Below are 43,885 nucleotides of genomic sequence, written 5' to 3'. Positions count from 1 at the left end.
GGCATCGCCACTCGCGAAGCGAATGATGCCCTTGCCGCCGTTACGACCGAACATTCGATGACCTTACGTCTTCAAGACGATAGCGGCAAGGAGCGAGACAGTGACGACGATGGCAAAGCGCGGGCCGGTGCGGATCGGCATCGCGGGATTGGGCCGCCTAGGCAAGCGGCATGCGACGAACCTGGCTTATCGCGTGCCGGGTGCGGTATTGGCGGCGGCATGCAGCCCGGTCGCCGAGGAACTCGACTGGGCGCGGGATACGCTGCCCGATCCGCGGCGTTATTTGGACTACGAATCATTGCTCGCCGATCCCGAACTCGATGCGGTTTGGCTCGTCACGCCTTCGTCGCTTCATGCCGAGCAGATCGTGGCGGCGCTGCGCGCGGGCAAGCATGTGTTCTGCGAGAAACCGCTTTCGCTCGACGTGGCGGAGTGCGAACGCGTGCTAGGTGTCGCGCGCGAATATCCGCACTTGGAAGCGACGATCGGTTTCATGCGTCGCTTCGATCCTAGCTATCGCGATGCCTATGAGAAGGCGGCGGCGGGTTTGATCGGCCGGCCGTTCATGGTGCGCTCGCAAACGACCGACCAGAACGATCCCGATGGCTTCTTCGTGCGCTTTGCGCCGACCTCGGGCGGCATCTTCCTCGATTGCACCGTGCACGATATCGACGTCGCGCGCTGGTTCTTCGGCGGCGCGCGGGCGGTGCGTGCGTTCGCAACGGGCACGATCTCGCTCCATGAAGGACTGCGCGAGTTCGGCGATGTCGACAACGGCGTGGGCGTCGTCGAGTTCGAAGGCGGCCGGTTGGCGGTGTTTTATGCTTCGCGCACGATGGCGCATGGCAACGACACGCAAAGCGAGGTGATCGGGACGAGCGGGGCACTGGCGATCGGCCACAATCCGTGCAAGAGCCGCGTCGAGATCTACGAGGCGGGTGGGGTGCGCAGCGAGAGCACGCCGACGTTCTTCGATCGCTTCGAGGATGCGTTCCTCCATGAGGCGCAGGCATTCGTGCAGGCGGCGGCGACTCGTTTGGCAGGCGGCGTGCCCGGAACGCCGGCCGGAGCCACGCTGGCCGATGCGCTCGAAGCGACGAGGATTGGTCAAGCGCTGCGGGAGGCGTGCGTAAGCGGGGCGCCGGTGGCGCTGTAACCCTGCGCGTGCCCAAGCCGACCGTGAGGTAAAATCCTTGCTTTGCTTCTCGGTGGCTGGGCGCGGCGCGTTCCGGCGAGCGCATCGCTTAGGCGCCCGGGACGCTTCACGGGAAGACCAATTGTCGATGGAAATTCATAAGGAAGTCGATGCGCGCGGATTGAACTGTCCGCTGCCGATTCTGCGCGCGAAAAAGGCGTTGGCCGACATGCAAAGCGGCCAAATCCTCAAGGTACTGGCAACGGATCCCGGCTCGCAGCGCGATTTCGCCGCGTTCGCCAAGCAAACGGGCAATGAAATCGTCGAAAGCTCGACGCAGGACAAGACGTTCGTTTTTCTGATGCGGCGGCGCTGAGCCGTTGGCGCGTATAAAACAGTAAGGGCTACAGGCATGACGCCTGTAGCCCTTACTGTTTGCTAGCCGCTCGTGATTCAGCTATCCATCACCGGAGCGCGCGTGCGCAAGTAGTGGTCGAATTCCTCGGCCACTTCGGGGTGGCGCAGCGCGAACTCCACCGTCGCCTTCAAATACCCGAGCTTGCTGCCGCAATCGAAACGCGTGCCGTGATACTTGTAGGCGAGCACTTGCTCGTCGCCGAGCAGCGACATGATGCCGTCGGTGAGTTGAATCTCGCCGCCGGTCCCCGGCTTCAATGCTCGCAGGTGGTCAAAGATGCGCGGCTTGAGCACATAGCGGCCCACTACGCCGAGATTCGACGGCGCGACTTCAGGCGCCGGCTTTTCGACGATGCCCGACATCTTGATGATCGCGTCTTCCCACTCCTTGCCGTCGACGATGCCGTAGGAACGTGTTTCTTGCGGCGGAATCTCTTCGACCCCGATCACCGAGCTGTGATAGTGATCGAAGACGTCGATCATCTGCTTCATGACCGGGGGCTCGGCGTAGAGCAAGTCGTCCGCGAGAATGACGGCGAACGGGTTTTCGCCGACGAGCTTCTCGGCACACAGCACGGCGTGGCCCAACCCGAGTGCTTCGGGCTGGCGCACGTAGAAACAATCGACGTGACTCGGCTTGATGCTGCGCACGAGATCCAGCAGCTTTTCCTTGCCGCGCGCCTCGAGCTCGGCTTCGATTTCATACGACTTGTCGAAGTGATCCTCGATCGCACGCTTGCTGCGGCCCGTCACGAAGATCATCTCCGTGATGCCGGCCGCCATCGCTTCCTCGACGGCGTACTGGATCAGCGGCTTATCGACGATCGGCAGCATTTCCTTCGGGCTGGCCTTCGTGGCGGGAAGAAAGCGCGTGCCGAGGCCCGCAACCGGAAAAACAGCCTTGGTGACTTTTAGCATGGCATTACCCTAGTTGTACTGATGGGACCACGTGCCCAATACGACGCAAACGGTCAAGCCGGCAGGCGCGCGAGTTGCGCGCGGAGCTTGGCAACGGTGTCTCGATATTGTGACAGCCTTTTCTGCTCTTGCTCTACGACGGCAACCGGGGCTTTTGCGACAAAAGCCTCGTTTCCGAGCTTCGCGGAGCACTTGGCGATTTCCGCGTCGAGCCGAGCAATTTCCTTGCCTAGGCGCTCGCGTTCGGCTGCGACATCGATTTCGACGAGCAGTGCGAGCTTGTCGCCGCCGACGATCGAGATCGGCGCGCCTTGCGATTGCGCATCGAGCGTGGCTTCGTCGGCCACGATGCGCACCTCGGACAAACGCGCCAGCGCTTGGGCGTAAGGCGCGAACGTCTGCCATTGACCTGCGTCGCCGTGCACAAGCAGAGGGACCTTCGTTGCGGGCGATAGGTTCATTTCGCCGCGTAAGTTTCTGCAACAATCGATCGCGGCTTTGAGCCCGGCGGCCCAGCGTTCCGCATTTTCGTCGATTTTTTTCTGCTCCGCGCGCGGGTACGGTTGCACCATGATCGACGCTTCGCCGTCGGCTGCGCCCCGCGGATAGGCATCGGTCAACGGCGCCGCCTTTTGCCACAGCGCTTCCGTGATGAACGGAATGATCGGGTGCGCGAGCCGCAGCACCGTTTCGAGCACACGCAACAGCGTGCGGCGCGTGGCGCGCTGCTGCTCGGGCGTCCCGTTTTGGATCTGCACCTTCGCGAGCTCGAGGTACCAGTCGCAATACTCGTCCCAGACGAACTTGTAGATGGCGTTCGCGACGTTGTCGAAGCGATAGTCGGCAAAACCCTTCTCGACTTCGCTCTCTACACGCTGAAGCAGCGAGACGATCCAGCGGTCGGCCTGCGAAAAATCGGTGTAGCCGCCAGGGCCGCAATCGCCGGGTGCGCACGCGCCGGGCTTCGAAAAGCCGCAGTCGTGCCCCTCGCAATTCATCAGCACGAAGCGCGTCGCATTCCAGAGCTTGTTGCAGAAATTGCGATAGCCCTCGCAGCGTGCGAGGTCGAAGTTGACGTTGCGCCCGAGCGTGGCCATCGAGGCCATCGTGAAGCGTAGGGCGTCGGTGCCGAATGCCGGAATACCTTGCGCGAATTCCTTTCGGGTTTTTTTCTCGATCGACGCGGCTTGCTTCGGATTCATGAGGCCCGTCGTGCGCTTGGCGACGAGCGCTTCCAGATCGATGCCATCGACGATGTCGATCGGGTCGAGCGTGTTGCCCTTGCTCTTCGACATCTTCTGGCCTTCGTGATCGCGCACGAGCCCGTGTACGTAGACGGTTTTGAACGGCACCTTCCCGGTGAAATGCGTCGTCATCATGATCATCCGCGCGACCCAGAAGAAAATGATGTCGAAGCCCGTGACGAGCACGGACGAGGGCAGGAACGCGGCCAGCTCTTTCGTTTCGTTCGGCCAGCCGAGCGAGGAGAACGGCACGAGCGCGGACGAGAACCAGGTGTCGAGCACGTCGTCGTCGCGCGTAAGGCTGCCCGCATAGCCGCGGGCCTGCGCTTGCTCGCGCGCTTCGGCTTCGGTGCGCGCGACGAAGACTTCGCCTTGCTCGCCGTACCAGGCCGGAATCCGATGGCCCCACCAGAGCTGCCGCGAAATGCACCAATCCTGGATGTTCTCGAGCCACTGGTTGTAGGTCGTCGTCCAGTTTTCGGGGACGAACGCGATGTCGCCGTTGCGCACGACGTCGAGCGCGACTTGCGCGATCGACTTGCCGGGATGGAACGTGCCTTCCGGCGCCGGCTTGCTCATCGCGACGAACCATTGATCGGTGAGCAGCGGCTCGAGCACGACGTTCGTGCGATCGCCGCGCGGCACCATCAGCTTGTGGTCCTTTACCGATTCGAGCAGGCCTTGCGCTTCGAGATCGGCGACGATGCGCTTGCGCGCCTCGAAGCGGTCGAGGCCGCGGTAGGCCGCAGGCGCGTTGTCGTTGATCTTCGCTTCCAGCGTGAGGATTTCGATTTGCGGCAGGCCGTGGCGCTGCCCGACCTGATAGTCGTTGAAATCGTGCGCGGGCGTGACCTTCACGACGCCCGTGCCGAATGCTCGGTCGACGTAGTCGTCGGCGATGACGGGGATCGCTCGATCGCAAAGCGGCAGCTTGACCTGCTTGCCGATCAAGTGCGCATAGCGTTCGTCCTCGGGGTGGACCATGACGGCGACGTCGCCGAGCATCGTCTCGGGGCGCGTCGTGGCGACCGTCAGATGACCGCTGCCGTCGGCCAGCGGATAGCGGATGTGCCAAAGGTGGCCGTTCTCTTCCTCGCTCGCGACCTCGAGATCGGACACGGCCGTCATCAAGACGGGGTCCCAGTTGACGAGGCGCTTGCCGCGGTAGATGAGGCCCTGGTCATAAAGACGGACGAACACTTCGCTGACGACGTTCGACATCCTCTCGTCCATCGTGAAGTATTCGCGCGACCAGTCGATCGACGCGCCGAGGCGCCGCACTTGGTTCGTGATCGTCGAGCCCGATTTTTCTTTCCATTCCCACACGCGCTCGACGAATTGCTGGCGGCCCAGATCGTGGCGCGACACGCCTTGCTGATCGAGTTGCCGCTCGACGACGATTTGCGTGGCGATGCCGGCATGGTCGGTGCCGGGCAGCCAGAGCGTGTTGTCGCCGAGCATGCGGTGATAGCGCGTGAGGCCGTCCATGATCGTCTGGTTGAACGCGTGCCCCATGTGCAGCGTGCCCGTGACGTTCGGCGGCGGCAGTTGGATCGAGAAGTTGGGACGCGGTGCGCCGGACGCATCGGGCGTGAAGGCCGGTTTCGCGTAGCCGCGTTTTTCCCATTCGGGGCCCCATTGGGCCTCGATCGTCTGGGGCTCGAAACTCTTCGCCAGCGTGGTGTCGGTCATGGTTGGAAATCCGCCGAAAAATGCCTGAGATGATGTGGATGATCCGATCGAGAACCTGCGGGGAAGCCGCGGCCGGCTCGGTTGGCAGGGTCGAAACTCTCGATTATAAGGGGACGGCGGCTCGCCCCGGCGCTCGGCCTTATAATGATCGGCTTGCAAAGCGTTGCCGCCCGCGGCGGCGCTCGCCCCTTCCGTCGCCGAAGTTGCCGAAGAACCGCTCCCTCCATGCCAGAACTGCTCGCCAACCTGAACCCCGAACAATACGCGGCCGTCACGCTGCCGAACGAACCGGCGCTGATCTTGGCGGGGGCGGGCAGCGGCAAGACGCGCGTGCTCATCACGCGCATCGCGTGGCTGATTCAGCATGGCTTCGCGTCGCCGGCCACCGTGCTGGCCGTCACGTTCACGAACAAGGCGGCGCGCGAGATGATGTCGCGGCTCTCGGCGCTGCTGCCGATCGACACGCGCGGCATGTGGATCGGGACGTTCCACGGCCTGTGCAATCGCATGCTGCGCGCGCATCATCGCGATGCGGGGCTGCCTGCGACGTTCCAAATTCTCGATACGGCCGATCAACTCTCGGCGATCAAGCGCTTGATGAAGGGCCTGAACGTCGACGACGAGAAATATCCGCCCAAGAACCTGCAGTACTTCATCAACAATGCGAAGGAGCAGGGGCTGCGTCCCGACCAGGTGGACGCGACCGACAGCTTCAACCTGAAGTTCGTCGAGCTCTACCGCGCCTATGAGCAGCAATGCCAGCGCGAGGGCGTCGTCGATTTTCCCGAGCTGCTGCTGCGCTGCTACGAGCTGCTTGCGCACAACGCGCCGCTGCGCGCGCATTATCAGGCGCGCTTCAAGCAGATCCTCGTCGACGAGTTTCAGGATACGAACAAGCTGCAGTACGCGTGGCTGAAGCTGCTGGCGGGGCAGGGCAACGGGGCCGCCTCCGGTGCGATTTTCGCAGTCGGCGACGACGACCAATCGATCTATGCGTTCCGCGGCGCGAACGTCGGCAATATGCTCGACTTCGAGCGCGAGTTCAACGTCCGCAATCTGATCAAGCTCGAGCAGAACTATCGCTCGCACGGGCACATCCTCGATACGGCCAATGCCTTGATCGCGCACAATTCGCGCCGCCTCGGCAAGAACCTGCGCACGGACGCGGGGCACGGCGAGCCCGTGCGCGTCTACGAAGCGGCCACCGATTCGCAGGAGGCGGGTTGGATCGTCGAGGAAATCCGCGCATTGATCAACAACGGCGGCCTCGCGCGCAGCGAGATCGCGGTGCTCTATCGCAGCAACGCGCAATCGCGCACGATCGAGCACGCGCTCGTGAATGCGGGCATCGCTTACCGCGTTTATGGTGGTTTGCGCTTTTTCGAGCGGCAGGAGGTCAAGCACGCGCTGGCCTACTTGCGGCTCATCGATAACCCGAACGACGATACGGCGTTCGCGCGCGTCGTGAATTTTCCGACGCGCGGGATCGGTGCGCGATCGATCGAACAGTTGGCCGATGCGGCACGTTTGTACGGCTGCTCGATGGCAGCCGCGATCCCGTATGTCACGGGCAAGGCCGGCACGAGCCTCGGCTCGTTCGCCAATCTGATTGCGAAGATGCGCGCCGAAACGGAGCGGCTGAGCTTGCCCGAGACGGTCGAGTACGTCGTACGCGCGAGCGGCTTGTCCGAGTTCTATCAAAACGAGCGCGAGGGGCAGGACCGGCTCGAGAACTTGCAGGAACTCGTCAATGCGGCCACGGCGTTCGTCAGCGAGGAGGGCTACGGGCTCGACACGCCGGCGCGCTCGATCCGTCTGGCGCCTGGCGCCACCGCGGCGCCCGAGCTCGGTGCCCTCGGTGCCTTATCGCAGGGCGAGGACGACACGGTCGTGCTCGAAGCCGCCGGCCTGACCGACCCGGCGCAAAACCCCGACACGATGACGCCGCTCGCGGGCTTCTTGTCGCATGCGTCGCTCGAGGCCGGCGAAAACCAGGCGCAGGCGGGGCAGGAGGCCGTGCAGTTGATGACCGTGCATGCGGCGAAGGGGCTCGAGTTCACGGCGGTTTTCATCACGGGGCTCGAAGAGGGGCTGTTCCCGCACGAGAACAGCGCAACCGAAGCGGACGGACTGGAAGAAGAGCGCCGGCTCATGTACGTCGCCATCACGCGCGCGAAGGAGCGGCTCTATCTCTCGTTCGCGCAAAGCCGGATGCTCCACGGCCAGACCCGCTACAACGTGCGTTCGCGGTTCTTCGACGAATTGCCCGAGACGACGCTGAAATGGTTGACGCCGAAGGTCGAGGCCGGATCGCGCTGGGGCGGGCGGTCCGACAACGCCGGTTGGGGCCGGGACTGGTTCGCCCGGCCCGATCGCGGCGGTCAGACGGCGCACTTCGAAGCAGCGCCGCTGCCGGCGTTCGCCAACGAGCAGCGCGCGGCCGATACGGGTTTTCGCGTGGGCCAGCAAGTCTTTCACACGAAGTTCGGGGAGGGTGCGATCACGGCCCTCGAAGGCAGCGGCCCCGACGCCCGCGCGCAAGTGCGGTTCAAGCGGCACGGCGAGAAGTGGCTCGCCTTGTCCGTCGCGAAGCTGCAAGTGGTCGAATGATTCGAGCGATCCGAGCCTATTTCTTGAGCACGATTCAATGAGCATCTACACCGAAAACCTCGATGACAGCGGCAACGCGGCGGTGCGCCGGCTCGGCGTATTGGCGGCGCTGCCGCAAGAACTCGGCGATATCGTCGAGGCGATGCGGGCCGCCGGCGACATGCGCACCGTCACGCTCGGCCGGCGCGATTACCATGTCGGCACGGCGCATGGCGTGGCTTGCGTCGTTACGATGGCGCGCGTCGGCAAAGTGGCGGCTGCGGCGACGGCCAGTGCGCTGATTCACGTGTTCGGCGTCGATGCGATGGTGTTTACCGGTGTAGCCGGCGGTGTCGGCCGTGGCGTGCGCGTCGGCGACATCGTCGTCGCGGATTCGCTGATGCAACACGACATGGATGCCTCGCCGCTTTTCCCGCGCTACGAAGTGCCGCTGCTCGAGCGCGCCGGCTTCCCGGCGCATGCGCCGCTCGCCGATGCATTGGCGGCCGCCTGCGAACGGTTCCTGGCCGAAGCGGGCGCGGCGCTCGGCGAGCGCTTCGGATTCAAAGCGCCGCGCGTGCATCGCGGGCTGATCATCAGCGGCGATCGCTTCGTGTCCAGCGAGCGCGAAGTGCGCGCGCTGGCCGAAGCGCTGCCCGAGGCGATGGCAGTCGAGATGGAGGGCGCGGCCATGGCGCAGGTCTGCTACGAGCACGATGTGCCGTGTGCGATCGTGCGCACGATCTCCGATACGGCTGACGATCACGCGACGGCCTCGTTCACGAATTTCCTGACCGATATCGCCGGTGCCTATTCATCGGGCGTGCTGCGCGCGTTTTTGACTGCCTACGCCGAGGCGCCGGCGAGGCAGTGAGCCACAGTCTTCCGTTTCGGTGATAGATCGGCTCATGGGTATTTTTGCCGTGCGTGGACGACGCTCAATGCGGTAACCGTGCTGGTAGTCTCTTCGAGAATCACGATGTAGTTTGCGTGCGCTACTAGCTCGGTAGTGCCGGGAGCCCGGCCCGGTCGGCGCGGAAACTTTGGATCCGCTAGCATGTCCACCTGATCATCTATATGTAACCACATCTCGGCTCCAGCCCCCGGGCTGTCTTCGGCAATGTGGGCCTCAATTGCATCGAGGTCGTCTCGATAACTTTCCGCACGGACGACAACCGTCATCTGCCGTCACGCTGCCGTTTCTTGGCGGCCCGGATGGTCTCCCATTGGTCGGGCATGATGCGCCGGTTCGTGCCGTTTTCGAGGCCGGCGCGCGCCGCATCGACCTTTCGCTGGATCCATTCGGTATGCGACAGCGCTTCATGCGCTGCTTTCAGATGCGCGGCGCGATCGGGACGTGCACGGCGTTGCAACGCTTGATCTTCGGGGCGCCACTGCTGGCTATCAATATGCGCTTCGCTTATTCCCAACTCGCGTAGCAGCAGGAGCGCTTTTCGGGGATCGGCAAACTTGCGCACCTCTGGCGCAGAGCGCGCCTTGCGTGCTTTGACGAGCTTTGCAGGGCCGCCTCGGGTCTCGATTTGTATCTCGAAAGAAGGCCCCTCGCCGTGCAAAGTGACCGAAAGCACGGCGCCCGCTTGTTGCGTTGCGCGCAATTGCTCTAGCGTCAAGAGCTGCATGATGTCCATCCGTTGCGGATCGAGAAACGTCGCGCAATAGTACATCATGCGAACAAGTAATTGTTATGTGTCGAAAAAATCATCGTTGACGGCTCCATTGCGATGACGAGACAACCCTCGCCGAGTGCCGCAAAGTAACTGTCTCGAAGCGTTGCTGCCTGGAAATTCCCGGTTTTCGGACCAGGTGAACCCACGCGTGCGCGCGGGTTCACCGATACCGCTCGTTACGCGCGCACCTGGCGCTTGGTTTCGAGGTTGGGCAGGAACATCGTCAAAATGCCGATCAGCGGCAAGAACGAGCACACCTTGTAGACAAAGCTGATGCTCGTGGCGTCCGCCAGATCACCGAGCACGGCCGCCCCCACGCCGCCGAGGCCGAATGCGAAGCCGAAGAACAGGCCCGCCACCATGCCTACGTTGCCCGGAATCAGCTCTTGGGCGTAGACGATGATGGCCGAGAACGCCGAGGCCAGCACGATGCCGATCACCACCGTGAGCACGCCGGTCCAGAATAGGTTTGCGTAGGGCAACATCAGCGTGAACGGCGCAACGCCGAGGATCGACGCCCAGATGACGTATTTGCGGCCGATGCGATCGCCGATCGGACCGCCGATGATCGTGCCTGCGGCCACCGCGGCAAGGAACACGAACAAGTGGATCTGGGCGGCTTGCACCGAGAGATGGAACTTGTCGATCAGATAGAACGTGAAATAACTGTTCAGGCTTGCGAGATAGAAGTACTTGGAAAACACCAGCAGCACGAGCACGCCGATGGCGAACGCGACGCGTGACTTCGACAGCGACGGATGCATCGCACGGGCGCCGGCTTTTTTCTTCGTCGCCGGATGGCGGCTATACCAGCGGCCGATATTGGCGAGCACCACGATCGCCACGAGCGCCGCCACCGAGAACCAGGCGATGCTGCGCTGGCCGTGCGGCATGACGATGAGCGCGGCGAGCAGAGGCCCGAGCGAGGAGCCCGCGTTGCCGCCGACCTGGAACAGCGACTGCGCGAGCCCGTAACGCCCGCCCGACGCCATGCGCGCGACGCGCGACGATTCCGGGTGAAACACCGACGAGCCGCAGCCGACGAGCGCCGCGGCGATGAGCAGCACGCCGAAATTCGGTGCCATCGACATCAAGACGAGCCCCGACAGCGTGAATCCCATGCCGACGGGCAGCGAGTAGGGCTGCGGACGCTTGTCGGTGTAAAAACCAACGAGCGGCTGCAGCAGCGAGGCCGTGATCTGGTAGGTCAGCGTGATGAGGCCGATCTGCGCGAACGAGAGCGAGAAGTTCTCCTTCAGCATCGGATAGATGGCCAGGATCAGCGACTGAATCATGTCGTTGAGCAGATGCGAGAAGCTGATCGCGCCGAGAACCGAATAAACGGTGCGCGAAACGGTGCCGGCCGCCGCTTGGGCCGGAGCCTGGCTTGCCGCTGCCGGATCGCCGGAAACGGTGTTTTTCTGAATGCTCGTTTGCATCGTGGGCACTTTGAGGAAAGGAAAAACGGCACGCGCGGCGTCGGAACGACGCGCGGCCATCAGTTCGTCGGATGTAACCGTAAGCGAAGTGTAGTTTGTCTCGAATGGAGCAATCGGACAAAGTTTGTCGTAAACAAGACATCATGTGCGGACCGGTTCAGCCCCGGACACCGTGCCGTGGCCGAGCAGCGCTCGCCGTGTGCCGCGCGTGACCTCGCACTGCCTTTTTGTCGAGGTATAAGACAGTCGGCGGCCACGAGTCGTCGAGCACCGGGTTTACATAGGCCCTCGCGCACTAAAGAAGTGCACGCGCGTGCCGTTGACCCGATAGGTACGTAAAGGATTGCGTCGCCTTAACCCACGGCGGCCAGAGAAATAAGAAGGGGAATGACATATGAAGGCAGTTTCGCTGGGCAGGCGCTCGGGCGCAGGTTTCGTTGCGGACGGCACGGGGGCCGGCGGCAGATCGCACAAGGGGACGGCGAAGTCGAGGCTGCATGCGTTGTCGGTGAAGGCTTCGCTGCGTTTGGCGTTTGCGGTGGTGCTCGTCGGCACGCTTGCGATCGGCGTATTTTCGCTGACGCAGATCGACCGGCTGAACGGCTCGACGAAGTCGATCTACGAGCAGGGCCACGTCGCGAGCCGCGCGGCCGAGGAAGTGCGTGCGAACGTGCTGCGCGCGAGCCGCGCGCAGAAAATGCTGCTGACGGCCACGACGGCGAAGGAACGCGACGAGCTCGGCAACGACATCGAAAAGGGGCTGTCTTCGATCAACGGCGAGATCGGTGCGTTGCAACAGTACACCGACGCTTCCGATGCCGACGGTCTGGCGGAGCAGAAAAAGTTCGCCGCCGCGGTGAGCACGTGGGCCGGGCACTTGCGCACGTTCGTGACGCTCGTGAAAGCGCAGTCGCTCGATCTGTCGCAGATGAACTGGCAGGTCGGCATGCAAGACGTTTCGCTGCTCGTCGAGACCGGCAAGCTCGAAAAGCTCGTCGACGAACTCGTGGAGCATCGCGGCACGGCAGCAAAGGCGACCATCGAGAAATCGGCATTCATTTTCAAGTCGTCGTTCGCCATGATCGCTGCGATGACGATCGCCTTGATTTTGGTCGCCTTCGTCGTCAGCGAGTGGGTCGTGCGGCGCCTCACTCATCAACTCGGCGGCGAGCCGGCCTATGCGAAGCAGATCGCGAGCCATATCGCCTCCGGCGATCTGTCGAACGAGATCAAGCTCGGCAAGAAGGACAATTCGAGCGTGCTTTATGCCCTGACGGAAATGCAGACAGGGCTGGCCTCAACGGTGGGGGAAATCACGGCGAGCGCCGAGGCGATTTCCTCGGCGGCCGGCGAAATCTCGATGGGCAACCTCGACTTATCGCAACGCACGGAGCAGCAAGCCGTCTCGCTCGAGCGCACGGCGACGAGCATGGAGCAGCTCACGTCGACCGTGAAGCAAAATGCCGACAACGCCAAGCAGGCGAGTTCGCTGGCCAACAACGCGTCGGAAATCGCCTCGACTTGCGGCGACGTCGTTTCGCGCGTCGTGACGACGATGGGCGAGATCAACGATAGCGCGAAGAGCATCGGCGACATCATCGGCGTGATCGACGGCATTGCGTTCCAGACGAACATCCTCGCGCTGAACGCGGCCGTGGAGGCGGCGCGCGCGGGCGAGCAGGGGCGCGGTTTCGCGGTCGTGGCGGGCGAAGTCCGTTCGTTGGCGCAGCGCAGTGCTGCCGCGGCCAAGGAAATCAAGACGCTCATCAACACGTCGCTCGACCGCGTTGCGAACGGCTCGAGCCTCGCGACCGATGCGGGGCGGACGATGGACGAAGTGGTGAAGGCGGTCAAGCGCGTGACGGACATCATGGGCGAGATTTCGGCGGCTTCGTCGGAGCAAAGCGCGGGGATCGAGGAAGTGAATCGCGCGGTCACGCAGATGGACGCCGGCACGCAGCAGAACGCCGCGCTCGTCGAAGAGGCGACCGCCGCGGCGCGCTCGCTCGACGATCAGGCCAAGGCGCTCAAACGGCTGGTCGGACAGTTCAAGCTGCGCGCGGCGCGTTGAGCCGACGACGGCGTCGAGGCAGGACGCAAACGGGCCGCACATCGAGTGCGGCCCGTTTGCTTTGGGGGGCGGGCGAACGCCTACCTATGCGGTGACGCGGCAATCATGCGAATGGGGCGATCGACGAATCAGTACCGCGTGGCAGACGTGATCGTTGAATGTGGAGCAAACCGACTAACAATCGAAAAGACGATTCTGTCTAAAATCCAACATCAACTCTGATTGTGATGTGTCGGAGTTTGCACTGATTATTTTAACGATTCTTTTAATCGTTGACTTGCAATGCGGGGATAAATAGAATTCGCCATCCGGAAAACCGGGGTAATACATGACCCTTGATGAACGCAAGCCATGCTGACTCTATACAAGATCGCTCTCGGCCCGGTCTTGATCGCCCAAGCGCGATGGCTGCGTGCCACTGCGCTGCGATTGCCGGAGGCGGCCGGCCCGCGCCGCGGCGTGGAAGGTGAGTGTTCAAAGTCGGTTCCTCCTTTGCGCATTCTGATCGTCGGCGATTCCTCCGCGGCTGGCGTAGGCGTGCAAGAACAGTCGCATGCGCTCGCGCAGCCTCTCGCGCGATTGCTGTCGGCGGTCACAGGCCGCCGCGTCGCATGGCAATTGCTTGCCAAATCCGGCGTCAACACCCGCGAGGCCTTGGATTTGTTGATACGCAGCGAAGTCGAGCCGGCCGATTATTTGGTCACCGCGCTAGGGACGAACGACGTCACGTCGCAGTGCCAGCCGAATCGTTTCATACGCGACTACATTGCACTTTCCGAGCATCTGCGCGAACGGACGGGGGCGAGGGGAATGGTCGTAACGGGATTGCCGCCGTTGCGTATCCTTCCGGCCGCACCGCATCCGTTGCGGTGGTACTTGGGCCGCTACGCGCTTCGGCTCGATCGCCTGCTGCAAAGCTGGGCCAGCCTGCATGCGGCGCGGCGCTACGTTTCGCTCGAGTGGGCCGCGAACCCGGACGAAATGGCGATCGATCGCTACCACCCGGGGCCAGGCCAGTACCGGCGATGGGCCGAACTGGTCTGTGAGGAGATCGCGACGCTGTGGCGCGGCGACGGCGGTATGCCCGCCTTGCCCTAGCGCGTTGGCCATTGCATTGCGATCCGAAGCGATCCCGGGCCTTCTCAACGCGCCGACGTGCGGGCCTCCGCCTCCGGCGACACCACTACCGTACAAGTCGTCCCCGCGGCGAGCACGAGCCCATCGGGCACCTTGTCGATGTGAATCCGCACGGGCACGCGCTGCGCGAGCCGCACCCAATTGAACGTGGGGTTCACATCCGCAACGAGTTCCCGGCTTTGCGGGTTGTCACGATCATAGATCCCGCGCGAGATGCTCTCCACGTGGCCCTGGAGCACGCCGCCGCTCATCAACCGAATCTCGGCCTTGTCGCCGATCTTCACGCGCGGCAATTTCGTTTCCTCGAAGTACCCGTAGACCCAGAACGACTGGCTATCGACGATGGCCAGCTTCGGCGCGCCCGCCGTCGCGTAATCCCCGCGGAACACCGAGAGATTCGTGACGTAGCCATCGACAGGCGATACGACCGTCGTTCGCGAAAGGTTCAGCTTGGCCGCATCGAGTGCCGCCACGGCCTGTTGATACTGCGCCTGTGCCGCCGTTGCCGCGCTCGATGCGTTCTCGCGGTTCTCCTTCGAGACGACGAGGCTGTCCATATCGGCCCGCCGCGCGGCGTCGGCACGGCGCATCTGCCATTCGGCACGGCGTGCGGCCACGGCTGCCTCGGCCTGCTCGACGGCCACCTGGTAATGCGCGGGATCGATCCGCATCAGCACTTGGCCTTTCTTGACGAACATGTTGTCGGCCACGGGCAGATCGACGATCGCGCCCGACACGTCGGGTGCGATATTGACGATCTGCGCACGCACGCGGCCATCGCGTGTCCAAGGCTCGTCCATGTAGTGCACCCAAAGCCGATGGCCGATGGCCAGCGCGATCACGAGCAGCAGTGCCGTGGCGATGAAACCGATGATGTGTCGAAGCGTCATGATTGCAGGTCTGAAAAAGAGCAAAGCCCGAAGGTCCCGTTTCGCGCGTGCCTATCGCGTGCCTATCGCCTGCCTACCGGTAGACGGCGAGCCCGAGCACGCCGCAAATGCAGACGAGCAGGCTCGCGCGAAACAGCGCGGGGTGCCAGACGAAGCGGTAAAGGCCGGCTAGCCCCAGCAGCCGGTCGACGATCCAGGTCAGCGCCGCGCCGCCGATGCAAAGCGGTATCAGCATGGGAATGTAGGCGCCGAAAACGGCGATCTCACGATGCATGATCAGCTCCTTGGTGCCGTGCCGGTGCCCCGCCCGCATAGCGCGCGAGCGGCGAATGGGGGTCGATGAGCGCCGTGCGCACGAAGTGCAGGTAGCTCAGGATGCGTTGCAGCCGATGCCGGTCCTCGCGCGGCGGAGCGAACGCCGCCAACGCCTGCTGCGTGGCGGCGATCGCGCCGAAATTCGCCGCGAGCGCGGCATCGAGGCGCGCATCCGTCGGCCGTGCGAACAGTGCGGTCAACGCCTTGGCCGATTGCGCGATGCCGCGCCGCCACGGCATCGTCCGCGCATAACGCGCGTCGCTCGGCAAGCCAGCCAGCTCACGGCGCAGATCGATGACGGCGTGGCCGACTTCCAATACCGCGATGAGCCAAGCGAGCGCGTCGCGCTGTTCGGCCGGATCGCGCTCCATCAGCGCATAGGCTTGAAAGGCGAGATCGCGGGCACGGCTTTCGAAGCGTCCGCGCACGGTCGGGATCGGCGCCTTGCAGGCCAGCACGACTTGCCGTCGCAAATCGGCGAGCAAGTGCCCGCGCAGCCAGGGCGTCGATGGCGGCAACAGGACGGCGAACGCGATCGCGCAGACCGCCATCGACAGCACGAGCGCCAAGGCTGTGTTCGCGTAGCCGGCCGGATCGTAGCGCACGAGGTTGTCGGGGCCCGCCAGCACGCAAAAGAAGATGCAGTAGCCGGCGCCGTAGCCCGCGAGCTTCGGGCGCGTCGTCATGAAGATGCCGAGCGCGAGCGCCGGCGCAAGCACCGCGCACAGCAGCACGAAGCCGTCGATGTGCGGATAGGCCCCGAACACGACGATGAACCCGACGAGCGTGGCGAGCACCGTGCCGAGCGCCATCTGATTGGCCATGCGAGTTGGGCGCGGCGAGGACGACGCCAGCGCGCAGACCGCTGCCGCGTTGAGCACGAGCGTTGCGCCGTCTGGCCAAGCCGACGCGATCCAAAATGCGCTGAGCGCAGCCATGACGATGGCGCCGCGGATGCCGGCGACGAACGTGAGGACGGCATTCGTCTTCGGCTCGTAGCGTTCCGGTGTGCGTTCGCGCTCGTGCGTGGACGCTGCGAGCGATGCATAGGTCAGCGCATAGGCGTGCATGTCGTCGACGAACCGGTAAAGCAGTTCGGCCGCCGTATCGAAGTCGAGCAGCGGAAAGCCGGGGCGCTCGGCGAGCATCGCGCGCGCATCGCGAACCCGTTTCGGCAGCGCGGCCTTGAACGCCTCGAGCCTGCGGGCGGAGCCGGCCGCATCGCGCGCGGTCAACACCGGCTCGCCGGGCGTATGCAGCAGCGGCGCCAATTCCATGAAGTACGGCTCCAACGCATTCACGGCCTCGGTGGCGCTGGCACTGCGCAGGCGATTCATCAACTGATGGAGGGCATGAAAACGCGTCGAGGCCGTCATGAACTCGCTGTTCAAGCGCGCGAGACGCCCGCTGCGCCCGCGAGACTCCGGCCCCTCGAAGACGGCGATGCTGCGCATCGCTTCGAAGCCGACGATTTCGGCGAGAAAGCGCGCGTTCTGCCGTTCGATTTGCGCGCGGTCGACCTGCCCCGACAGCGCCGCCGCCACGTATTCGACGAACGCCGAGAAACGCGCGCGCACGGTCGAGCGCATTTGCAGGCTCGCGTGCTGCGGGAAGACGAGGGCGCCGACGAAGCCCGCGCATAAGACCCCGAGCGTGACTTCAGCGGCGCGTGTGAGCGCCGAAAGGAACGCGCCGTCGGGATGCTGGGCGGCCGGGATGCCGATCAGCGCCGCCGTGTAGCCGGCGAGCAGAAAGCCATACGAACGGAAGTTGCGGTTGCGCGCGGCGCCGGCCGTGCAGATGCCGGTCCACAGCGCCAGCGCGCCGAGAAACAGTTCTCGCTGCGGCGCGAACACGGCGATCAGGAACAGCGTGGCCACGAGCCCGACGAGCGTGCCGCCGATCCGGTAAAAGCTCTTCGCGAGAATGGCGCCGCTTTGCGGCTGCATGACGATGAACACGGTCGTCATGGCTGTGCGCGGCTGCGGCAAATCGAGCCGCATCGCAATGCCGAGCGCGAGAAATGCCGCGGCCAATGCCTTGACCAGATAGATCCAGGTGAGCCCGTCGGTGCGAGCCCAATCCGCTAGGGCGGCTTGCAGGGCCGGCAGCGGGCGAGGTGAGGGGGAGGCGGGGTCGGCCATGGCGCTCGTCCTTACCTCGGCTCGCCTTGCTTGCCGCCGGCTTCGTGCTCGGCGGCGGGCGCATCGTCGTCCGGCGCAAGGCTTTTGAGCACCTTCCCTCCGAAGGCGACGTGCCGCGAAGGCTGCATGGCGTCGGTGTCGGGGCCATCGCCAGGCACCGTGAGTCCGCCGCCCAGCGCGCCCATCAGCGACGCATAGGCAGCCAGCCGCGCCGCGCGTATTTGCGCGACGCCCTGCTGCGCAGCGAGCCATTGCGTTTCGCTGACGATCACGTTGACGTAGTCGTTCAAGCCGCGCTTGAAGCCGAGTTGCGCGAGCCGATAGCTACGCTCGGCGACGGTAATCGAGCGCTCGGCCTCGCCTTGCTGCGCATCGAGCGAATGCAATTGCACGATTTGGTCGGCGATTTGCTTGAGCGCCGCAACGACGGTCGCGTTGTAATGGTCGACGGCTTCGTCGTAGCCGGCCGATGCCGCACCGAGCCGGCTGCGCAGCGCGCCGCCTTCGAAGATCGGCAGCGACAGCGCCGGCCCCGCAGTCCAGGCGCCGTTGGCGGCATGCAGGAATTGGAACAACGCGCCGCCCGCCGCGAAGCCCCCTATCGACGCCATCAGGTTGATGTTCGGATAGAACGCCGCGTGGGCCACGTCGATGCCGCGTGCCGCGCCCGCCACGGCCCAGCGTGCCGCGACGACGTCGGGCCGGTGCCCGATCAACTCGGCCGGCACCGCGGAAGGCAGGGCGGCCTGCGCGTCGAGCGACAGCGCCGGCCGCGTCAGCGTGGCGCCCGCTCCGGGACCTTGGCCCATCAGCGCCGCGAGTTGATTGCGATCGAGATCGATCGCCTCGTGCAGTGCCTCTATGCGGCGCTCGTACTCGGGCAGCGGCGCCTGTGCCTGGCTCACTTCGAGTTGCGTGCCGATGCCGCCGGCCACGCGTCGCTTGGCCAACGCCAACAGTTGTTGCTGGCGCGCGAGCGTATCGTTCGCGATGTCGAGCAGCGCATATTGCTTGGAAAAGTCGACGTAGGCGCGCACGACGTTCACTTCGAGCTCGAGTCGAGCGGCTCGCTCGCTGGCCGCGCGTTCGTGCGCCGCATCGAGCGCGCGCTCGTGCGCATGCTCATCCGAGCCCCACAGATCGAGGCGATAGGAGAAGCCCAGCGTACCGGTGTTGTTCCAGGTCGTCTGATCGGCGAGTTCGCCGGGGCCGTAATAGAGCGGATTGTCGGCCCAGTGCTGGCGCGTGATCGACAGATTGCCCTGCACGTGCGGCGCGAGCTCCGCCGCGGCTACGCCTGCGAGCGAGCTCGCTTCGCGCACGCGGGCGGTGGCGGCAGCGAGCGTGGGATTGCCGGCGATGGCTGTCGCGACGAGCGAATCGAGTTGTGCGTCGCGGTAGCTTTGCCACCAATGCGCGTCGGGCCAGCGGGCGCTGCGGTCGGCCGCGCGCACCGCCGCGCCGACGTCGAGCGCGGACGGATCGACCGCGTTTTGCTGCGGCGCAATGCCGCCCGTGCTTGCACATCCGGCCATTATTATCGACAGTGCAAGAAATGCGGAGGCGATACGCATCTTGCCGATCGGCAATCGCACGATTTTCTCCCTTTGGCGACGCTATTGGACGCAGTCGATTATATTTTTCGGTGGATTGTCGAATAAGCCGTAAGGATGTAATGCATTCTTACCTCGTTTGAGATAATCCGCGTTGCGGAACGTGCAACAATCGCGGCGCAGAGATACGAAGGGGTGGGTATGGATACGCTTCAAAACATGCGCGTCTTCGTGCGCGTCGTCGAGTCCGGCAGCTTCACCGCGGCCGCGCAACATCTGAACACGACGACCGCCTACGCGTCGCGCGCCGTTTCCGATCTGGAAGCGCACTTGCACACGCGCTTGCTGAACCGGACCACCCGCCGCATCGCGCTGACCGAGGCGGGCAAACGTTATTTGCAACGCTGTCAGCAGATCCTCGCCTATGTCGAGGAAGCCGAGGCGGAGGCGGGCGATGCGCACGCGCGGCCCTCGGGCAAGCTGCGCCTGCATGCCATGGCCAGCTTGGGCATGCATTACATCGTGCCGGCCGTCGGCCGCTATCAGCGGCGCTACCCCGACGTATCGGTCGAGATGACGCTTGCTCAGCGGACCCCGGACCTGCTCGACGAAGGCTTCGACGTTTCGGTCGTAGTCGGTTACGAGTTGCCCGATTCGGGCTTGATCTCGCAGCGGCTCGGCACGGTCTTCAGCATCGCCTGTGCCTCGCCGGCGTATCTCGAGCGCCGCGGCGTGCCGCGCACACCGTCGGAACTCGCCGAGCATGCCTGCCTGCGCATCGTCACGCCGGCTTCGGTCTTCGACAAATGGAATTTCGACGGTCCCAACGGCACGGAAACTTTCACGGTATCGGCGCCCGCGTTTCAGGTGAACGGCGCCGATTCAATGGCGATCGCCGTGCGAGAAGGCATGGGCATTGCGGTACTGCCTACGTATGCGGCGATGCGCTGGCTCGAAAGCGGTGAATTAGTCTGGATATTGCCGGAGTACACGGCGATGCAGCTCAACGTCTATGCGCTCTATCCGTCGCGGCAATATCTCGACGCAAAGATTCGCACCTGGGTCGACTTTCTGCATGACGAATTGCCGACGACGCTCGCGGCGGAGCAAGCGGCTCTGCGGAAATTCGCGCGCACGTAGCCACCCGCGCGATGCACCTCGCCCGGTGACCGCCGGCGCAATGCGCCGGTTCGTGCCGAAGCCCTCCGCAGGCGTTTCAGCGCGTAATGTTCAGCGCTTAATGCTTCGTGCGGTGCCAGCCCAGCATGTGATGCTCGGCCAGCCAATGATGAATCATGCCTTCGCCGTTGTGCTCGCGCTTGTACGAGCGTGATTCGAAAATCGTCAACGCCAGCAGCACGAGCAGTCCGACGCATAGTCCGACCAGGCCGGCAATCGATTCGGCGTCCATGGCAGCCTCCTTTCCGCGGTTTCACGATCGCGCTACTCCATACTAGGACATGCCGCGCTCTTGTACACAGACCCACGGGGAAACGACGACGGCCCACAATTCCGGATCGCGGGACGCGAAATCGGCGGCCGTTTCCGCTTGCATGCGCTCGACGAGCCCCGCCGAGAGCCATTGAGCGACTTGCGTGGAATCGTCCTCGGCGATGGCGGCGGCGACCGTCACGAGATCGAGATCGCGCGCGACGCGCAGCAGCATGCCGCGCGCGAAAAAGCGCTCGAGCTCGGGCCAGGCAATCTTGGCCGTTTCGGCGAGCAGCTTCAGATAAAGCGGGCTGTGGCCCGGGGCGGCGTCGGGGCGCTCGGAGGAGGTCATGGCGATCACTGCGTTCATTCGTGGGGGTCGTCACTATAATCGATCTTTTTTTGTGCTCCACGAGGTGATTATGTCTGGCGCCATCGCCGCTCCGAAATACGACCCGTTCGCCCGCCTGCTGCATTGGCTGATCGTGCTGCTGTTGATCGCTCAGTACATCGTGGCCTGGACGATGCCGGACATTCATCGCGGCACGCAGCCGCTTGGGCTCATCGCCGTGCATCTCGACCTTGGCGCCTTCATCATCGTGATCACGGTCGTGCGCGTGATTTGGCGCTTGGTGCGCAAGGAACCGGCTCCCGCGGAGGGAACCGCACTGACGCGCGATGTGGCGTACCTGACGCACGGCCTGCTCTATCTTCTGTTGATCGTGCAGCCCGTGCTGGGGTGGGTCAATGCGTCGTCGCGCGGATGGCAAGTGACCCTCGCCGGGGTGAATCTGCCGCCGCTCGTGGCGACGGGCTCGTCCCTCGGCCACCAGATGGGCGACGTCCATGCGCTGCTCGCATGGGCCATGCTTGCGCTCATCGGCTTGCACGTTGCCGCTGCGCTCTACCATCACTTCTTGCTGCGCGATCGCGTGCTGCGCCGGATGATGTAACGCTCGGGTGCTGTGCCGCCAGGGCCGTTTCGAGCCGGGCTCGGGCTCGGGCTCGGGCTCGGGCTCGGGCTCGGGCGGTCGATCGGCATGCTCGGCCTGTGAGCCTCAGCCGAGCGTGCGTAGCTCGCGACGCACGATTTTCCCCGTGGCCGTCATCGGCAGACTTTCGACGAATGCGATCGCGCGCGGATACTCATGCGCGGCCAGTCGCGTGCGCACGTGATCTTGGATCTCGCGCACGAGCGCGTCGCCCGGCGCATAGCCCGCGTTCAGTACGATGAATGCCTTGACGATCTCGGTGCGCGCCGCATCGGGCACGCCGACGACCGCGGCCATGCGCACGGCCGGATGGCCGAGCAGGCAATCCTCGATCGGGCCGGGGCCGATCCGGTAGCCCGCGCTCGTAATGACGTCATCGTTGCGTCCGACGAAACGGATGAATCCATCGGCATCCATCACGCCAATGTCGCCCGTCACGAGATACTCGCCCGCGAATTTCTCGCGCGTCGCCTCATCGTTGCGCCAATAGCCGAGGAACATGACCGGATCGGGTGCGTGAATGCCGATATTGCCTTCCGTGCCGGGAGGCAGCACGCGGCCGGCGTCGTCGACGATCTCCACGCGGTGGCCCGGCACGGCCTTGCCGATCGAGCCGATGCGAGGCTCGAACAGGACGCTGCACGAACTGACGACGACGTTGCATTCCGTCTGACCATAGAACTCGTTCAGCGTCACGCCGAGCGCTGCGCGGCCCCATTCGATCAGCTCTTCGCCGAGCGATTCGCCGCCGCTCGAGACAGCGACCAAGGACAGTGCGTGGCGTTCGCGCGGGCGCTCGACCGTGCGCAGCATCTTGAGCGCCGTGGGTGGCAAGAACGCGTGCGTGACTTGGTGCCGTGCCATCAGATCGAACGCGCTTTCCGGGTCGAACTTTTCGAACCGGCGCGCGAGCACGGGCACGCCGTGGTGCCATGACGGTAAGAGCACGTCGAGCAGGCCCCCGATCCACGCCCAGTCCGCGGGCGTCCACATGAGCCGCGCGTTCTCGGGAAAGAACGCTTGCGGCATCTCGACGCCGGGCAAGTGCCCGAGCAGCACCCGATGCGCGTGCAGCGCCCCTTTCGGCTTGCCGGTGGTGCCTGACGTATAGATGATGATGGCCGGGTCGTCCGCGCGCGTGTCCACTGGCTCCAGCACCCGTACTTCATGTTCGAGCGATGACCAGAACGGCAGCGCGCCCGCCGCCTGCAATGCCTGCTCGTCGCCATCGATGCAATAGACCGTCTTCAATTCGGGCAGCGAGTCGCGAATTTGCGCAATCTTCGCCAGCCCCGCCGTGTCGGTGACCAGCGCGACGGCACCACTGTTGGATAGCCGATACTGCAAGGCCTCGACGCCGAACAGCGCGAACAACGGCACGGCGATCGCGCCGAGCTTGTAGGCGGCCAAGTGCGCAAGCGCGGTCTCGGGGGCTTGCGGCAGGAAAATCCCGACGCGCTCGCCGCGCGCCACTCCATGACGCGCGAAGCTGTGCGCGAGCTGATTGGACAGCGCCTTCAGTTCGTCGAAGCCGTAGCGCGTCACGGTACCGTCGCGCTGCTCATAGACGAGCGCGAGCCGGTTGGTGCCGTCGGCCCATTTGTCACAGACATCGACGCCGATGTTGTAGCGTTCGGGGATGCGCCACGCAAAGCCGGCGGCGAGGGTTTCGTAGCTGCTCGTTCGGATTAGCATGCCGTGTCTCCTTTAATCCTCTTATCTTCTGCCGGCTTGGCGGATTCGTCGTCGATTAAATCGGAAAAAATACGAAACAATTGCGAGCGGACCGATCAAGTCAGTCGAATGCAGATTAATCGCGGGTCAATCGGCGTTTTCCGCCACCGCAGTGGAAGGGTCGGCTCCGGTGCTTCCCGCGGGCGCTGCAGCCCTTTTGCATCCGTTTGCGTGCGACCTCATAAGCGACGTCCTCCAGCTTCGGCGTATTTCTATGACATTATCTAGGCACTATGTGCCAATTACCGCTCTTTGCTCGATAAATCGATTGTGCTGCTATTGCGAAATCGCTAAATTTGATATCGGCGCACGGCGAACCGGTCCTTTGCCTCACTGCGCCGAACCCCCGTTGGCCCGGCTCGTCCGGGCCTCTTTTTTTAAGACGCCCGGCCACCGGCTGCCACCGCTTGCCTGAACTTTAGCGCGTCGGCAGGTAGCGGGAAGGATCGATCGACTTTCCGCCGTAGCGCAACTCGAAGTGCAGGGCCACGCGATCGTTGTCGGTGTCGCCCATCTCGGCGATTTTCTGGCCTTGCGCGACGCGTTCTCCTTCCTTCACGAGCAGCGCTTGATTATGCGCATAGGCCGTGAGGAAGTCCGCATCGTGTTTGACGATCACGAGGTTGCCGTAGCCGCGCAAGCCGTTGCCCGCGTAGACGACGGTGCCCGGTGCCGCCGCGACGATCGGCGTGCCCGCCGTGTTGGCGATGTCGATGCCCTTGTAGGTGACGCCGTCGAAACCGTGAATGACCTTGCCGGTAGTGGGCCAAATCAGCGAGATTCCACGGGCCGGCGGCGCTGTCTCGGGGCCCGCGCGCGAAGGTTCGGTGCTGGAGTTGGGCGCGGGAGCCGCACCGGGGCTCGTGCGGATCGGTGCGCCCGCCGCCGCATTCGCTCCGGGCGGGACTACGCGCAGCACCTGACCGACTTCGATCGAATCGGGATTCGTCAGGTTGTTCCAACGGACGATGCTTTGCACCGACTCATGGTGGCGGCGCGCGATTTTCGTGACCGTATCGCCGCGCTCGACTCGATAGTACCCGGGCGCGACGGGCGCCGATCCGCACGCGGCCAGCACCGCCGCCAGCGGCACGCACGCGAGCCGCATCATCGTTTTCCGCAACATTGAACCTCGCTCGACTTCTGAAACGCTTCTCATGCTTCGCCGCGCCCTCGACGAGGCGCGGCGGACAAAACGTCCGATTGTAGCGGGGTTAAGGCCGACGAATGCGTGTAAAAGACGAATTCGGACGGATGCGTGCTCCGTTGCCTTCGGTGCGCCGGACGATGAAGCGCGAGCGCCGTTGCACCGTTAGCCGAGGTCCGATACGCGAATCCGCAGCGAAGCCGTCTCGGTGCGCCCCGGTTCGAGCCAGCGCAGGCCGAGCCCGTTGTGGATCGCATCGGGCAAGCCGAGCCAAGGTTCCACGCAATAGAAGTCGGACGTATCGGTTTCGGTCCAGGTCGTGACCGCATACCAGGGCACTGAGCCTTCGCGGTCGACGTCGATGTCGATGCGCCGGCGCAGCGCCGGACATTCGAGCCGCACCGGCGTGGCCGGCACGCCTTGCAGGCAATGGAAGCGGTCGTGGATGAACGGGTCGTCGAGCGTGTACTGCGCTTCGCCGGGCTCGGGGGTGCTGATCGAGCCATCCTCGAGCTGCCGGCGGCGCACCGTGGGCGGCAACTCGAGCGTCGTCTCGGCGCGCAGCGCATGCGGCAACGCGAAGTAGAAATGATGGCCGGCGTAGTAGGGCAGCCGCGCATCGCCGGTGTTCGACGTGCTCAGCGCGACCTCGAGCGTATGCGTATCGGCGAGCCGGTACGCCGCCTCGAAGCGGAACGAGAACGGATATTGCACGCGTGTGGCCTCGGTATCGGTCAGCGTCATGCGGATGCCGCGGCCGTCGGCATCGACTTCGTGCGAGAACGGCAGATCGCGCGCGAAGCCGTGCATCGGTAGTGCGCGCACGACGCCTTGCGCGTCGCGCCACTCGCCGATGCGGCCGTCGACGCGGTGCCGGCCCAGGAACGGGAACAGCAGCGGATTGCCGCCGCGCACGCGCGGCACGTTGTTCCAATCTGCCCGCTCGGGCCAGTAAATGACCGTCTCCTCGCCGATGCGCCAACTGAGCAGCCGTCCGCCGAGTTGCGGAGCGAGCTGAAGGCGCGACGAACCATGCGCGATATCGACGAGAGCCTGCGTGGGGGATGCAGTCATGATGGGCGGTGCTCGATGAGGAAGTTGAGAGCGTAGCGCTCGGTGCTTGCCGCGGGGAACGCGAACCGTGCGTTCGGCACGCGGCGACATGCGATTGTGCCTCGGGTTCGGCTCCGGAAAAACCCTGCTCGGGAAATTGCCCGCTTTCGGGAACGAAAGGCTCGGCTCATAATGGCGGGGCCTGCGGATATTTTGTCTTTTTGCACCGTTGCGCGGCCGGGCCAGCACCGCCCAGCGCCGCTGGGGCCGTCCCATCCGCTGTAGCGTCAATCGCAAACCGTTCCGGAGCCAGCATGGATCTCGCCATGGCAATGGGCCTTGCGCTGTTCGGCATCTTCGCCGGCAGCACGGTCTTTTTCTTCTACCGTCTCCCACGCTGACGCACGCGTGAAGCCGCTTGCGCGGCTCATAGCGCCGCGCAAGCGGCTCGTGCTTCGTCGACGTCCGCCCGCTCGGCAACGAAGCGAACTCGGTCGAAGTTGATGTTGGCGCCCGAGGCGATGGCCACGAGCGTTTCGCCTTCGATGCCGGTGCGTTGCGCGTAGCGTTTCGCCCCCGCAACGGCCATGGCGCCGGCCGGCTCGAGCAGGCTGCGCGTGTCCTGGAACACGTCTCTGATCGCCGCGCACAATGCGTCGGTATCCACCGTGACGATTTCGTCGAGATACGCACTGCACAGGCGGAACGTTTCCTCGCCGACGAGCTTGACGGCCGTGCCGTCGGAAAAGAGCCCCACCTTCTCGAGTTCGACGCGGCGCCCGCATGCGAGCGATCGCGCCATCGCGCACGAATCCTCGGTTTGCACGCCGATGACGCGGATCTCCGGCCGCACGGCTTTCGTGTAAGCGGCGATCCCCGCGGCGAGGCTCCCGCCGCCGATCGGCACGAAGATCGCGTGAATCGGGCCTTGATACTGCCGCAAGATTTCCATCGCGACGGTGCCTTGCCCCGCGATCACATAGGGATCGTCGAACGCGGGGATGAACGCCAAGTCGTGCTCGCGCTGCAGTTCGAGCGCATGCGCGTAGGCATCGCTGTAGGACTCGCCTGCGAGCACCACTTCGACGGTCAGGCCGCCATGTGCACGGACGGCGTCGACTTTCACCTGCGGCGCCGTCTGCGGGACCACGATGACGGCGCGCGCCCCGAGCTTGGCCGCCGAGAGTGCGACGCCCTGCGCGTGATTGCCGGCCGAAGCGGTCACGACTCCACGCGCCAGCGCTTCGGGCGAGAGGTGCGCCATCTTGTTGTAGGCGCCGCGCAGCTTGAACGAGAAGACGCTTTGCTGATCCTCGCGCTTCAGGAAGACGCGACAGCGCAGCCGGGCCGACAATTGCGCGGCATGCTGCAACTCCGTTTGCCGCGCGACGTCGTATACGCGCGCGGTCAGGATTTTTGGGAGGTAGTGGGCCAACTCGTCGGTGCGTCGAGTTTCGTCGGCGGCGAGCGCGGAAGGTGAGCGATGCATGGGACGGCTCCTCGTCATGGGTGCGTTTTCAGGGAGCCCACGAGGCGGAAATGAAAAAACCCGCCTATTTGGGCGGGTTTCATGTCTGCTGCCAATGCGCTCTAACCCACCATTATCGGAATGGCGGGAATAATCACGGCGATGGGCAATTGGCGGCAGTTCATGCGGCTAAGAATGGCGTATCGGCGAGCGGCTGTCAATCGCTTCGTGAGACTTGCTTCGAGGACCTCATGCAGCGAGGCGGAGTCGTGCGTCGAGCGTCATTCGGTTCCGAGCGCGGCCGACGATACAGCGGCGGCCGGCTCGTCATTGGACGCGACCTGCGCGTAGATGAGCGCCGCCACGATGGCACCCAGGCACGGCGCTAGCCAAAAGAGCCAAAGCTGGCCGAGCGGGGCGAGGTTGCCGGAGAGGGCGGCGACGATGGCGGGGCCGGTCGAGCGGGCCGGATTGACCGACGTGTTCGTGATCGGGATCGATACGAGATGGATCAGCGTCAAGCATAGCCCGATGGCGAGTCCCGCGAAGCCCTGGGGCGCGCGTTTATCGGTTGCGCCGAGGATCACGAACGTGAAGAAGGCCGTCATGATCGTTTCGCAAAGGAGTGCGGCCGTCATCGAATAGTGGCCGGGCGAGGCGCCGGCGAAACCGTTCGCGGCGAAGGTGCTCGCTTGCAGGTCCACCCCCGGGGCTCCCGTCATGATTTCCTTGAGCGCGATGATTGCGATGATCGCGCCGATTACTTGGCTCGCGATGTACGGAACGACGTCCTTGAATTGAAACCGCCCCGCGACCGTGAGCCCGAGCGTGACGGCCGGATTGAAGTGGCCGCCCGAAATGTGGCCGACGGCGTAGATCATCGTCAAGACCGTGAGTCCGAAAACGAGCGAGACGCCGACCAGGCCAATGCCGCCGCTGTCGGCGGACGCGTGGAAGTTCGCGGCGATGAGCGCACTGCCGCAGCCGCAAAAGGCAAGCCAAAACGTGCCGATCAATTCCGCCAAGGTGCGTCGAAATAGATTCATGAATAGGCCTCCGAATCAAACGATAGAGAAAACGAGCAGCGCGGTTGGCTTGCCCGAAAGTGACGCCATCTTATGTGCCGCCGCACGACTACGATCAAAACTATTGTGAAGCAGCTTAGTGCATGAAGCGGCGCCGCGCGGTCGTTGCCGGCTTTGTGCGTGGGGCGATTCTTTCAATATGGGATTGAAAGCGGAGGCAATCGAAATATGCCAGCTCGAATGCGATCGAATCGAATTGCGCGCTTGCCTTAATGAAAACCGCTGCGAATAATCGGCGCAAATCTCATGCTAAGAGGCGAGCATGTCCAATACCGTGCGCAAGGCGGCATTCATCGCGGCATGGAGCGCCGCGATAGGTCGACTATACGGTCGCGAAGATCGTTCGCCGTTGCGCTGGTGCGTTCGCTGGACGCCGCCCATCGCGGCGGCGGCCGTCGCCGGCGCATTCTTCTTCGTCTGGGCGTTTCTTCGGATCGTCCTGTTTCTCGTGTTTCCTCGCCCGCCGGCTCCCTGACCTCGCACACTGACCGTCGTGATCGTTGCCGCCCGTTCGGCGACGATTAGGGGACATTTGCGCATGTAATGATATTGAGAATGATTCTCGTTTACGCTACAGTCGCACCCACTCGAACATTGAACGATGGGGGAATCGATGCCGGAAGTAGTGGTGAGTCACGCGGGTTGCTTGATGAAACGGCCTATGCGAGTTGCGCGCGGTGGGCCGGCATGCCGCCAGGATCGGTTGATCCTCGCATGGGCGCTGGCGGTCGCGTCGTGGAGCGTCTATGCGCAGGACGACGCCGGCAACGATGCGGCGGCGTCGCGCAAGTCGGCCGGCGCGGCCGTGGCACAACCGGGGGTGGCGGCGTCCAGCGCGGGCACACTCGGTACGATTGCCGTGCGAGGCATTCGTCCATCGCTGTACGCGGTGCCGGACGTCAATGTCGGTGCGTTGGGCGCCAAGGATCCGAAGGACTTGCCGATGTCGGTCGCATCTTATTCGAGCGAGTTGATCGAGGCGCAGCGTGCGCGCACGTTGATGGACGTTTTGAAGAACGATCCGTCCGTGCAGAACACCGCTGTCGGCGGTGCGATGGACAACGTCAGCATCCGCGGCTTTCCGATCGATTGGACGAACACGATGCGCCGCGACGGGATGCCCGTTGCGCCGTACTACGACGTACCGCTCGAGAACGTCGAGCGAGTCGACGTGCTCAAAGGGCCATCCGGATTTCTCTATGGCGTCAATTCGCCGGGCGGCACGGTCGACTATGTGCTCAAGCGCCCAACCCAAGATCGGTTCGCGAGCGTGACGAGCGAGTTGCGCAGCTACGACGGCTACTACGGCGCGGTCGATACGGGCGGTCCGATCGGCGAGGGCCGGTTCGGTTACCGCTTCAATGCGGCCGGCGAGAAGGTCGGCAATTTCGGGCACTCGGGCGACCTGCGGCGTACGTTCGTCAGCGGCGCGCTCGATTGGGCCGTCTCGCCGCGTGCACTGCTGCAGTTCAATTTCGACTATCAGAACAAGCGGCTCGCGGCACAGCCCGTGATCGGCACGCAGCCGGACGGCTCGCTGCCGCCGCAGTTCGATCCGCGCACGCTGCTCGGGCAGCCGTGGCTGCAATACCGGACCAACACGTACAACGTCGGCGGCCGCTTCGATTTCAAGTTGACCGGCAATTGGACGTTCACGACGCAGATCGCGCAGTCGTACAACAATCGCGACGCGGCGTTCCCCGACATCTATTCGGTGGCGTCCAACGGCGACATCCTGAGCGGAGACATCTTTCTGTCGCCCGACCAGAGCTTTCGCGTGCTTTCGACGAATACGTTCGTGAGCGGAAAGTTCGATACGGGGCCGCTCGCCCACCAACTCGTCACCGGTGTCTCGACGCGCAACTACGAAGCGCGTCAAGGCGGCTTCGGCGTCATGCCGATCACGGTCGGGAATCTGTTTTCCCCTGTCTATTCGCTGGCGCAGAGCACCGCGTTCCCCGCCAAGACGGTCGAAAAGAACTTTCAGCCGAGCGCGTTCATCAGCGACTTGATCGATATCGGCTCGCACTGGAGCGTGATGCTCGGCGTGCGGCACGTCGGCTACCGCGATGATTCGTACGCGCCGTCCGCCGCGGGAGCGCACTACAGGACGAGCGTGACCGTGCCGTCCGCCGGGCTCGTTTTCAAGCCGCTGCCGTCGCTGTCGACCTACGCCAGCTACGCCGAGGGCTTCGAGCAAGGCGGCGTCGCGCCGTTCAACGCGCGCAACGCCGGACAAAACTTGGCACCCGTGAAGAGCAAGCAATACGAAGCGGGCGTCAAGGCCGACATCGGCGGGAAGTTGACGGTTGACGCCGCGGTGTTTCGCATCGAGAAGACGCTGCAGTATGTGAATGCCGCCGATTACTACGTGCAGGCGGGCACGCAACGTCATACGGGCATCGAGCTGACGGCCAACGGCCGGCTGACGCGCGACTTGTCGATCGTCGCCGGTGCGGCCTACCTGCACACCGAGCAGCAGGATACGGGCGATCCGGCGACGAACGGTAAACGCGCCGCGAACGTGCCGACGTTCCAGGCGAGCGCGTTTCTCGACTATCGAATCGCCGCCGTGCATGGGCTCGGCGTCGATGCGGGCGTCTACTACGTCGGCGCAAGGCCGCTCGACGCGGCGAACACGGTTTCGCTGCCGGGCTATGTGCGCGTCGATGCAGGCGCGCGCTATCGAACGCGCATCGGCGGGCATTCCACCACGTTCCGTGCCGGGGTGCAGAACCTCACCGACAAGCGCTATTGGGCTGCCGCGAACTACAACGCCGTATGGCCCGGGCAGCCGCGCACGTTCTTCGTTTCGGCACAGGTCGACATGTAGGGCAGGGCGCCGCGCGCCGAGCAAGCTCGAAAGAAAACGCCGCAAAAGAAGCAGTGCGAGCAACCGGACGTGCCCCAGAGCATGCCGGCTCGATCCCCACGAAAACGAGTCGTTCGCAGGGCATTCGCCTCACCGCCGGTGTGGCCGCGCCCGTTTTCACAGAGGGAATCGCATGAATCTTGTCGAAGGCATCGATCCGTCCGGAGTGCGGACGGTTTCCAAATCACTCTCGATCTACGAATTACGCGACGAGGAACTCGCGGCACTGACCGATATCGCGCGGGAGCTCGTCGCGCAGCACGACAGCGTCGAGGATGCATCGTTCGCGCACGATTGCGCGCTCGCTGGGCAAGAGCTGCCGCGTTCGCTGCGTGCGCTCGCGCATCGCTACCGCCAGCTCGAGCTCCCGTGCAGCGTTTTGCTGTTGCGCGGGATGCCCGTGGACGATGCGCGCATCGGGCCGTCGCCGGCCCACTGGGATGCGCCGTGGCGCAATCCGCCGTCGCTGCCCGAAGAAGCGATGCAGTGCTTGATGACGTCGCTGCTCGGCGACATGTTCGGATGGCGCACGCAGGAAAACGGCCGCTTCCTGCGCCACATCGTGCCGATCGAGAAGGACCGCGCCGAGCAGTTGGGCGGGGGCAGCAGCGTGACGCTCGTGTGGCACAACGAAGAGGCGTTCCATGAGCATCGTGCCGATTTTCTTTCGATTCTGTGCTACCGCAACGACGAGCGCGCCCGGACGATTTTCTGCGGGATCGACGAAATCGACGTGCCCGACGACATGTGGCGTGTCTTGAGCGCGCCGCGCTTCACGATTTTGCCGGACAAATCGCACCTGCCGGAGCAGAACGTCAGCGAGCATTGGCGGCTCGACGATCACGTATTCGCGCACATCCGCCGCATGCACGAAAACCCGGCACCGGTGCCGGCATTGTCCGGGGTGCGCGCCAAGCCTTGGATGCGCGTGGACGAGGCGTTCATGGCCGCGCTGCCGGGCGACGACGAGGCGCGGCTGGCGCTGCGCTGGCTCATCGATGCCTGCTATGCGCATCAGTCGAGCGTCGTCATGCAGCCCGGCGACATGGTTTGGATCGACAACAAGCGCGCGGTGCATGGGCGCACGGTCTATCAGCCGAACTACGGGCCGCGTCAGCGCTGGCTGCGGCGCGTCAACGTCCACGTCAACTTGCGCGAGACGCTGCCGTTCAGGCAGGCGCCGGCGACGCGCGAAATTCTTTGAGGCGAAGATGAATACGATGACACTCGATTCCCATGCCGATGTGCGCCCGCATCTCGCCACGCAGCCATCGCGCTTGCGCGTGCTGAGCCGCCGCGTCATCGACGAACTCGGCTACGACACCGCGATGGTGCTCGATGCCGTCGAGCGTGCGTATCTCGGCCTAGCGAGCGGCGCATCCGACAATCCGCGCAAGCTGATGACGCAGCCGCCCAGCAAGCATTCGGTCGCCTATTCGATGCTCGGCCGCGACGGCGGGCGCCGCACGGTCGGCTTCAAAACCTCGTACAAGCATGACCTGGGGCATGGCCGCGAAGCGCAAAAGTACTACACGACGCTGCTGATGTTCGACGACGCCACGGGCATGCCCGTCGCGATGATGGACGGCAGCCTAGTGGGTGCGCTGCGCACGCCGGCCGTGTCTGCGTTGATTGCGCGCGCGGCCGCGCCGCATGCGAGCACGGCGCTCGTCGTCGGCACCGGCACGCAAGGACGCATGGCGCTGCCGTTCCTGTTGACTGCGTTGCCCGGCGTCGAGCGCTTGATCGTGCATGGCCGTTACCAGGCCGGCATAGAAGCGGTGCGCAACACGCTGAAGCGCTTTCATCCGGGCCGCGAGGTCGAAGTATCGACCGACCTGGCACGCGCGGCGAACGAGGCGGATATCGTGCTCGGCGTGGCAGGCGCCGGTGTCCGCGACGCCGTGCGCCACGCCGATCTGAAGCGCGGTGCGCTGGCGTTGCTGGTCGGGTATGGCATTCACGCCGATGCGCTTCATCGGGCCGACTACCGGATCGCGACGAGCGAGGCGCAGATGCAAGTGACCGGGCTCGACCTTGCCGACGAGCGCGGTGCACTGCCGCCGGTCGATGCGCAATTGCCGGACATTCTTCTTGGCCGCAAGCCGGCTCGGCGCGCGGACGACGAAATCGTGTTCGCCTTCAACAGCGGGATGATCGTGACCGATATTGCGCTCGGCCGCGTATTGGCCGATGCGGCGCATGCGAAAGGGCTCGGCGAGGAGATCGAGCTATGGTGAGGGACGTGCCTCGGCTGCCGGCTTCGTGGGACCCGATGCTGCGCGATTTCGTGGATCGGCATGCGGCGATGATCCGCGAACTGGCGAACGGCTTCGATGCGCCGCTTCATCTGCTGTTCCCCGAGTGCTTCGCGAGCAACGTCGCGGCGTTTCGACGGACGCTCGCCGAGCATCGTATTGCCGGGCGAATCTACTACGCCAAGAAGGCGAACAAGGCGCGCTGTTTCGTGCGTGCCGCGGCGGACGCGGGGATCGGGGCGGATGTCGCGAGCATCGGCGAATTCGGCGAAGCCTTGGTCGCCGGTATACGCGGCGCGGATATCGGCGTGTCCGGTCCCGCGAAAGCGAGCGACTTGCTGCGCCTCGCCGTGCATCATGACGCGCTCGTCGCGATCGACAGCGTCGACGAACTGAAGCGGCTCGTCGCCATCGGGCAGCAGTCGGGCCGCGTCGCGCGCGTGCTGTTGCGGATGGCGCCGGCCACGCAGCGTTCGAGCCGCTTCGGTTTCGATCCGTCATCGCTCCACGCTGCACTGGGGCTGTGCGCGTCGAATCGATCCGCGTTGTCGCTCGAAGGCTTTTCGTTTCACTTGTCCGGCTATGACGCGCAGGCGCGATGCGACCAAACGGGCATTGCCGTGCGCGCATGCTCGGCCGCGCGCGCATTCGATCTTGCGCCGCGCACGATCGATATCGGCGGCGGCTTCGCGATGTCGTATGCCGGTGCTGACGACTGGACAGCGTTTCAGGCGGCACATCGGCCGGACGATTATCACGGAAACAAGACGTTCGACGGGTTCTATCCCTACCACGCCGCGTGCGGCGGCGCGCGGATGCTCGAGGCCATCGTTGCCGGCGTTCCCGAGGGAGATTCGAAGCCGCTTGCCGAGACTGTGCGCGAGCACGGCCTGCAGCTCATGCTCGAGCCGGGGCGTGCGTTACTGGATCAGGCCGGGTTCACGGTGTTCGCCGTGCAGGGCGTAAAGGATCTAGACGGCTACGGCATCGTGACGGTCAACGGCACGAGCTTCAGCGTCTCGGAACAGTGGTTCGCCAGCGAGTTTTTGCCGGACCCGGAACTGTTGCCTACCGAGCGCGAACGCGGCGAGCCGCTGGCCACCCACGTACCGTACCGCGCCTGCGTCGGCGGGGCGAGCTGCCTCGATTCCGACATGGTCACTTGGCGCAAGGTCGCTTTCCCGCGGCGTCCCGAGATCGGCGATCTGCTGCTCTATCCGAACACCGCGGGCTATCAGATGGATTCCAACGAATCGCCGTTTCATGAGTTGCCGCTGCCCCCGAAACTCGTCGTGACCCTCGATGGCACGCGCCCGCATTGGCGCGTCGACCGCCTATCCACGCTTTCCGGAGCTTGACGATGAACATGCGTCTCCTAGCAGAACAGCCGACGATCACCGTGCCGGCGATCGTGTCGAAAGTATCGGATCTCATCGGCCATACACCGTTGTTCGAACTGATTCGAAGGGCGGACGGCGCCCGCATCCTGCTCAAGCTCGAATCGACGAATCCGACGGGCAGCGCCAAGATTCGAATGGCGCGCCAGATGCTGGACGAAGCCGAGCAAAACGGCAGCCTTCGCCCAGCGGGCCGGGTGATCGAGTCGACCTCGGGCAATACGGGCATGGGGCTCGCGCTCTTATCGGCCGAACGCGGGTATCGGTTCACGGCCGTCGTCGATCGTCATGCGTCGAAGGATAAGTTGCGTGCGATGCAGGCGTTCGGCGCCGAGCTCGTTTTCGTCAGCGAAGGAGAGGCCCTCGCAACGGCGGATCGCGAGGCGCTCGCCGAGCGGATGGCGGCCGACGATTCGAGCAGCATTTGGACAGAGCAGCACAACAATCCGGCCAACGGCCATGGGTACCGCACGCTCGCGCGCGAACTGCGCGACGTGCTCGGCGAGAGGATCGACTGCCTCATCGGCGCGGTAGGCACAGGCGGTTCGTTGTTCGGCACCGCACGCGAGTTGCGCGCGACGGGGCCGGCGCCTCGCGTGATCGGTGTCGAACCCGTCGGCTCCATCGCGTTCGGCGGCGATGGCGGTGCGTACCATCAATCGGGCACCGGCACCCCGCCTGGTGCCGAGATCGGGGCACTCGTCGACTACACGCTGCTCGACGAGGGGATCAAGGTGACGGATGCGCAGGCGTTCAACACGGCCCGCTACCTCGCGCGCACCAAGTCGCTGCTCGTCGGCGGCTCGGCCGGCGGCGTGATTTGGCATGCGCTGCAACGGTTCGAAGCGGCGCCGCCCCGTTCGACGTCGGTCGTGCTCGTTTGCGACGGTGGGGAAAAGTATCTCGACACTGTGTTCAACGATGACTGGATGCGCGAGCGCGACCTGCTCGACGACACGATCGCCCGCGAGCTCGAACCGGTCTTCGCCGACGCCCTATGAACGCACGTCGACGGTTTTTACGCGATATCCGGCACATCGGCGCGCTTGCCGCGCCGCTCATCCTCACGCAGCTTGCCCAGGTGGCGTTGACGACGACCGACATCGCCATGATGGGGATGCTCGGTCCGACCGAGATCGCCGCCGGGGGGCTCGCGCTGGCGATTTTCAATCAGTTGCGGACGATGGGAACGGGGCTCGTGACGGGCACCGGCAATTTGGTTTCGTTCGCCAGCGGCGGGGGGGACCACGCGCGGATCATGCGCCTCGTTCGGGCGAGCTTCGCGCTGTCGACGCTCGCCGCGCTCGTGTTTGCGCTCGCGATGCCGTTCGTCGCCACGCCGCTCGCATGGCTCGGCCAGCAGCCGCAGATCGCGCGCCAGGCCGCGCTGTATCTCGCCGCCGCGGCGCCCGGCATGTTGCCTTGCCTCTGGTTCCAATCGCTTCGTCAATACACGGTGGGGCTGCGCAAGCCCGGCCCGCTGCTCGCGATCACGCTCGTGTCGATCGTCGTCAACGCCGTGCTCGACTACGCGCTGATGTTCGGACGTTTCGGCCTACCGGCGCTCGGCTTGACCGGCATCGCATGCGCGACGAGCTGCGTGTATCTGCTTTCGTTCGCCGCGCTGCTCGCCGTCGTGAAACGCCGGCCGGAACTGGCGGAGCATCTGTCGCTGGCCGCCTGGCGCGCGGACGCTCAGGCACTCGCGCAAACCTGGAAGATGGGGCTGCCGATCGCGGCGACCTATGGCTCCGAAGCGGCATTCTTCACCGTGCTGACGCTCGTGATCGGGACGCTCGGCACCGACGCGCTCGCCGCTCAAACGATCGTGAACCAGGTCATCTACATCGTATTCATGATCTCGGTCGGCTTATCGCAGGCGTCGTCGATCGGCATCAGCCGCGCGTGTGCGCAGCGCGACTATCGCGGCGCGCGCAGGCTCGGCTACACGGGGCTTGCGCTCGGCGTGGCGGCGATGACGTGCGCCGCGTTGCCGTATCTCGCCGCGCCGGCTCAGGTGCTGGCGCCTTTCCTGGGCCATGGGGCGGCATCGAACGCCGATGTGCTGCACTTGGCGACGGGCCTGCTCACGATCGCCGCGCTGCTGCAGATATTCGACTGCAGCCAGAACATCGGCGTCGGCATCTTGCGCGGCCTCGGCGATGTGAAAAGTTCGTTCCGGATTTCGATCATCGGCTACTGGATGGTCGGTTTGCCGATCGCGTGGTCCGCCGGTCTACGGCTCGGTTACGGCATCTACGGGGTCTGGATCGGGCTCGCCGCCGGGCTGGCGGTGACGGCGGCGATGCTGCTGCGCATGTTCGAGTGGCGTCTTAGCGCGCTCACTCGGCACGCCAGCGGAGGCAATTCATCGTAAATCTGACTCCGGTTTGAAACTCAGCCCTTCAGGGCGGTGAGCCGGGCCCCCGGCCTGAAGGCCGGTTATGGACAGTTGCTGAAGCGAACGAAGGAGCACGGGATGCCCACTGATCCTTGGACCATCGAACTGATCCCAACCGAACGCATCCTGCCGAACGAAGAGCACGACGAGGCACGCTTGCTGGAAGTGCTGGCCAGCATGACGCGCAGCGGCCGCTGGACTGCGCCGATCGCACTCGAGCGTGCGAGCCTGGCTGTGATGGACGGACACCACCGGCTCGCGGCGGCTCGGCGTTTGTCGTTGCCGCGCGTGCCTTGCGTGCTGCTCGACTACGCGCAAGTCGACGTGCAGACACGGCGCCCCGAGTTCAGCGTCGACGCGGCTCGGATCGTCGCCCGTTCGCTGGCGCGGCAGCTCTACCCGCCGAAGACGACGCGGCACATTTTCTCGCGGCCGCTTCCGGTCTGCAGCATCGAGATTGCTACGTTGCTCTCATCGCCGATCCGCCCGGGTTGCTGGTCGGGCTCGGGCTCGGGTGTCCCGATATCGGGCACGTCGTCGGGCGCGCCGGGAGTCGGTGCGTCTGGAATGACCGGTTGATCGGGGATCGGCGGCTCGGTCGGGTCGCTCGCGTGAATGGGCATGGCAGGCTCCTTGTTCGGCGAGGGACCAGGCACCGCCCCATTGCATGCTCAGTCCGCCGTCGATGGTCTAGGTGTGGCCGGTAACGTAGTCGCCGTCGTCCGATGCGAGAAACAGTGCGAGGCGGGCTATTTCGCGCGGCTGTCCCGCGCGATGCTGAACGCGCAAGCGTCGTGCCGAGCGCTCCGGCACAATCACTGCTTCTCCAACGAGCAGAGCGCCGCTGTCGCGTTCGCGCGCGGCGTTGATTGCGAAAAACTGCGAAGGACGCTCATGATGGAATCCGCCGGCTATGCGAAGACGGCGCCTACGCGCGCCGAAGTGGATGCGCTCGAGGGCGCGACGGTGCTCGAGTTCGGCACCGACTGGTGCGGCTATTGCAGGGGCGCGCAGCCGCATATCGCCGAATCGCTCGCCCGGGCGCCGCAACTGCGTCACGTCAAGATCGAGGACGGGCCCGGCCGCCCGCTCGGGAGGTCATTCAGGGTGAAGCTCTGGCCGACCCTCATTTTCTTGCGCAACGGTGCGGAAGTTGCGCGCGTCGTGCGTCCTAGCGATGCAAGCGATGTCGACGAAGGCGTTGCTGCGCTCGCTTGATGGTGGGGTTTGCTCGCGGCTAGCCGATCGCGCGTGTTCGTGGGTTCGGGTCATGATCGTTTCGGTTCCAATGGGCTGACCGACTAGAGCGCCGCAACGTGCGTGCCGGGTGCGGCCGGCAACGCGTTCGGGCATTGGTCCGATTGATTCACCCGTTTGCCGATTTTTTACGAATTTGAATTACGCCGATCAGTAGGGATGACTCGAAATCGAAGAGTGGGTAGAAAGGCCTTTATATTTTTGTATTGACGATTTCCTTACTGCCAAAGAAAATAAATAGACAATTCGGTGGAAAATAAAAATAGAAAAATATGATTCCCACGCAATTTCGTAAGATAAGAGATACGAGCGCGTGGACGGAGAAGCCTATCAGAGCTTAGCCTTGACAAGCATCGTGTTCACGCATAGTTTCTTATCGCCGATGTCATCGGCTATTCATCTGCAATACCCTCCGAAATTCCATTGGTAATAAGGCTCAAAAGACGTTCGGCAACACCTAGTAATCATTTCGTGCGGTTCGATAGTCAGGCTCTTGGTCGTAATCGAGAAGAGGGCTGAATGTCGGCCGGCGTCGGGTATTCGCGCGCCGCAAAACGGCTCGCGGCTTCCGGTGCGGCCATAGAGAAACGGCAACTCAACTACCAAGGACAAAAAATGAAGAAGCGATATAGGAGTGGTACTCCAGATCTGCCGCGTCATGCGCGCGGCGGTTTCTGGCTCGGTGCAATCGCGGCCGCGGCAATCGCGCTGGCCGGCTGCGGCGGCGGCGACGGCGGCTCGTCGGTAGGCACGAGCGCCGACGCCCAGCAGATGGCCGCGGCGCAAACGCCTGTCGCCAATCAGCAGAAACAGGCGGGCGCCGATCAGCCTTATACGGACCCGATCGCCTATTCGATGAAGGGCGGCGACAGCCTCGATCCCACGCAAGTATCGGAAAAAGCCGCCGTCATGCATCACACGTGGAAGTCGAGCGGCAAGACGATCCATTACACGACGACGACCGGGCACTTGACGGCGTCCGATCTCGGCGGTGCGGCCGAGGCGACGATGTCGTACGTCGCCTACACGGCCCCGAGCAAGGATGGAAAGCCCCGGCCCGTGACGTTCTTCTACAACGGCGGCCCGGGCTCGTCATCGATCTGGCTGCGGCTCGGCTCGTTCGCGCCCACGCGCGTGGCCACGCCGGACCCGCTGATGACGAATTGGCCGAACTTCCCGCTCGTGGACAACGAACAGAGCCTGATCGATACGACCGACATGGTCTTCATCGATCCGCCGGGCACGGGACTATCGGAAGCGATCGCGCCGAACAAGAACCAAAAATTCTGGGGCAGCGACCCTGACGTGGGCGTCATGCGCGATTTCATCCGGCGCTACATTGCCGTCAACCATCGCGCGAATTCGCCGCTGTACCTGTACGGCGAATCCTACGGCACGCCGCGCACGGACATGCTCGCGCTCTCTCTCGAAACGGCCGGCGTTCACGTGACGGGCATCTCGTTGCAGTCGTCGATCCTGAACTACTTCGCCGATGCGATCGAAGCCGTTGCGATTCTGAGCGGCAATACGATCGACATGAATGCGCTCAAGCTCGATACGGACACGCTGAGCGGATACTACCCGGGCTATGCCGCAGTGGCAGCGTACTTCAACCAAACGACGATGCCGGGCGTTCAAGTCGATCCGGCGCTGTTCGCGTTCCAGTCGGAACTGTTCGCGTCGACGCACTACGGCGCGTTCAAGCAGTACGCGCAGTCGTGGGTGCTGAGCCAACTCGGCGTGCCCGACTTCCTTGGGCCGCCGGTGTTCCCGAACGCGCCGACGCTGGCTTCTTGGACGTGGGCATCGGGCTTGTCGATGCAGGCGCTGACCGGGTACTTCAACGTCAATCCGTTCAACCTCGCAATGCTGCCGGGCACGACGATCGGCCGCTACGACGGCCGCGTGTCGCTGCCCAACAGCGACCCGCGCCTGCAGACGGACGGCGATCCGTCGGACATCTTGATTTCGCAGCCGTTCACGACGGCTCTGGCGACGCAGATGCCGACGTACCTCGGCTACACCGCACCGAACGCGACGTACATGCCGCTGAACGACGACATCATCAACGTCTGGGATTTCTCGCATGACGGCCAGCCGTTGCCCGATACGATTCCGGACCTGTTGGCGGCGATCGAGCTCAATCCGCAGTTGAAAGTGCTGGCGCTGAACGGATACCACGATCTGGCCACGCCTTTCTTCAACACGGAAAAGCAGCTCGCGCGTCTGCAGACGGTGCAGGGCTTGAATCCGAACTTGCAGGTGACGTTCTATCCGGGCGGCCACATGATCTATCTCGATGATCATGCTCGGCCGAAGATGAAGTCCGATTTGCGCGATTTCTACGCCGGCCGGCCAGCGCCGACAGCGCTCGGCTTGTGGATGCTGCCCCCGCCGTGGAGCGACGAAAGCCCGGCCGGCACGCCGACGCTGGCGGCGGCGCAGACGGCTCGGTAACTGGCGCTTGCCAACGACTTCGGCTACCTTTTACTTGCGAGTGAATCATGTCACCCATTGATATGCTGCGACGACTGACTCCCCTCATTGCGCTCGGCCTGCTGGCCGGCGCAGCCCATGCCGCGACGCTGCAAGCCGTGGCGCCCGTGCACTTGCCGCACCGCGGCAGCGGTGTCGACGGGCCCTACTTCCCGAGGGCGCGCGCCACGGCCGTGATGCCCACGACGGGCAGCGAGCTCCAGGCGCAGGCGCAACAACGGCTCGACGCCCGCCTCGGCGCGAATACCGTCCTCAGCAATGGGGCGGCAATCACGAAGGCGCAGGCGCAAGCCGACGGGCTCGGCTATATCGCCAAGCACTTCGACGCTATCGATACGGCGCATAGCGGGCGCGTCACGATGAGCGACGTCAAGCAGTACCTGCAGCAGCGCCAGCGTCAGCAGTAGCGGCGCCGCATCCTTCCTTTTCGCGGTACCGGAACTGCCCGCGTGCGATCTTCGTGCGCGGGCAGCTTGTTTTTCGGGCGAGGCCGCACATCGACGGCCTCGGCAATGCGCGCTCGGTTTCCGTTGGGCATGGCGATTGCGAATCGATCCATGCCATGCGGTAGGTATTCGTATCAACCGGACAATCGGAGGTTTCCATGCCCGAACGCAAAACGCTCGCGCGAGCACAGGCCGATAAGCGAGCCGGCAAGTCCGCATCGACGCAGGCCGGCGAATTCGTCAAAGAGGAAATGGATCACGTCCGCGCCGGCAAGCACGGCGTGCGGTCCGCGAAACAGGCGGTCGCCATCGGCCTATCGAAGGCCAGGCGTGCGGGCGTCGATCTGAAGCCGCCGAAGAAGGGCAAGACGAGCGAGGCTACGCGCAAGAAGGCGGAAAAGGACTCGGCCGCGGGGCACGGCAAGGCCAAGCATTCCGCGAGCACCGAGACGAAGGCGAAACGCTCGCGGACCACGACCTCCGTGCTCGCGCGGGAAAGCCGGCGCGGCGCGTCGCATGCGGCGGTCTCGAAGCAAGCGAAGTCGGCGGCGGCAAAACGGCCGGCAGCCAGCCGCTCCGCCGCGGCAAAAAAGGCGGCGCAAACCAAGGGTGCGGCCGGGCGCTCGGCGGCCGCCAAGAAGGCCGCCCGCACGCGTGCAATGCGGTCGCATTCCCATGCACACCATTGAGCGACGACCCTCGAACGCTTGCACACCACGGACGTCAATGGCTGGCGCCTGCTGCGCGCCCCTCTCGCGCGGCAGGCGCGGCCCGCTTTCACGGTCAGCGGCGCCCGTCGCGACGCTCCGCGGCAATTAGGGGTGACCGGGGACGTAGCGCCCTGTCACGCACGTTCCTGGCCTGATCGAAGGTTGATCTTAGTCAAAGAAACGTCGCGTTTCGCCGAATCCTGGCGCACGCCGTATCGTCTAATCATTCCACCGGTGCCGATGGGTGGCGATGCGTGTTTACCTGATCCAAAAAAGCCGTGCAACGTCGTGTCGGAATCTAAAGAATCGACCGAGGCTCGTCGTTAACGAGCGCATGAGCCGGACGAACGCGGCTCGCCGTCTCGCCTGTTGGGCAACGCAGCCGAGAGCACAGAATAATCGCTACGGGGAAAGTACCTTGAATCAACAAAAAACGTCCTGGACGCGCACGGCCGCGCCCGGCGAAGTGATCTACTCGGAAGGGTTCGCCGGGGAGGCCGTCCTCTACGTCATCACGGAGGGCAAGGTTGAGCTGTCGACGCGCTGCGACGATAAGAAGGTCGTCCTCGCAACGGTAGGCAAGGGCGAGTTCTTCGGCGAGGCAGTGCTGCTGCAAGCCGAGCCGCGGGCCCATACGGCCAAGGCATTGTCGTTCTGCCAACTGACGGTCATCCACGCCAGCATGGTCGAAGAGGAGCTCGAGCGCGCCTCGCCGCTTCTGCGGCACATCGTGCGCACGACGATCCGCCGCGGCCGTAAGAAAGACGATCTGCTCGCCACCTATACGCACGCCGATTTTCTGCCGGGCGTCGTCTCCTATGCGCACGTGCTCGCCTTGATGGCCGGCACCGACAACGCCGATTCGATGGATGGGCGCATGCGCCGAGGCCAGAGCGAGGAGGTTTCCGTGCCCCTGCCGGAAGTCATCAAGAAATGCCGTGCGATCGCCGGACACTCGCGCCCGCACGTCATGACGATGCTGACCCGCATGGAGAAGCTGAACCTCGTCTCGCTGGGCACGGGGCGCGCGGAGAGCCTGAGCGGCAATTCGCGCTTCGGCGGCGATCCGGCATCGAATCGCCAGGTGGTGACGTTCGATCCGTCCCGCATCACCGAGCGTGCGCAGCAGGTGGCCGACCAGGACCTCGACATCGCGATCAACAGCGAACTCGAGCTCATCGAGCTGGCCGACCTCGAGGCGCTGATCGGTGTGGAGCGCAAGATGCTGCTGAACAAACTGTCGCACGACGAGATCGCCGAGGACGTGTTCGCGTTCAGAAAGACGAAGGTGCTGCACTATGTCGAAGAGAAGGGTGTGAGCTACTTCTCGAAGCGCGCGCGAGGCAGTGGCGAAATCAAGACGCTCGAGGATATCGAGTTCGTCGACCATCGCACGCTGTTCGATGCGGTCAGCGCAACGGATACCTACGATTTGGCGAAGCTCGCCGCGGCGGCCGGGGACCAAGCCATCGTCGACAAGCTGTTGTCGGTGATGACGGAGGCGCGCAAGAAGGAAGTATCGTGGGTCATGCGGCGCGACCTGAAGATCGATCAAGCCGAAGTGGACGACATCGAGCAGCGCTTTCTCCAAACGATTCGCGAGCTGAAGGCCGCGAGCGGCCGCGCGCCCGAGCGCATGAGCCGCGAAGCGTGAGACAGCGCGGGCGCACCGCGAAGGCTGCGCTCGCGGCACTGCGAGTCAACGAGCGCACTGCTCGAAATCGGAATCGTTAGAGGTACATATGGATCTGCTCACGATCATCGGGGCGCTGTTCGGTGCGGCGGCCATCGGCGTAGGTTTTTGGCTCGAAGGCGGTCACTTCACGACGCTGCTGCAGGGTGAGGCGTTCGTGATCGTGCTGGGCGGCACGCTGAGCGCCGTCATGATTCAAAACACCTGGGCGCG

General features: G+C 64.3%; 36 protein-coding genes and 2 pseudogenes. 22 read left to right on the top strand and 16 right to left on the bottom strand.

Annotated elements, in window-relative coordinates:
- Nucleotides 1-109: 109 nt before the first annotated feature.
- Together ACTHNZ_RS00775 and ACTHNZ_RS00770 are read left to right on the top strand one after the other, a co-directional pair.
- Nucleotides 110-1,156, top strand: coding sequence for a Gfo/Idh/MocA family oxidoreductase (locus tag ACTHNZ_RS00775; RefSeq protein ID WP_440540580.1), 1,047 nt, complete (start codon nucleotides 110-112; stop codon nucleotides 1,154-1,156).
- Between the two features lie 127 nt (nucleotides 1,157-1,283).
- A complete protein-coding gene (locus ACTHNZ_RS00770; protein WP_115535308.1) occupies nucleotides 1,284-1,511 on the top strand; it encodes a sulfurtransferase TusA family protein in 228 nt (75 codons plus the stop codon).
- Nucleotides 1,512-1,588: 77 nt separating this feature from the next.
- Here ACTHNZ_RS00770 and galU read toward each other — a convergent pair whose 3' ends face one another.
- Together galU and ACTHNZ_RS00760 are read right to left on the bottom strand one after the other, a co-directional pair.
- The gene (gene galU, locus ACTHNZ_RS00765; RefSeq protein ID WP_440540576.1) at nucleotides 1,589-2,470 is read right to left on the bottom strand and encodes a UTP--glucose-1-phosphate uridylyltransferase GalU; all 882 of its coding nucleotides are present in this window, start codon (nucleotides 2,468-2,470) and stop codon (nucleotides 1,589-1,591) included.
- Nucleotides 2,471-2,523: 53 nt separating this feature from the next.
- On the bottom strand, nucleotides 2,524-5,406 hold the full coding sequence (locus tag ACTHNZ_RS00760) for a valine--tRNA ligase (RefSeq protein WP_440540575.1): 2,883 nt from the start codon (nucleotides 5,404-5,406) through the stop codon (nucleotides 2,524-2,526).
- Between the two features lie 225 nt (nucleotides 5,407-5,631).
- Here ACTHNZ_RS00760 and ACTHNZ_RS00755 point away from each other — a divergent pair, with 225 nt between their 5' ends.
- Together ACTHNZ_RS00755 and ACTHNZ_RS00750 are read left to right on the top strand one after the other, a co-directional pair.
- On the top strand, nucleotides 5,632-8,016 hold the full coding sequence (locus ACTHNZ_RS00755) for a UvrD-helicase domain-containing protein (protein ID WP_440540574.1): 2,385 nt from the start codon (nucleotides 5,632-5,634) through the stop codon (nucleotides 8,014-8,016).
- A 37-nt stretch (nucleotides 8,017-8,053) separates the two neighbouring features.
- Complete coding sequence (locus ACTHNZ_RS00750) at nucleotides 8,054-8,869, top strand: 5'-methylthioadenosine/adenosylhomocysteine nucleosidase (protein ID WP_440540573.1); 816 nt, start codon at nucleotides 8,054-8,056, stop codon at nucleotides 8,867-8,869.
- 32 nt (nucleotides 8,870-8,901) lie between these two features.
- Here ACTHNZ_RS00750 and ACTHNZ_RS00745 read toward each other — a convergent pair whose 3' ends face one another.
- From ACTHNZ_RS00745 to ACTHNZ_RS00735, 3 genes are all read right to left on the bottom strand, one after another.
- Nucleotides 8,902-9,177 (bottom strand): type II toxin-antitoxin system RelE/ParE family toxin, encoded by a 276-nt coding sequence (locus tag ACTHNZ_RS00745; protein ID WP_440540572.1) that lies wholly within the window; start codon nucleotides 9,175-9,177, stop codon nucleotides 8,902-8,904.
- Nucleotides 9,174-9,644 (bottom strand): hypothetical protein, encoded by a 471-nt coding sequence (locus tag ACTHNZ_RS00740; RefSeq protein ID WP_440540571.1) that lies wholly within the window; start codon nucleotides 9,642-9,644, stop codon nucleotides 9,174-9,176. Before ACTHNZ_RS00740 ends, ACTHNZ_RS00745 begins: the two co-directional genes overlap by 4 nt.
- A gap of 215 nt (nucleotides 9,645-9,859) precedes the next feature.
- Nucleotides 9,860-11,122 carry an MFS transporter gene (locus ACTHNZ_RS00735; protein WP_440540570.1) on the bottom strand — a complete coding sequence of 421 codons (1,263 nt, stop codon included), beginning with the start codon at nucleotides 11,120-11,122 and terminating at the stop codon, nucleotides 9,860-9,862.
- Nucleotides 11,123-11,516: 394 nt separating this feature from the next.
- On the opposite strand from ACTHNZ_RS00735, the gene ACTHNZ_RS00730 reads away from it, so the two are divergent.
- Nucleotides 11,517-13,193, top strand: a complete 1,677-nt coding sequence (locus ACTHNZ_RS00730; RefSeq protein ID WP_440540569.1) for a methyl-accepting chemotaxis protein — start codon at nucleotides 11,517-11,519, stop codon at nucleotides 13,191-13,193.
- 351 nt (nucleotides 13,194-13,544) lie between these two features.
- Nucleotides 13,545-14,291 carry an SGNH/GDSL hydrolase family protein gene (locus tag ACTHNZ_RS00725; protein ID WP_440540568.1) on the top strand — a complete coding sequence of 249 codons (747 nt, stop codon included), beginning with the start codon at nucleotides 13,545-13,547 and terminating at the stop codon, nucleotides 14,289-14,291.
- A gap of 44 nt (nucleotides 14,292-14,335) precedes the next feature.
- Here the strand turns inward: ACTHNZ_RS00725 and ACTHNZ_RS00720 are convergent, their stop codons facing one another.
- The 4 genes from ACTHNZ_RS00720 to ACTHNZ_RS00705 form a co-directional block, all read right to left on the bottom strand.
- Complete coding sequence (locus ACTHNZ_RS00720; RefSeq protein ID WP_440540567.1) at nucleotides 14,336-15,220, bottom strand: efflux RND transporter periplasmic adaptor subunit; 885 nt, start codon at nucleotides 15,218-15,220, stop codon at nucleotides 14,336-14,338.
- 73 nt (nucleotides 15,221-15,293) lie between these two features.
- Complete coding sequence (locus tag ACTHNZ_RS00715) at nucleotides 15,294-15,497, bottom strand: DUF1656 domain-containing protein (protein ID WP_440540579.1); 204 nt, start codon at nucleotides 15,495-15,497, stop codon at nucleotides 15,294-15,296.
- Complete coding sequence (locus tag ACTHNZ_RS00710; RefSeq protein WP_440540566.1) at nucleotides 15,484-17,679, bottom strand: FUSC family protein; 2,196 nt, start codon at nucleotides 17,677-17,679, stop codon at nucleotides 15,484-15,486. The genes ACTHNZ_RS00715 and ACTHNZ_RS00710 overlap by 14 nt, the downstream gene beginning before the upstream one ends.
- An 11-nt stretch (nucleotides 17,680-17,690) precedes the next feature.
- Nucleotides 17,691-19,253, bottom strand: a complete 1,563-nt coding sequence (locus ACTHNZ_RS00705) for an efflux transporter outer membrane subunit (protein ID WP_440540578.1) — start codon at nucleotides 19,251-19,253, stop codon at nucleotides 17,691-17,693.
- Nucleotides 19,254-19,433: 180 nt separating this feature from the next.
- On the opposite strand from ACTHNZ_RS00705, the gene ACTHNZ_RS00700 reads away from it, so the two are divergent.
- On the top strand, nucleotides 19,434-20,372 hold the full coding sequence (locus ACTHNZ_RS00700; protein ID WP_440540565.1) for a LysR family transcriptional regulator: 939 nt from the start codon (nucleotides 19,434-19,436) through the stop codon (nucleotides 20,370-20,372).
- A gap of 97 nt (nucleotides 20,373-20,469) precedes the next feature.
- Here the strand turns inward: ACTHNZ_RS00700 and ACTHNZ_RS00695 are convergent, their stop codons facing one another.
- Nucleotides 20,470-20,643 carry a hypothetical protein gene (locus ACTHNZ_RS00695; RefSeq protein ID WP_440540564.1) on the bottom strand — a complete coding sequence of 58 codons (174 nt, stop codon included), beginning with the start codon at nucleotides 20,641-20,643 and terminating at the stop codon, nucleotides 20,470-20,472.
- A gap of 42 nt (nucleotides 20,644-20,685) precedes the next feature.
- Complete coding sequence (locus tag ACTHNZ_RS00690) at nucleotides 20,686-21,015, bottom strand: DUF2288 domain-containing protein (RefSeq protein WP_440540577.1); 330 nt, start codon at nucleotides 21,013-21,015, stop codon at nucleotides 20,686-20,688.
- A gap of 70 nt (nucleotides 21,016-21,085) precedes the next feature.
- Between ACTHNZ_RS00690 and ACTHNZ_RS00685 the strand changes: the two genes are divergently transcribed.
- Nucleotides 21,086-21,616 carry a cytochrome b gene (locus ACTHNZ_RS00685; RefSeq protein ID WP_440540563.1) on the top strand — a complete coding sequence of 177 codons (531 nt, stop codon included), beginning with the start codon at nucleotides 21,086-21,088 and terminating at the stop codon, nucleotides 21,614-21,616.
- A 105-nt stretch (nucleotides 21,617-21,721) separates the two neighbouring features.
- Here ACTHNZ_RS00685 and ACTHNZ_RS00680 read toward each other — a convergent pair whose 3' ends face one another.
- The 5 genes and pseudogenes from ACTHNZ_RS00680 to aqpZ form a co-directional block, all read right to left on the bottom strand.
- Nucleotides 21,722-23,350 carry an acyl-CoA synthetase gene (locus ACTHNZ_RS00680; protein ID WP_440540562.1) on the bottom strand — a complete coding sequence of 543 codons (1,629 nt, stop codon included), beginning with the start codon at nucleotides 23,348-23,350 and terminating at the stop codon, nucleotides 21,722-21,724.
- A 457-nt stretch (nucleotides 23,351-23,807) separates the two neighbouring features.
- Nucleotides 23,808-24,515, bottom strand: a complete 708-nt coding sequence (locus ACTHNZ_RS00675; protein ID WP_440540561.1) for a peptidoglycan DD-metalloendopeptidase family protein — start codon at nucleotides 24,513-24,515, stop codon at nucleotides 23,808-23,810.
- Nucleotides 24,516-24,701: 186 nt separating this feature from the next.
- A complete protein-coding gene (locus tag ACTHNZ_RS00670; protein ID WP_440540560.1) occupies nucleotides 24,702-25,610 on the bottom strand; it encodes an aldose epimerase family protein in 909 nt (302 codons plus the stop codon).
- 409 nt (nucleotides 25,611-26,019) lie between these two features.
- Nucleotides 26,020-27,078, bottom strand: a pseudogene (ilvA, locus tag ACTHNZ_RS00665) (threonine ammonia-lyase, biosynthetic); the annotation flags it as partial.
- A gap of 260 nt (nucleotides 27,079-27,338) precedes the next feature.
- Entirely contained in the window at nucleotides 27,339-28,103 is a 765-nt protein-coding gene (gene aqpZ, locus ACTHNZ_RS00660) for an aquaporin Z (protein WP_440540559.1), read from the bottom strand.
- 301 nt (nucleotides 28,104-28,404) lie between these two features.
- Here aqpZ and ACTHNZ_RS00655 point away from each other — a divergent pair, with 301 nt between their 5' ends.
- From ACTHNZ_RS00655 to ACTHNZ_RS00590, 14 genes and pseudogenes are all read left to right on the top strand, one after another.
- Complete coding sequence (locus ACTHNZ_RS00655; RefSeq protein WP_440540558.1) at nucleotides 28,405-28,617, top strand: hypothetical protein; 213 nt, start codon at nucleotides 28,405-28,407, stop codon at nucleotides 28,615-28,617.
- Nucleotides 28,618-28,803: 186 nt separating this feature from the next.
- On the top strand, nucleotides 28,804-30,975 hold the full coding sequence (locus ACTHNZ_RS00650; RefSeq protein ID WP_440540557.1) for a TonB-dependent siderophore receptor: 2,172 nt from the start codon (nucleotides 28,804-28,806) through the stop codon (nucleotides 30,973-30,975).
- 172 nt (nucleotides 30,976-31,147) lie between these two features.
- Nucleotides 31,148-32,218: a TauD/TfdA family dioxygenase gene (locus ACTHNZ_RS00645; RefSeq protein WP_440540556.1), complete on the top strand. Its 1,071-nt coding sequence runs from the start codon at nucleotides 31,148-31,150 to the stop codon at nucleotides 32,216-32,218.
- A gap of 7 nt (nucleotides 32,219-32,225) precedes the next feature.
- Nucleotides 32,226-33,254, top strand: a complete 1,029-nt coding sequence (locus tag ACTHNZ_RS00640) for an ornithine cyclodeaminase family protein (RefSeq protein ID WP_440540555.1) — start codon at nucleotides 32,226-32,228, stop codon at nucleotides 33,252-33,254.
- Nucleotides 33,248-34,630, top strand: a complete 1,383-nt coding sequence (locus ACTHNZ_RS00635; RefSeq protein ID WP_440540554.1) for an alanine racemase — start codon at nucleotides 33,248-33,250, stop codon at nucleotides 34,628-34,630. The genes ACTHNZ_RS00640 and ACTHNZ_RS00635 overlap by 7 nt, the downstream gene beginning before the upstream one ends.
- A 2-nt stretch (nucleotides 34,631-34,632) precedes the next feature.
- Complete coding sequence (locus ACTHNZ_RS00630) at nucleotides 34,633-35,670, top strand: PLP-dependent cysteine synthase family protein (protein WP_440540553.1); 1,038 nt, start codon at nucleotides 34,633-34,635, stop codon at nucleotides 35,668-35,670.
- A complete protein-coding gene (locus tag ACTHNZ_RS00625; protein ID WP_440540552.1) occupies nucleotides 35,667-37,046 on the top strand; it encodes an MATE family efflux transporter in 1,380 nt (459 codons plus the stop codon). The genes ACTHNZ_RS00630 and ACTHNZ_RS00625 overlap by 4 nt, the downstream gene beginning before the upstream one ends.
- Nucleotides 37,047-37,148: 102 nt before the next feature.
- Entirely contained in the window at nucleotides 37,149-37,649 is a 501-nt protein-coding gene (locus ACTHNZ_RS00620; RefSeq protein ID WP_440540551.1) for a ParB N-terminal domain-containing protein, read from the top strand.
- 315 nt (nucleotides 37,650-37,964) lie between these two features.
- Nucleotides 37,965-38,288 carry a thioredoxin family protein gene (locus ACTHNZ_RS00615; protein ID WP_440540550.1) on the top strand — a complete coding sequence of 108 codons (324 nt, stop codon included), beginning with the start codon at nucleotides 37,965-37,967 and terminating at the stop codon, nucleotides 38,286-38,288.
- A gap of 654 nt (nucleotides 38,289-38,942) precedes the next feature.
- A complete protein-coding gene (locus ACTHNZ_RS00610) occupies nucleotides 38,943-40,784 on the top strand; it encodes a S10 family serine carboxypeptidase-like protein (protein WP_440540549.1) in 1,842 nt (613 codons plus the stop codon).
- A 47-nt stretch (nucleotides 40,785-40,831) separates the two neighbouring features.
- Entirely contained in the window at nucleotides 40,832-41,230 is a 399-nt protein-coding gene (locus ACTHNZ_RS00605) for a 2-oxoglutarate dehydrogenase (protein WP_440540548.1), read from the top strand.
- Between the two features lie 197 nt (nucleotides 41,231-41,427).
- On the top strand, nucleotides 41,428-41,958 hold the full coding sequence (locus ACTHNZ_RS00600; protein WP_440540547.1) for a DUF6496 domain-containing protein: 531 nt from the start codon (nucleotides 41,428-41,430) through the stop codon (nucleotides 41,956-41,958).
- 439 nt (nucleotides 41,959-42,397) lie between these two features.
- Nucleotides 42,398-43,633 carry a Crp/Fnr family transcriptional regulator gene (locus tag ACTHNZ_RS00595; RefSeq protein ID WP_440540546.1) on the top strand — a complete coding sequence of 412 codons (1,236 nt, stop codon included), beginning with the start codon at nucleotides 42,398-42,400 and terminating at the stop codon, nucleotides 43,631-43,633.
- Nucleotides 43,634-43,721: 88 nt separating this feature from the next.
- Nucleotides 43,722-43,885, top strand: a pseudogene (locus tag ACTHNZ_RS00590) (flagellar motor protein); the annotation flags it as partial.

Source organism: Trinickia sp., from assembly GCF_051953955.1.
Classification (GTDB): Bacteria; Pseudomonadota; Gammaproteobacteria; order Burkholderiales; family Burkholderiaceae; genus Trinickia.
This window is presented reverse-complemented; position numbering and strand designations above follow the sequence as displayed.

What these genes read in the sequence shown, in the direction of transcription:
- aqpZ (WP_440540559.1), bottom strand. Translation starts at nt 28,103, where the DNA reads ATGAATCTATTTCGACGCACCTTGGCGGAATTGATCGGCACGTTTTGG.
- ACTHNZ_RS00730 (WP_440540569.1), top strand. Translation starts at nt 11,517, where the DNA reads ATGAAGGCAGTTTCGCTGGGCAGGCGCTCGGGCGCAGGTTTCGTTGCG.
- ACTHNZ_RS00690 (WP_440540577.1), bottom strand. Translation starts at nt 21,015, where the DNA reads ATGACCTCCTCCGAGCGCCCCGACGCCGCCCCGGGCCACAGCCCGCTT.
- ACTHNZ_RS00600 (WP_440540547.1), top strand. Translation starts at nt 41,428, where the DNA reads ATGCCCGAACGCAAAACGCTCGCGCGAGCACAGGCCGATAAGCGAGCC.
- ACTHNZ_RS00670 (WP_440540560.1), bottom strand. Translation starts at nt 25,610, where the DNA reads ATGACTGCATCCCCCACGCAGGCTCTCGTCGATATCGCGCATGGTTCG.
- ACTHNZ_RS00775 (WP_440540580.1), top strand. Translation starts at nt 110, where the DNA reads ATGGCAAAGCGCGGGCCGGTGCGGATCGGCATCGCGGGATTGGGCCGC.
- ACTHNZ_RS00685 (WP_440540563.1), top strand. Translation starts at nt 21,086, where the DNA reads ATGTCTGGCGCCATCGCCGCTCCGAAATACGACCCGTTCGCCCGCCTG.
- ACTHNZ_RS00720 (WP_440540567.1), bottom strand. Translation starts at nt 15,220, where the DNA reads ATGACGCTTCGACACATCATCGGTTTCATCGCCACGGCACTGCTGCTC.
- ACTHNZ_RS00705 (WP_440540578.1), bottom strand. Translation starts at nt 19,253, where the DNA reads ATGCGTATCGCCTCCGCATTTCTTGCACTGTCGATAATAATGGCCGGA.
- ACTHNZ_RS00740 (WP_440540571.1), bottom strand. Translation starts at nt 9,644, where the DNA reads ATGGACATCATGCAGCTCTTGACGCTAGAGCAATTGCGCGCAACGCAA.
- ACTHNZ_RS00745 (WP_440540572.1), bottom strand. Translation starts at nt 9,177, where the DNA reads ATGACGGTTGTCGTCCGTGCGGAAAGTTATCGAGACGACCTCGATGCA.
- ACTHNZ_RS00640 (WP_440540555.1), top strand. Translation starts at nt 32,226, where the DNA reads ATGAATACGATGACACTCGATTCCCATGCCGATGTGCGCCCGCATCTC.
- ACTHNZ_RS00755 (WP_440540574.1), top strand. Translation starts at nt 5,632, where the DNA reads ATGCCAGAACTGCTCGCCAACCTGAACCCCGAACAATACGCGGCCGTC.
- ACTHNZ_RS00610 (WP_440540549.1), top strand. Translation starts at nt 38,943, where the DNA reads ATGAAGAAGCGATATAGGAGTGGTACTCCAGATCTGCCGCGTCATGCG.
- ACTHNZ_RS00735 (WP_440540570.1), bottom strand. Translation starts at nt 11,122, where the DNA reads ATGCAAACGAGCATTCAGAAAAACACCGTTTCCGGCGATCCGGCAGCG.
- ACTHNZ_RS00625 (WP_440540552.1), top strand. Translation starts at nt 35,667, where the DNA reads ATGAACGCACGTCGACGGTTTTTACGCGATATCCGGCACATCGGCGCG.
- ACTHNZ_RS00700 (WP_440540565.1), top strand. Translation starts at nt 19,434, where the DNA reads ATGGATACGCTTCAAAACATGCGCGTCTTCGTGCGCGTCGTCGAGTCC.
- ACTHNZ_RS00650 (WP_440540557.1), top strand. Translation starts at nt 28,804, where the DNA reads ATGCGAGTTGCGCGCGGTGGGCCGGCATGCCGCCAGGATCGGTTGATC.
- ACTHNZ_RS00655 (WP_440540558.1), top strand. Translation starts at nt 28,405, where the DNA reads ATGTCCAATACCGTGCGCAAGGCGGCATTCATCGCGGCATGGAGCGCC.
- ACTHNZ_RS00710 (WP_440540566.1), bottom strand. Translation starts at nt 17,679, where the DNA reads ATGGCCGACCCCGCCTCCCCCTCACCTCGCCCGCTGCCGGCCCTGCAA.
- ACTHNZ_RS00725 (WP_440540568.1), top strand. Translation starts at nt 13,545, where the DNA reads ATGCTGACTCTATACAAGATCGCTCTCGGCCCGGTCTTGATCGCCCAA.
- ACTHNZ_RS00680 (WP_440540562.1), bottom strand. Translation starts at nt 23,350, where the DNA reads ATGCTAATCCGAACGAGCAGCTACGAAACCCTCGCCGCCGGCTTTGCG.
- ACTHNZ_RS00630 (WP_440540553.1), top strand. Translation starts at nt 34,633, where the DNA reads ATGAACATGCGTCTCCTAGCAGAACAGCCGACGATCACCGTGCCGGCG.
- ACTHNZ_RS00750 (WP_440540573.1), top strand. Translation starts at nt 8,054, where the DNA reads ATGAGCATCTACACCGAAAACCTCGATGACAGCGGCAACGCGGCGGTG.
- ACTHNZ_RS00645 (WP_440540556.1), top strand. Translation starts at nt 31,148, where the DNA reads ATGAATCTTGTCGAAGGCATCGATCCGTCCGGAGTGCGGACGGTTTCC.
- ACTHNZ_RS00615 (WP_440540550.1), top strand. Translation starts at nt 37,965, where the DNA reads ATGATGGAATCCGCCGGCTATGCGAAGACGGCGCCTACGCGCGCCGAA.
- ACTHNZ_RS00695 (WP_440540564.1), bottom strand. Translation starts at nt 20,643, where the DNA reads ATGGACGCCGAATCGATTGCCGGCCTGGTCGGACTATGCGTCGGACTG.
- ACTHNZ_RS00760 (WP_440540575.1), bottom strand. Translation starts at nt 5,406, where the DNA reads ATGACCGACACCACGCTGGCGAAGAGTTTCGAGCCCCAGACGATCGAG.
- ACTHNZ_RS00770 (WP_115535308.1), top strand. Translation starts at nt 1,284, where the DNA reads ATGGAAATTCATAAGGAAGTCGATGCGCGCGGATTGAACTGTCCGCTG.
- ACTHNZ_RS00635 (WP_440540554.1), top strand. Translation starts at nt 33,248, where the DNA reads ATGGTGAGGGACGTGCCTCGGCTGCCGGCTTCGTGGGACCCGATGCTG.
- ACTHNZ_RS00675 (WP_440540561.1), bottom strand. Translation starts at nt 24,515, where the DNA reads ATGTTGCGGAAAACGATGATGCGGCTCGCGTGCGTGCCGCTGGCGGCG.
- ACTHNZ_RS00605 (WP_440540548.1), top strand. Translation starts at nt 40,832, where the DNA reads ATGTCACCCATTGATATGCTGCGACGACTGACTCCCCTCATTGCGCTC.
- galU (WP_440540576.1), bottom strand. Translation starts at nt 2,470, where the DNA reads ATGCTAAAAGTCACCAAGGCTGTTTTTCCGGTTGCGGGCCTCGGCACG.
- ACTHNZ_RS00620 (WP_440540551.1), top strand. Translation starts at nt 37,149, where the DNA reads ATGCCCACTGATCCTTGGACCATCGAACTGATCCCAACCGAACGCATC.